Source organism: Gordonia sp. NPDC058843, from assembly GCF_042743165.1.
Taxonomy (GTDB): domain Bacteria; phylum Actinomycetota; class Actinomycetes; order Mycobacteriales; family Mycobacteriaceae; genus Gordonia.
Genome location: NZ_JBHYNC010000004.1, coordinates 1 through 56,739, shown reverse-complemented (window position 1 = coordinate 56,739; position 56,739 = coordinate 1). Strand labels below are relative to the sequence as shown.

Below are 56,739 nucleotides of genomic sequence, written 5' to 3'. Positions count from 1 at the left end.
AACCGGGGCCGACCGAGGTGCTCATCGCGGTCGAGGCTGCCGGCGTGAACAACGCCGACCTTCTCGAGCGGCGGGGGCACTACCCGGTCCCGCCAGGTGCCCCCGCCGGACTGGGCCTCGAATGCGCCGGCACCATCGCCGCCGTCGGGCGTGAGGTGACCGCTTGGAAAGCAGGGGACCGGGTGTGCGCGCTGCTGACCGGCGGGGGCTACGCCGAGCAGGTAGTGGTTCCCGCAGTCCAGGTCATGCCGGTACCTCGGGGACTGACGATGATCGAGGCGGCCTCTTTTCCCGAGGTCGCGTGCACGGTGTACTCGAATCTCGCGATGATCGCCGGCTTGACGGCCGGCCAATCGGTTCTCATCCACGGGGCCGGTGGCGGCATCGGAGCGTTTGCGACCCAGTGGGCGGCCGCGATCGGCGCACGGGTCATCGCAACCGCGGGAAGCGACAGTAAGGTCGAGGCCGCCCTCACCATGGGTGTGAGCAAAGCGATCAATTACCGCACAGGCGATTTCGTCACCGCCACCCTGAATGCGACCGGCGGCCGCGGTGTCGATGCCATCCTCGACGTCGTCGGCGCGCCGTACTTGGAGCGCAATGTACGCAGTCTCGCTGCTGACGGGCATCTGATCGTCATCGGTGGCTCGATGACGCCGATCTCGTTCGATTTGTGGGAACTCGCGTCCAGGCGGGCGAGTGTGAGTGCAACGATGCTGCGTGGCCGTCCCACGGCGCAGAAGGCGGAGATTGTCGCGGGCGTCACGCGAGACGTCATCCCGTTGATCGAAGCCGGAAAGATCAGGCCCGTCATCGATGCCGTTTTCCCGTTGGCCCAGGCCGGTCGCGCACACGAACGGTTGGAGGCCGGTCAGACCGTCGGCAAGGTTGTCCTCGAAATCGGCTGACAGCACAACGCCACATGGCGACCTCGTCTGGGACCGGGTCGCGCCGTGACAGGGCACCATCCTCATCCGCACGATTGTCTGGGAGTTCGCATGGCCGGGAACGATTTCGACGAGATCCGAGGGCGCGGAGCGCCCGGTGCGGTTCCGCCCGGATGCGGGCCAGGGCAGGGCAGGCGACCGAAGCAGAAAGACGATCACCAGCCTTCTGCCGGCTGGGGCGCGGCGATGAGCGTCGGCAAAGTGCTGCTGCGCAGCGGGCAGGTGATCTCGGGCAGCAAGTCGATGCTGGCGATGAATCATGAAAACGGCGGGTTCGATTGCCCTGGGTGCGCGTGGCCAGACGACCGCAACGGCCTGCACCTGGACCTGTGCGAGAATGGCATCAAACACGTCACGTGGGAGATGACCAGAGGTCGCGTCGACCGTAGGTTCTTCGACTCGCACACCGTGACGGAACTGTGCGGGTGGAGTGACCACGCGCTGGAGAAGCAGGGGCGTCTGACCGAACCCATGGCTTACGACTCCGAGACCGACAAGTACGTGCCCATCTCATGGAGCGAGGCGTTCACGCTGGTCGGAAAGACATTGCGCGCGTTGCCCGATCCGAACATGGCGTCGTTCTACACCTCAGGCCGACTGAGTAACGAAGCAACGTTCCTGTATCAATGGTGGGCACGCGAGTACGGCACCAACAATCTCCCTGACTGTTCCAACATGTGCCATGAAGCCAGTGGGCGTGCGCTTCAAGCAGCCCTGGGGACCGGCAAAGGCACAGCCGACATCGACGACTGGGACGCCGCTGAGCTGATCATCGTGATGGGCGTCAACGCGGCGTCGAACGCACCGCGCATGCTCACCGCGCTCGCCGGAGCACACCGGCGGGGCGCACAGATCGTCCACGTCAATCCACTCAAGGAGGCGGCCTCACGCCGCACGATCGTCCCCCACGAGTTCGGGTCGATGGCCACCTTTCACACCACCCCCACAGGGACCCTCGACATCCAGCCCCGCATCGGGGGAGACCTGGCGTTGCTGCGCGGCGTCGCCAAAGCGCTGTTCGAGTGGCACGACACAGATCCCACCGTCATCGACACCTCGTTCATCGCCGACCACACCCACGGCTTCGACGACTACAAGGCCTGCTGCGATGGCGAAGCGTGGGCCGATATCGTGCATCAGTCCGGCGTCGCCGAGGACCAGATACGGCGCTTCGCCGACCTCTACCGGAAGTCATCGCGCACGATCATCAGCTGGTGTCTGGGGCTGACACAGCAAGAACACGGAGTAGACACCGTCAGGGAGATCGTCAACCTTCTGATGCTGAAGGGAAACATCGGCCGACCAGGAACCGGTCCCTCACCCGTTCGCGGCCACAGCAATGTCCAAGGAAATCGCACCTGCGGGATCGACCACCGCCCGACCACGGAGTTCCTCGATGCGCTCGCCTCGGAATGCGGTTTCGACCCGCCGCGCGCCCACGGCCTCGACACCGTCGCAACCATCGAGAAGATGCACGACCGACAGGTGTCGGTGTTCGTGGGCATGGGCGGCAACTTCGCCATGGCCACACCGGATCCGACGTACACCTTCGCGGCTCTGCGCCGCTGTAGTCTGACCGTTCACGTCAGCACGAAACTCAACCGTAGCCACCTCGTCCACGGAACTAACGCGCTCATCCTCCCGTGCATCGGACGGACTGAACGTGACGACCAACGGAGCGGTCCGCAGAGCATCAGTGTCGAAGATGCGATGAGCCGAGTGCACCTGTCGCGAGGCTCGAGGCAACCTCCGTCCGATCAGGTGCTGTCCGAACCTGCGATCATCGCCGGGCTGGCCTCGGCGACCCTGCCCCACAGCACCACCGAGTGGCAGGGCTACGTGGAGGACTATGACCGGATCAGAGACATCATGTCCCGTGTCATCCCGGGATTCGAGAACTTCAACAACCGGGTGCGTGAGCGCAACGGATTCCGGATCAGGCAACCTGCCCGCGAACTCGACTTCCGCACCCCCTCGCGTCGGGCCGAATTCTCCTGCGCCTCTATGCAAGACGTGCTGCCGCCCACCGGATATCTGATGCTGGGAACGATGCGGTCCCACGACCAGTGGAACACCACCATCTACTCCGACGATGATCGATACCGCGGAGTCGAGAACCTGCGAACCCTGGTGTTCATGAACCGGGCCGACATGACACGACTGGGCGTGAGTGAACTGGGCGCCGTGGACATCACCAGCTATGCCAAGGATGGAAGTACCAGGCGCGTATTCGGCTACAGCGCAGTGGCATACGATATCCCCGCCGGCAACGCGGCCGGGTACATGCCCGAGCTGAACGTCCTGTGCCCGATCGGCGACTACAGCACCCAGAGCGGTCAGCCGTTGATGAAACACCTCACTGTGCGAATCACCCCTGCCGATGTCGGATAGACCCGCACGGCTCGCCGGAATGGACCACTGATGAACCCTTCGACCAACGACGAGCGCAGACCACGCCGACTCGACATCGGCGTGGTGACGTCGTCGGCCACTCTCGCCGTCGCGTGTGGTGCGGTGTACGTACTGATGACGAACTGGCTTGGCCCCGCACTCACCGAGTCGACGGACTCCCACGCAATAGGGGCGATGTGGGCTGTGATCTCGACGATATTCGTCTTTCGATGCCGCCTCGCAGATCGGTTGGACGACGCCAGGATCCGATTGTCCTCGACTGCATTGAGCTTGGCGATCTGTCTGGCGTACCTTTCGATCTTCCCGGCGACCGCCGTCGGGATCGGCGCCGTGGTCGGGGTGAGCAGTCTGCTCGCCATCGGACTCGGCAGGCCCCAAGACGCCGCCCTCACGGCGATCACCTCGACGGTCGTGCTGGTCGTGGCACAACTCGGTCGACCCACACCGGAATGGGTGCAACCCCTGCTCCGGCTGGTGGACACCGCAGTCGGCGTCGCTGTGGGTCTCGCCGCAGCTGCCGTGCTCACATCGATGACTCGCCGCTTCCGAGACAAAGTGGTGCACGGCTCGGCTCCATCCGACTAGGTGTGCCGAGCTCGCGAATGTACCCGCACCATCCCCGGCCGGCGAGTGACGACGTCTCCGACTCGTGATTCATCAGTACGACAACAGTTGTGAGAGAGCAGGTTTGCAAATGAGTGACCAATTGGCCGATATGGCGATCCTCGTGCGAGGACGCCGGCTCCGATGCTGTACGCCATCGGAGGGGGTTGCGCGATGAGCTCGCCAGAGGCTGCGCTCGGTCTGGGTGTCGTTCGGGGCCGGCAGCGTGAGATGACGCTTCGTATCGCTCTTGCTGATGATGACGTGCTGTTGCGGGAGGGTTTGGCCAGCCTGCTCACCACCGCGGGTCAGGAGGTGGTCGGCCAGGCCGGTGACGCCGAGGGACTCCTGGCTGTGGTCGCGGACCGTCGACCGGATCTCGCGGTCGTGGATATCAGAATGCCTCCGTCGCATTCCGCTGAGGGGCTCGATGCCGCGCTGCGGATCCGCCGTGAGTATCCCGGTGTCGGCATCCTCCTGCTGTCGGCGCATGTCGATGTCGAGCAGGCGCTGGAACTGCTGGAGACCGGCCAGAGTATCGGCTACCTGCTCAAGAGCAGGGTCACCGATGTCGGCGACTTCGTGGACACAATCTGGCGCATCGCCAACGGCGCCTCGGTGATGGACCCGGCGCTGATTCACGAACTCGTGGCGGCACGACGACGCAATGACCCGCTCGGGGCGCTGAGCGCCCGAGAACGAGAGGTGCTGACACTGATGGCCGAAGGCCTGTCGAACAGCGGCATCGGCCGTCGTTTGTGGATCACCGAGGGAACCGTTGAGAAGCATGTGCGCAGCATCTTGACCAAACTCGATTTGTCCGAGACAGCTGACGATCATCGCCGTGTACGCGCGGTGATCATGTTTCTCGACGCCGGCACCTGACAAGCACGCCGGGTTGACGCGCTGCTCACTGCGCGTCGGCGAGTGCCGATCGGACTCGATCGGCGGACAGCGAGAACTTCGGTACAAAGCCGATGGCCGAGCTGGCGTCGATCATGTCGGTGAACTCGTCGTGATTGTGAGTGGATATCAGCACGACCGCCGGCTCGACCGCCAGAGCGTGAAGGGCGTCGGCGACGTCGAACCCACTTTCTCCGCCGAGATCGATGTCGACGAGCGCGACGTCGGGGTGGGTGGTTTCAGATTGGCTCACAGCGTCGGCGAGCGTCGAGGCGGTTCCGACCACCGTGATCCCGCCGGATTCGAGCATCCCGCGAGCCGCGGTGCGGAAAGGGGCACTGTCATCAACGATCAAGCACCGCAGTCGGGAGGGGTTCATATGTCCAGCGTGACAGAAACCGGCGGACGGGCCATGCCCGCTAGCCGGAAGATCGAGCACGGCACATGGTGGGACCGCATCGCGACGGTGGTACTGCGCCCGACTTCCCCGTCGTTGACGTTGGGCGTGGTCACAGCTGCGACCCTGATCGCGGTCGAGGCGGTGGTTGTGCACTGGCTCAAACAGCTGTCTCCGGAGAACGCGTTCGGCGCACTCTTCCTGTTCGGGGTCTTGGTGGTGTCGGCGGGTTGGGGCTTTCGGCTGGCGCTGGCCACGTCGGTGGCCAGCGCCGCTGCCTACGTGTGGGTCCACGCTTTGGAAGGCAGCGGCAGCGTTGTGCCCGCGGCCGTGGTGTTCTCCATCCTCGCGCTGCTGACAAACCTGCTGGTCGGTCAATCGCGTCGGCGAGCATTGGAGTCCGACCAGCGGCGCCGCGAAGCGGATCTGTCTGCGACATTGGCGCGCACGGTGTTGCGCGCTGCGGATTCGCCCGGGGCGCTCGCCGCGGCGAGCGCCCGCCTGTCCGAGGTACTCGAGTTGTCGGACCCAGGAGCGGTCCTCGGGAACGCAGACGCCCAGTGCGGCCCCCACCAGGAGTGCATCCTCCTCTTCGATGACGACAGGCCGGTGGGCTCCCTGATGGTGCCCACAGATATCAGTGCTTCCGAGCGTCGGCGAGTCCTGCGCATGGTGCCCAATCTCGAGGCGCTGCTCGCCGCGGCCCGCGACCGCGAGGTTCTCCACAACCGGACCGTCACGATGGCCCGCCAGCAGGCGGCGCTGCGCCGCGTTGCCACCTTGGTTGCCAGCCGAGTCGAACCGAGCGAGGTATTCCGGGCGGTCACCGATGAGTTGGCCGATGAGCTCGGTGTCGAGCACGTCACGGTGGTGCACTTCGCAAGCTCCGGGAGCTGCGAGATCCTGGCCGCCCGTGACGAGGGGGCAGGTGCAGAGTCATACGGGCTCGCAGTTGGCGAACGAATAGCATTGGGCGGCAACAATATAGTCACCATAGTCTTCGATACCGGTGAGATGGCGACCTTGGAGTACTCCGGTGCCAACGGGCCCATCGGCGAACGCCTCAAACGCCGGGGTATCCGCTCGGGCATCGGCGTGCCGATCGTCGTAGAAGGCCATCCTTGGGGCGCGGTCATCGTCGGAATCACTCACCGATCCGCCCCGCTGGACCTACGTCTGCGACTGACCGACTTCGCCGACCTGGTCGCCCGTGCGGTCTTCAACAACGAATCGCGTGCAGCGTTGAACCGATCGCGTGCCCGCGTCATCGGCGCAGCCGACCAGGCGCGCCGCGCCATCGAACGAGACCTGCACGACGGGGCGCAGCAGCGCATCGTCTCCCTCGGGATGGACCTGCGTGCGGTGCAGGCCACTGTCCCGGACGAACAGTCGGATCTGCGCCGCCGGCTCGACACCGCCGTGGACTCGCTTTCGCAGATCCACTCCGACCTCCAGGAGCTGTCCCGCGGTATCCACCCGGCGATCCTGTCCCGCGGCGGGCTCGCACCAGCGCTGAAAACGCTTGCCCGCCGGTCGCCGGTGCCTGTGTCGCTGGACGTCTCGGTGTCCGGCCGACTCCCCGAGCCGGTGGAGGTGACGGCCTACTACGTGGTGGCCGAGGCGCTGACGAACACCGCCAAGTACGCGCAGGCCTCCGAGGTGAGCGTTACCGCACTGATCGATGACGACGGGGTCCTGGTGTTGTCCGTAGTCGACGACGGGGTCGGGGATGCACTGCCCGACAGGGGGTCTGGGCTGGTAGGGCTTCGCGACCGTGTCGAGGCGGTCGAGGGGACATTCAGTGTCACCAGCCCACCCGGTGTCGGCACGAACGTGCGCGCCACGATTCCGGTGGCCGGTACCGCTTCACTGGGCAATACCGGCTAGCCGGAAAGGCCGTCACCGGTCAGCCGCGGGTCAGGTTGGCGGTCAGCATCGACGACATCGTCGACGGTACGGACAAGTCTTGAGGTCACCGAGACGAACACTGACCAGGAGAACGAATCATGCCGTACATCACCACCACCGATGGCACCGAGATCTACTACACCGAGCAGGGCGCCGGGCAGCCCGTGCTGTTGAGCCATGGGTGGCCGCTGTCATCGGATGCCTGGCAGGTCGAGATGAAGCTGCTCGCTGACGCCGGCTACCGTGCGATCGCGCACGACCGCCGCGGTCACGGTCGCTCCGCCAAGACCGGCTCTGGCAATGACATGGACACCTACGCCAAGGATCTCGCTGAGCTGGTCGAGGCGCTCGATCTGCGCGACCTGGTCCTGATCGGGCACTCGACCGGCGGCGGGGAGGTCGTGCGGTACGCGGCCCAGTACGGCAAGGGGCGCGTCGCCAAGATCATCACCGCCGGAGCGGTGCCTCCCTTGATGGTGCAGACTCCGGACAACCCCGAGGGCACCCCGATCGAGGTGTTCGACGGCATCCGCCAAGGCGTACTCACCGACCGGTCGCAGTTCTACCAGGACCTCGCCGAGTCCTTCTACGGCGCCAACCGTGACGGCGCTCAAGTGTCCCAGGGGGCGAAGGATGACTTCTGGCGTCAGGGCATGCTGGTCAACCTCGCCGCCGCCTACGACTGCGTGAAGGCCTTCTCCGAGACCGACCAGACCGAAGATCTCAAGGCCATCGAGGTCCCGATGCTCATCGTCCAGGGCGACGACGACCAGATCGTGCCGATCAAGGCTGCTGCGGAAAAGGCCATCAAGCTGGTTCGAAACGGCACCTTGAAGGTCTACTCGGGTGCCCCCCACGGTATCTACGGCGAGTACCAGAAGGCTCTCGACGCCGACATTCTCGCGTTCATCGCCGACTGATCTCACGCTCCGGACCGGCGGGGCGGCTCGTAGCTCTTCCCGTCGGTCCGGTCCTTCAATGCCAGACCAGTTGTCTGAGAATGGATCTCCCGATGAATATCGACAAGTCGATCAAAGCGTCCATCCCGCCGAGCGGCGCTGGGTGCGCCGATTGTGAGGCCTTGGGGTCGTGGTGGTTTCACCTGCGTCGCTGCGCCGAATGCGGCCACGTCGGTTGCTGTGATGAGTCGCTGAACCATCACGCCAGCAGCCACGCCGAACTCACCGGCCACGCGATCATCCAGAGTTACGAACCAGGCGAGGACTGGTTCTACGACTTCGCCACCGACAAGACGTTCGCCGGCCCGGCACTGGCCGAGCCGAACTCCCACCCCCACGACCAAAGCGTGCCCGGTCCCCGAGCGCGCGTCCCCCGCGATTGGATCGCTCAACTCAACCACGCCAACCGCGGCTGAGTTGCCGACCGCATCGGTCCGATCACCCTGAGTTCTGTTGCTTTGCAATCGACTTGACCAACCAGAACCTCGCATCCGCGTGGATGTGGGAGACCGTCTGCCGTCTATGTCCGGCCCGGACACACAGGAGCGCGCACCATGAACAAGCCAGAGACCACCATCGGCCACGAAACGCCCACCGTGGGCAACCCGGATCTGCCCCCGGAGGGCAGGATCAACACCGTCGGACATCCGCGCAGCGTCGAGATGCGTGGGCCTCGCAATCCGGCGATCGACAGCCAGTTCCCGAACCAGATCGACCCGCCCGCCACCGACGTCAGCACCCAGCCCTTCTTCTGGTCGTCGTTCAACATCTCCTCGCGCCGCATCCAGGCCGGCGGTTGGGCTCGTGAAGTCATCAAGCAGGATTTCACGATCTCCGAGGAGATTGCCGGAGTCAACATGTACCTCGAGCCCGGCGGCATCCGGGAGCTGCACTGGCACCAGACCGCCGAGTGGGCGATCATGACCCGCGGCAAGTGTCGCGTGACCACCATCGGCCGGTCCGGTCTGCCCAGCGTCGAAGATGTCGAAGAAGGTGACCTGTGGTTCTTTCCCGCCGGCACCCCGCACTCTTTGCAGGGCTTGGGCCCCGACGGTGCCGAATTCGTGCTGGCCTTCGACAACGGCGACCAGTCCGAGAGCAACACGTTGCTGCTCACCGAGTGGTTCGCCCACACGCCGCCGGAGGTGCTGGCCAAGAATTTCGGTGTGGCACAAGAGGTCTTCGACGACATCCCGTTGCACAATCTGTGGATTTTCCCGGGTGAGGAGCCCGGCGAGTTGGCTGCGGACCAGAACGCAGCCGGCGTTGAGTGGGGTGCCAGCGAACCGGTGATCTTCCGACTCTCCCGCTCCAAACCGATGACCGAGAACAGCGGAGGCCGCATCCAGGTCGCCGACAGCACCAATTTCCCTTTGTCGAGCACTGTCGCGGCCGCACTGGTCACCGTCGAACCCGGCTCGATGCGCGAGCTGCATTGGCACCCCAACGCCGACGAATGGCAGTACTACCTTCGCGGTTCGGCCCGAATGACGGTGTTCAACAACGGCCCGCACGCCAACACGACCGATTTCCGCGCGGGGGACGTGGGAGTCGTTCGCCGCAACTACGGCCACTACGTCGAGAACACCGGTGACGAAGTGTTGCAGTTCCTCGAGGTGTTCCGCGCCGACAAGTACGAGGAAGTCTCGCTCGCCCAGTGGCTGAGCCACGTTCCGCCCGCTTTGATCGCCCAGCACTTGAACATCGACGAGGCGATCCTGGCCACTTTCCCGCCCGGGACGCAGGGCATCACGCCGCTGCGTTAGGGACCACTCGCCCACAGGGCCGCCGGCTCCTCGCCATGGAGCTCACTGTGGCGGGGAACCGGCCGCTGCCGTCGAACCCCTTCGAAAAGTCTCCGACACAATCGATCTCGATCACCGACACCCTGTGAGTAACCACCATGACTTCGCACGTACAACTCCCACCTACAACGTTTCCGCAGGTGTCGACCGCACGACGGTATGTGGTGCTGGCCGTCTGCTGCAGCAGCGTGCTCCTGGCCTCGCTCGACAACACGATCATCAACGTCGCACTGCCCTCGATCGCCCGCGACCTCCAGGCGTCACTGTCGACGCTGCAGTGGACTGTCGATGCCTACCTACTGGTGCTGGCCGGCCTGCTCATGTTCAGCGGATCGCTGGCCGACCGGTTCGGCCGCAAACGGGTTTTCGCCACGGGGTTGACAATCTTCACAGTGGGCTCGGCGATGTGCGGGCTGTCGACGTCGGAAGAATGGCTCGTCGCCTTCCGCGTCGTACAGGCCGTCGGCGGCTCCATGCTCATCCCCGTCGCGCTGGCCATCGTCACCAAGGTCTTCACCGACCCGACCGACCGTGCCCGTGCCATCGGCTGGTGGGCAGCCACCAGCGGCGTCGGTATCGCCGGCGGCCCCCTCATCGGAGGCTTCCTCGTCGATTCAGCCGGTTGGAAGTCGATCTTCTGGCTGAACGTCCCCATCGGCGTCGTTGCCGTGATCGCCACAATGGTGCTCGTACCCGAATCGAAAGCCGCACAACCACGTCGGTTCGACCCCGTCGGGCAGGTGTTGGTCGTGGCATTCCTGACCGCGCTGATCTTCGGGATCATCGAAGGCGGACGATATGGTTGGACCTCGCCGCTGGTCATCGGCGGCCTGGCTCTCGCCGCAGCGACTCTCGTCGCGATCATCGTCTACGAATCTCACCGCACCGAGCCGCTGCTGCGTCTGGAGTTGTTCTCCAACTTCGCTTTCGCGAGTTCCTTCGCGATCTCGGTCCTGGGGTTCTTCGCCTTCGCCGGGATGCTGTTCGCCAACACCCTCTACCTGCAGACCGTCCGTGATCTCAGCCCATCCGCGGCCGGCCTGCTGACCCTGCCCTTGGCGGCAGCCACCATCATCGCCGCACCGCTCTCGGGTCGGCTCCTGGCCGGCCACGGCCCACGCACCCCGCTGTTGATCGCAGGCGCGGCACTGACTGTCGGTGCCGCGGCGCTGCTGCCTACCGGAGCCGGCACGCCGGTGTACTGGCTGATCCTGCCCTACGCGGTCTTCGGCGTGGGCTACGGAATGCTCAACGCCCCCATCAACGATGCAGCCGTCTCCGAGCTTCCCGACGATCAAGTCGGGGTCGCTGCCGGCATTGTCTCCACCGCCAAACAGGTCGGTTCAGCACTGGGTGTCGCGATCATCGGATCGGTCCTCGTCACACAGAGCGGTGGATCGCTCGCCGAGGGCTGGCACAGCGCCGGCGTTCTCGCCTGGTCGATGATCGCCTGCGCCGGAGTGCTGATAGTCGCGATCACGCTGGGCATGGCCGACACGCCGGTTGCCGACCACGGTCCGGTACCCGAACGAAGCGCTGCCCGACAACGCATGTGACCACACCGCATCGGCCCAGCTGAATCGACCTCACGCGAGGAGTACCACCCCGTGTCTGACCGCGATATCGGGTTGCAGCAGTCGGCGATCCGACCCACCTGGGCCACCTTGCTCATCCTCTCTTTCGGAGCCGGTAGCACCGACGCTTTCGCCTTCACCGTGCTCGGCGGCATCTTCACAGCCAACATGACCGGAAACCTGATCCTCATCGGACTTTTCGAACGAGCCCACTACCTCCAGACCCTCATCGGTGCCGGCATCGCGCTCGCGGTCTTCGCCGGCGCTGCGTTCGGCGCCTTTCGATACCTGAGTGTCCACGCACGGCGCAGACCCGGGCGAATCCTGGCATTGCTGACAACCGGGGCGGCGGTCCAAGTCATCGTCTCCGTGATGTGGGTGTGCTCGAATGAGAAGGCCGGTCAGACAATCATTTTCGTATCGATCGCAATTTCGGCAGTCGCGATGGCTCTGCAAACCGCCCTCGCCAGGACGATCGGAGCGCCGGTGACCACGACCTTCGTCACCGGCACCATGGTCGCTCTCCTCGGCGACTTGGCACAGGGCAGAACCCAATTCTGGGTGCAGCGAGTCGCCACGATCGTCGCTCTTGTCTGCGGCGCCACGATCACCTCGCTCGTGCTCATCGCCGACCACACCCTCGCGCCACTTGTCCCGGCAGTGACAGCTCTCGCCGCGGTGGTCAACCACCTGATATTCCAACCCGCCGCCAGTCCGATCAAGTGCGCTGGCCCCTTCGCTGGTCACGCACCGCCGGGGACCAACCAATCCGCAAAGTCGATCCAACGTACGGGAGGTACGCGATGAGTGTGTGGATGATCGCCGGTCCGCCCGTCGGGATGGCCGGCGCCATTCAGTGCCAGCTGGTGGCGGCCGGTGAGGATGTGGTGTCCGTACTGCCATCGTCATCGTGGACGCCGCTGAGAAACCACCGTTGCGGCGTGGTCGGAGTCGACATCGACAGTCCTTCGGACACCGATGCAGCCGTCACCAGGATCGCGGCGCGGTTCGGCCAGGTCGACTATCTCATCAACGCGCCGTGGCCCGTTCCAGGACGTTCTGCTGCCAGCAGCCGTGTCCGGGTCCACCCGTTCGGGATCGTCAACATGACGAGAGCCGTCGCCCATGTCTTTCGTGCGCAGCGCCACGGCCACGTCATCAACCTGCATACCCCTTCCTCGGCCGCGTCACCGACTGCTCCGGTGGGGTGTACCAGCTTCGATGCCTCCGCTCTCGGCCACGCCATCCGCATCCAGTTGGCGCCCTACGGTGCGGGACTGACGGTTGTGGAGTCAGTGGGCGGCGCACCGAGATCGTCTTGGGACCAGGCCGCCACGCAGACGCTTGCCGCTGTATCCCTGCCCTCACCTCCCCAGCTGCTGCAGCTTCGACCCGATGCAGCAGCCACCGTGTGACCTCAACCCCCGTTCTGCGTCCGAAGGAGCCAACGTTGTCCGTCCAACTCACCCACTCCATCGACCTCGTCCGCGTCTATGGACGCAGTCAGTGTCGTCGTGCCTTCGAGATTCGTGACTTCCTCAGCCGCAGCGTTGTCCACTACTCCTGGACCGCTGTCGACACCGATCTCGCCTGCACAGACCTGTTCGGGCTGCCACTGGCTCAGGCCGATCTGCCGATCGTCGACCTACCCGACGGGACACGGCTCTACTCACCGTCGGTGGCCGAGATTGCGCGTCGACTCGGTTGGGTGAACGCTCCCAAACTCGCCGAGTACGACCTCACCATCTACGGGGCCGGACCAGCGGGCCTGTCGGCAGCGGTCTACGCAGCGTCGGAGGGACTGAGTGTGGCCGTGCTCGAGCGAGAGGCAGTCGGCGGACAAGCCGGCTACAGCAGCCTCATCGAGAACTATCTCGGGTTCCCTGGTGGCATCTCGGGTGGCGAGCTGGCAGAACGCGCACGCCAACAAGCCGTCACGTTCGGCGCGGAACTGCTTCAGATGCGCGACGGGCTCCAGGCGCGCTTCATCGACGGCCGCGTCCACACGACATTGTCGGACGGCACAACCATCGTCTCGTGCGCCACCGTGTGTGCCACGGGCGTCGAGTGGCGCCGACTGGGCCTGGAGTACGAGGACACCTACATCGGCCGAGGGCTGTTCTACGGCGCCGGCACCAGCGAGGCCCCCACTTGCGACGAACTCGATGTGTACGTCGTCGGTGGGGGCAACTCCGCAGGACAGGCCGCGATGAACCTCTCGGCCTACGCCAGACGAGTCACCATGCTCGTCCGGGGCACCTCGCTGGCATCGACCCTGTCGACCTACCTTGCCGAACGCGTTGTCGAGCAACCCAATATCGCGATCCGAACCAACACGCGCGTCGTCGGTCTCGACGGCGACAACGGACTGGCCGCGATCCACCTCGAAGACACTCGCACCGGCGAGAAGGAGACAGCCACAACCGAGCGCCTGTTCGTGTGTATCGGCGGCGACCCTGCTACCGAGTGGGCTGAGGGCACCAAGACCGTGCGCGACAGCCACGGATTCCTCGTAACAGGGCCCGACCTCGACACCACGTCACCATCGACACCCTGGCCGCTGCAACGGGACCCGTTCTACCTGGAGACGTCCATTCCTGGCTCGTTCGCTGCCGGTGACGTGCGTCGCAATTCGGTCAAACGCGTCGCATCAGCCGTCGGCGAAGGCGCCATGGCGGTCACCTTCGTCCATCGCTACCTGGCAACCACCTAGCCCGGCAGAGGTTTCGAAGCGGCGGCGTCGCGTTTCATCGTGGGGGAGTAGCGGACTCGCCGCCGAGCGGCCACACCATCCCGCACGACATCGTCGACGGCGCCGAGCTCGTTCGTATCCCTGCAAATCCTGTTCGGCATCTGCCTGCGGTGCCGATGAACAACTTCGCCTCGAGTACGTAGATTGTGAAGCGCACCATCGATATTCGCAGCTGCTCTACACACACTCCAGATGTCGACGGGCGCTGTTCTTCAGCCGACTTTTCGGTACTTCTTGTGCATGGCCTGTTTCGAGACCTGAAGCAGGCTGCCGATCTCCGCCCACGAGAGCCCGGCCAGTCGCGCCCGCCGCACCGCGACCTCTTCCTCTCGCGCGATTTGCTGTCGTCGCGTGGCGACCTGGGAGAGTTGTTCGATCGGTGTCATGTCGTCGTCGCCGTCCAGTCCTACCTTCATGGTGACCAGGGTGCCCGCGGTTTCGCTCTTCGTCAACATTGGTTGACGAGGCAGGACTCGCTACTGATCACCCGCAGGCCCGGCGAGCGCAGTCTGTTTGTGCTGGCATCGCGAGACCTCGTCAAGGGGTGGAGCAGGACCCGGTGGTCGGATAGGTCAGTCCGGCGTAGACATTGTTCAGGGGACTGCTGTCGGCGGTGCCGTGCACGGCGACGCCCTGCGGTTGCCATCCCAGTGTGGGGAACGGGATCTTGATCGGTAGTTGCACCGACCGTCCGGAGTCGATCAGCGGGATCTGGCGTCCGTAACCCCAGTTTGAGACAAAGCCGTTGACTTGCACATTGCGGGCGGCGCCACCTGTGTTGGTCACGGTCAAGTTCACGAATTTGCCCGTGGCGTCACACGTATAGGAGTTGACGACAACACTGAGGTCGGGGAGTTGTTGTGCGTCAGCTGTCCCGGTGCCGACCGTGAGTAGCCCAGCTATCGCCACGGCGATTCCAGTGGCAGTCGTGGCGGCCGCGCAGCGCGCGTTGAACTTGTTTGTTGCCATTAGCGCACATTAGCAAAGCGACACTTTGCGAGGGAACATTTGGAATCGGTGTCGGTCGCTAGATCTCCCCAGCCGAGGAGCGTGCTCTCATGCGCTACTAGCTGTTCCCAGGTATGGGGTTACCTGTTGAGGATCAGTCTGTGATGCAACGATTTAGTGGTCGTTGTACGGGATGGATGTCCCTGCTCGGCGGCAGCCTCCGGTTGTTCGGGCGACGAGTTTTCCGGTTCTGTCTCGGCAAACGCGCGTGTAGCTCAGGCCGGCGTTGTGAGTGCCGCTGTGCCCTGCTTGGCATCCGCCCGCCGAGCCTAGGTCTGTGGGCCTGGTACTCTTGGTCTCATTAATATCATCAGTAACTTGAGCAACACGATCTGGAGTTGCTAAATGCCCGTGCGCAGCCCCCGCGGACCCCTCGGCGTCCGAACCGTACTGACGGCGGCGGCCACTGCCGTCGCTCTTGTCGGCGGACTCGCCCAGGCCGGCGGAGCCCAGGCGGCCGACGGCTACCCGTACGTCAATCTCGGTGACAGCTACAGTGCGGGCGCGTCGGTGTTCCCCCAGGCGACGAGTGCGGCGACTTTCTGCTCGAACTCGGAGGTCAACTACTCCAGTATCGTCGCCAAGCGACGCGGGACGACGGTCGCCGACGTCAGTTGCTCGGGCGCGACGACCGAGAACCTGACTCAGTCGCAATACCGGTGGCAGGGACCTCAGATCAGCGCGGTGGGACCGGCCACCCGCTTGGTCACCTTGACGATCGGCGCGAACAACAACGGGCTGTTCAACGACTCAACCTCGGCCTGTCAGCAAGCCTGGCTGTCCGCGCCGTTGTCGGCCACCCCGTGCCGCGACAAGTTCGGCACCTCGTTGGTCGACAAGATCAACTCCTCGACCTACCCCGACCTCGTGAACGCATTGCGCCGCATCGACCGCGCCGCCCCGCGCGCCCGCGTCGTCCTCGTCGGGTATCCGCAGATCTATCCGGCCGCGGGCACTGCGCTCTGCTCGGCGTCTTTGCTCACGGCGCCCGGAGACACCAAATACCTGCACGGAGTCTTCACCGCCCTCAACGCCGCCATGCGCCGCGCCGCCGCCGCGACACGCACAACCTTTGTCGACATGACCAAGGTCTCCACCGGTCACGACGCCTGCGCAGGCGATCGGCGATGGGTCGAGCCGACGTTGGGTGCGGTCAGCTTCCCGGCTATGCACGCCAACGCACGAGGCCAGCAGGCGATGGCCGATCAGGTCGTGGCCGCACTGCGCTGAGGGACCGCGTCGAGGACCTGCTCGCCGTGTCGGGACTACACACTCGACGGTAGGGGGGAGTGGTAAGTCGAAGAGCTTCTGCCGGTAGCAGTCCGTATGCGATGTCGGTCACCGGCCATTTTTGTCGGCACGACAGGCTGGCCCTTGAAGTGGGCACGGTGCCCGACGGTGTCCCGTGGTGGCGTGGTGTACGCGCCGACGGAACTCCGGCTACGTGTCGCGGCGGGCGTGCAGCTGCCCTGCTCGAGGCTGAAAGAGTTTCGACGCGACATGGACGCGTCCATCTGGCCGGCGTGGGCAGCGATGTTCGCCGTTGTCAGTTCAGGACTGTGGCCAGATCAAGGCGGGTGAGGCGGTCCGCGTCGGAGAGGATGTCGATCGCGGTGATTCGGTCGCCGGCGACGGCGAATTCGATGACCGAGAATGGGGCGCCGTCGACAGTGTTGACCAGTCCCGCACGACCGTTGACCACAGCAGGATGAATGGCACATAGGGTGGCCATGCGCTGGAACGTTTCTGCTTGCCCGGCCACGGCGGCCGCGCCGCGAATCACTCGCATCGCTTCGCCGGCGTCGGCCCGGAGCACCACGTTGGGGTCGAGAAGTTGCAGGAGTTCATCGAAGTCGCCGCCGCGGGCGGCGGCGAGGAAGGCATCGACGAGGCGGCGTTGCCGGGGCAGGTCCGGGTCCGGTGTCACACCGTGGACTCGTCGGCGCGCTTGGCTGGCCAGCTTCTTCGCTGTCTGCGGTGTGCGGTCGACAATTGGAGCGATCTGCTCATACGGCAGGGCGAACATGTCATGTAGGACGAAGGCAAGTCGTTGGGCCGGACTGAGTGATTCCAGCACCACCAGCAGCGCCAACCCAACCGAATCAGCAAGCACTGCTTGATCTTCGGGGTCAAGCGTGTTCTCGCAGACGATCACGGGGTCAGGAAAGTGCTCGGAGTCGAGGGGCTCCTCGTGGCGTGCCTTGCGTGTCCGCAGCATATCCAGGCACACCCGGCTCACGACGGTGGTGAGCCAACCACCGAGGTTGTCGACATCACCTGTGTCACTGCGAGCCAGCCGCAGCCACGCTTCCTGCACGGCGTCGTCGGCCTCAGTGAGCGAACCGAGCATTCGATAGGCCACCGCGCGCAAGTGGGTGCGATGGCCTTCGAATTCCTCGGCCAACAAGTAATCATCGTGCACCAGGTCCTCCTTGATCTCGTCCCGTATCGATGACGAACTGCGGGCGAGAAACGTGACCCTATCCCGCATTCTTCGCCTAGTTTCCTGCGTGGTTCCTGGTACGCGCTGCCGATCGACTCGGACAGAAGACGGCCGCTATCGGCACCGGAGGTCCTGGCAGGCCCCCCAAACGCTCTACGTGCTGGTTTCCTCGCTGCGGTCACGTTTGTTCACCGCCGTCCGTCAATGCGCCAGACCACCGACGGCGCAGGCTTCCGGTGCCGAGGTCTTCCGCTGCGGGAACCAGCCAGTTGTCAACGAAGGGAATGATCAGTGAACGCGATCGAAGTACACGGTACCGCCGCTGACGGATACGAACGGGTGCGCGTTGAGTTCGCCGCCGTCGTTGCCGAGGAGGACGGGGAATCAGGCGCTCAGCTCGCCGCATTCGTGCAAGGCCAGCAGGTGGTGGACGTGTCTCCTGGACACCCGCGGACGAAGGAATGGGCGCACGCCGGAGTGGTTTTCGTCTACGGCGGCGCCACCCTCACACATGGCCGTCGGCGACGGCCCCGATAACTGGGCGACACCCCTGTTTCTCGCCGCCGCTACCTTCGCCACCCGAGCATGGCCTCCGCCCGGGATGTCCATCGCCGCAACCACGCCCGCGATCCGTGGAGCCCGGCTTCGGACTCAGCACGCCTGATCGATCTGATACCAACCGCAATTCACCACTGAGAAAAGGAAACCCACACCATGACCACGAACTCCACAACCCAGCTGCGCGAAGGCTCTCGGATGCCCAACCCGCAGGAGCTCGTCCCCGAACTCGGCGACGTCGGCGCGGCGCTGTTCAGAGCCACCGGCACCGGAGCGGTTCCACGTGCCACCATCGGCCTGGTGCAGTTGCGGGCCGGCCAGATCGTCGGCAGCACCTACCTGGCAATTCTGCACACCGCCAACCTGCGTGCCGCCGGAGAAGCCGAAGAACGGATCGCCGCCGTCGCGACATGGCGCGACGCGCCCTACTTCGCCGACCAAGAACGTGTCGCGCTGGCGTTGGTAGAAGCTGTTCAGCAGCCGGCCACGCAGAGTGAGCGGGTGCCCGACAGTCTCTACGCTCTGGCAGCGAAGCACTACGACGACAAGGCCCTGGCCACTCTCGCCATGGCAATCGGCCAGGTGAACTTTTTTGTCCCGCTTGCTTTGATCGGACAGCCGCTGCCCGGCCGGACCCCGGACAAACAATGGACCCCCGTGTCCAGCTGACCAGGCTGCGAAACCACAGCTACTCGCTGAACGTTCATGCAGGGAGCAGAGCGACTTCCAGGTGAGCTGTACCGTGCGTGCCACACTGCAAGTCGATTGCGATGTGAGTGAACTGGAATCGATGTTCGACGTCGCGATCCCGAGCAGCACCTTCTACAGCTCTGGGCCGACACCACAGGGCAGGGCGTTGAGGCGGTCATCTAGGAGGACGATCCTCGTAGATTCGCTGGGTGACCGTGAGTCCGGGAGTTGAGACTCGATCGTCCCTCAGCTCTCCCGTGGCCGTGATCTCGTGCGACGCCATTCAGTCTCAACTAGGGTGCAGAAGCCTCAAATACGTTGTCATCCGAAGAGGAGTGTGGTCGTGGACTCGGATTGCATCAGGTGCAATGTGCGTTTTCAAAAATGTCGTAGTATCCGTTACCTATACTTCAAAACTACCGTGGGACAGTTGTTTTCGGTTCTTAGCCGTTACAAATGGTCGAGTACGCTCAGCCAGCGGTCGACATCTTTCGGTACCCGTACGCTGAGGAGCTTGGTGTGGACGAGTCGCCTGATCGACAGCAGGCTGCCCGTCGTTTCCGCTGGTGGGAGGGCGTCGTCGCGGTGCTGATCGTCGTCGTCGGTGTAGGGGCGGGCCTTGCTGGTCTGAGATGGGCGCTGTTCGAGTGGATCGACAGGTCGATGCTTCCGCACACCTACGAGTCGGTCGACAGCGCCACGGGTATGGCCGAGAGAATGGGCTTGATCCTCGTCGATGGCGACGATGTTGTCTACGGGGAAGTGACCAGCGCTTTTCCCGACTCTAATGCGTATCTGGTCGTCGTCACACCGTCGGCTGACCGGCTGGCCCAATTGCTTGACCGGTCGGGATTCCCGCCACCCACCTCGGTCACCCCGGACAGCTTCGGCGTCGGAAGCCACAAAGGCCATGGGCCGGCACCCAGCGCCACGCTGGTGCGATCCGAACAATGGCGGTCCACCAACTTCCTCACTGCCATCTGGGATCCGATACGAGACCCCCGGAGGGTTTACATCAGCGCTACCCAGACCTGATTTGCGGTCCTGCCGCCCGTTCCGACCCGGTGCCTGCCATGGGTGGAGTGTTAGTTGCGGCGTTGAGCACGCGGCGATCGGCTTCCTGTATCCGCTTGACTCGAACGATCCGCGGCGTCCCACCTGAGCCCGGGTTCGTTGTTCCGGGGTTTTTTGCTCGCGGCCGCAGAATTCGATGGCTGAAAGCTACGCGGCTGCCGACAATATGAGGATGGAACCCGACAACTACGCAGACGACTGGACACCGACAGTCGCGGACGGCCCTGTCGATTTGGTGGTTGATGGTGAGCTGTGGCAAGTTGCTGTGCAGTCCGACGGGGGTTGTCGTTACGCCTGGGTCTCTGGTCCGAACCCTGGCTATGGCTTTTCTTCAGGCCCTATTCGCATCGCGTGGAGGAAGGGCGTCACGCCTCTCACCCCGCCGCCAGCCATTCCGGGTCGGACAATTGCCTACCTACGCGAGTCGATCAGTGAGTTCCTTGCGGATGTCGATCCCAACACCGGGTACCTGTCCGAGGAGTGAATGCGGCGCTCGCATCGAACACTGCTCACCAGATGAAACAAGCAGTGGCTTACTGGTAACCCTGCATATTCGGTCGCTGCATATAGCGGTTGCAGCGGCCCGTGAGTCGTTGCAAGTCCTATCTGTCCGGCGACTATGCGTTCGGCCGCGACAGATACGGCAAAATCGAGGGCATGTGCCAGACATGGAGCAAGTACCAAACGGTCCCGGCTGAATGTGAGGAGCCGCCGGCCGGCATCCAACCGGGCAAGTACGTGATCGCGATCGAGAACGGTCACGGGGCTCTCACGGCATGGGCTGCGGGACCGTCGCGGTGTTTTCGGTTCGAGTTCCCAGTAGATGCACGTCCGCCAGTAAAGACGGTGTGTACCGATCCTTCGACGGGCGAAGCGACCGTGCGCTGGGACCCATTCAGCGAGGACGACGCCAACGCGATTGCCGGGGCGATCAATGCCTGCTCGCGCTCCCTGCCAGTAGCTCCGTTGATTCCGGCGATGCGCCGCTTGTTCGCTATGGCGGCCACTTCGCCGAACCAGGCAGTCTTCCGCAGGGTGCAGACGTCACCATACAGTGACCTGGATACTGCTTCTGGTCCCGACCCGAGTAGGAATCGATGTTCATGACACACCGCCATCACGATTGGCTGGCCGATGTAGCCGATCAGATGCAACGCGACTTCCAGCGAGCCCACGCGGCGGCATCGAAGCCCGGTGGCATCCAGGAGTCAGGGCATCACGGTGAGCGAATATGGGGTGCTTTTCTCGAGGCCTGGTTACCGCCGCAATACGAAATCGGGTATCGCAAATACATCCTGTTGGAGACCGACCCCGGAGACGGCGCCGAAGCATCCGCGGAGACGGACATCGTGATATTCCACCCCTCCTACCCGCACGCGTTGCGTGGGCGACCTGACGTTCTTCTGGCGGGAATTGTCGCGGCGTTCAGCGCGAAGCTCACTCTCGATCGTGCAGGCATGGACGAGGCTGTGAAAGAGTCGGCCAAGGTCAGACGAGCGGCCAAGCTTCGATCCGTCGACTTGAACGGTAAGCTCCTACCACCGTTCGTCTACGGCGTTTTGGCACACACGCATTCGTGGAAGGCCCCCGCATCCAAGCCGGTCCAGGTAATCACGGCGGCGCTCGACGAGCTCGACCGGAAGTTCAGTCTGGAGCCCCGAGAGGCCCTGGACTTGCTGTGTGTAGCAGACCTCAATCTGTGGTCAAAGCAAACCATGCTTGTTACACCTGATGTCGCAGCACAGATGCCGGCCAGTGTGGCTGGGCCTGACGGGCACATTCAGTACGCGTTCCTGAACGTTGGCCATGACGAACTGGCCCAGGATGCTAGGAATCTAGTGTTACCACCGGTGGCGTTTCTCATCGGTCTGCTCTACGAGAAGTTAAGCTATTACGATGACTCGCTATCGGCAATGGCGGACGGATTTCGACTCACGGAAACAAGCTGGTACGGGCTTTCCCAGGCAGGTGGCAACCGCCTGTTCGCACCGAGCTCTCTCGTTGCGGGGGCGCAGCTAGATGCGTTCGAGGGCAGCATGTTTCTGCGTAGGATCTATTGGTGAGGGTACTTGCGCGGACCCAATCTCGGTGCGCAGATCACCAAGACCGTACTCAAGAGAGGCTCGCGAAGCTGCTGCTGTACAGGGCTTTACAGCCACTACTGGTAACGCTGGGCTTTCGATTCCGTCGTATTCGTTAGAGACCGAGTGTGGGGGCAAGTAATGGGTGGGTGTTGCAACGCAAACCGATAGATCCAAAAGGGGTTTGCATCTCTGTGATGCAGCTCGGTGACTTCCTGAACCACTCCAGCTATTAGTGGTGTACCTTATAGATCATCGTTGATGTGTACCAGTATCTCTCTGACAGCTAGGCGAGCTGGCGTGGTTGTCGTGCCGCACGATCAGTTTGGTCTCTGTGTCTTCTTCGGCCCCTAGATTCGCCGTGTGCCGATCCGGTTGGGATCGTCGATACTGACTGTGAATCCGTTGTGTTGGCCTGGGAGCACGACTTCGACGGTGTTGGTCAGGATGGTGTCAAGAGTTTGGGCGATCCGTCGGAGCCCACTTCCGGCTGCATCTGTGTTCTTCACCGTCAGGCCGTCGCTGATCTTGTGGCGGCGCCCATGCCCGCCGACGGCACGACCAATGTGTTGGTTTGTCGCGTCGTAGATGTCGCGCGCTGTTCCGGATTCGGCGTCGACTCCGATCACGTATTCGTTTTCCTTACGCCACCTGTGGAATCTCTCCGCTCTATCACTCACTGCGGCAATCCATTCCGGTGATGCGACAAGGTCATCGAGCGCGTCGAGTGAGGCGGCGTGGAGCGTCAGGTCGAGGACTTGCCTCAAACGCGCAACCGTCCCACTGTTGAGAGACAGCCAGGCATTGTGATCGTCAGTAGCGAATGGGACATATATCGACCCCAGCGCGCGGAGTCTCTCAACTGAATCGAGGCCAGCCTGCGCGGCAGAAGAAGTTCGGGCCACTCGTACGACGAAGTTGGCGAGCCGGTGCCCAACGCTGACGACGTCATCTATCGCACCATCGGCAAGGTAGCGCTGGGCGAGGGCCATGCCTGCAGGCTCTGTTTCAGCGCTGATAGCTCGTTGGTGCCAAACAGCCTCGATGTAGGCCGCACTACCAAGCATGAGCGATTCGGCAATTGACCCGGCGAGTGCGCACGTCTCACGCCATTGGCTGCGTCTGAGTTCTACCCACGTATCCGGTTCGAAGTCGTTACGGCTGTACTTCCATGCTCGGACGCAGATGCGGTGCACATCATCGACGCCGAGCTCGGCAAGTTCCGGGCGGGTGCTGGTGTCTCCTTCGTGAGCACCGATGTGCATCAGCCGAGACCAGGCCGCGACCCCCCGCGCATCGTCAGCATCGCTGTTACCGTCGACCATGTTTCCTCCCGTCTACTCGGTCGTCTAGATCATCGGGGCCATGGCCAGGTCCTGCCCGATGAGAACTAGCTGTCGGCAAGTTCTCTCAGACGCACCTCGATTGCGTCGAGCACCCTGACCAACCGAGGATCAACAGCGTTATCTGGGCTAACACGGAGGCGGTAGATCTCACGCCGAATCTTCGAGAGCGCCTCGACCACCTCATGTTGAAGGTAACCCGCGGGTAGCTCGAGGTCGACGATCTGCTGAGCGTTGTCGACCGCACGGTCAACGTTGCCTGTGTGCATGTCGGCGACAGACTGTAGGGCGCTAAGCCCGATTCTCTGGCTCGCATCCGCAGTCCCAAGCAAACCGATGACCAGTTCACTTAGTTCGTGAAATTTCCCAGCTTCGTAAAGCTCGTTGATCTTTGTATTTGTTGCCGTTGGCCGGTCAACCGCCCGGGGATCGCTGTCCATGATCTCTTGCAATGTCTGAACATACGGGTGGAGTGACTGTGCCGATCGGTACTCCGGCGTGCGGGTGAGCCACAGACGAAGCTCACCGGCAAACCTGTAGCCGATATCCTGGTGCGACTCGCGGGGATCTGATACGAGTGCGGTTATACCGCCTAATGCCGCGCCGACGGGGACCTCCAAGACCTCGACTGGTGCTTGCAGGAATGACAGATCGTGAATCATGTTGGTCAGCAATGGAACAATGAGTGCGCGAGCCGCCGGTTCTTCACCGATCATGTTTAAGGTCGCACCAGCCGCTGCTGCGAAGTCAACTGATTTTTCGTACCGTCGCCTGCTGGCTTGGCACGTGCTGAGTTCTGCGAGTAGGAGGGCCTTCGTATACAGGTAGACCCGACGATGTTGCGGCGATGGTGACGACAGAGGTTCATGCTCGTCGACGACGGCAAGTACGGCTTCAGCATGCATCCGGATCTGGTCGGTTCCTAAGAAGTCACCTATCACTCGCAAGGAACCGAGCCACCCACGTAGAAAGTGCATGAAGACTGTGGCGTCCTGCTGAAGGACTCCGAGCGGCACCGTCTTCAGGCGTGAGGTCTGGAGAATCTGGTGGATCAATGGGTGAATGTTGACTACGTCGTTGGTAGGACTGTGCGGTGCTTCTGGTCGAAGCAGGCGGCTCGCGATTGATTGTGTTCGCAGGGCTGCCACGACACCGCGGCGCCAGGCGGGCTCGACCTCAACGGGCGTTGGCGGGTTTGTGGCATCGATCGAAACCGTCTGCGATGTTGCCGGTAGTACGAGGTTTAGCGGGATCTGCTCGGGCGCAAGCAAAGACCCGACTTCGAGTACCGCGCGAGCGCTTGTTCCGTGGCTGGCGGGGTCTCGTGTTCCCAGATTCGCGACCGCATGCTGGATGGCCTTGAAGGCTGTCTGGTTGAATCCCTGGGGAATTGACAGCGTATCGTCGAGTGCTGCGAGGTCTGAAAAGTACTGCTCGGAAAGTTCCGCGATGTCGCCTTGAGCGTTCGCAAAGTAGATCCCCGCCATCGAAACGGCGAGCGGAACTCTTCCGAGCATATTGACAACGTCACCAACTATTTCATCAGTTGCTTCGCCGCCGATACCAGAATACGCACGAAAGCACGAGATACCTTCCTCCAAAGTGAATTCGCCGACCTCGATAACTGTCGCGTCGGGCCACCAGCCGAGTGCATTCGTGCTCGTGATGAGAATGGCGCCTTGTCCGCGCGTTGGGAGGTATCGCTCAATTTCGGTTCGATCAGTGACACCGTCGAGGACGAGCAACCATGGACCGGGGTGACCGCTGAGCGCGCCAGCAAATGCGGACGCAACTTCGCCGCTCGGCTTGATTTTGTCGTTGCTTAGCTGCACAAATAGATCCATCGCTTGGCTCTCGATATAGTCGAGATCACGACAATCGACCCAGCAGATGAATGCAAACGATGCTGCATCGACGTGGCAATAGTCCGCGGCAATTACGGACTTTCCTGCCCCAGTATGACCGGCTAAGACGACACGCGGCGGCGTCATCGACGTGTCATCAAGACGAATGCCATGCAATTGATCGAGGTAGCCGATGCGCGGCGCCGTAGATGCGTAGTGGGGGATATTGGCCACCACACGCCCCCAATCGAATCCGCCGACGACTTGCGCGATCCTTACATCCGGCATGGCCAGAAGCTCGACAAACGCCAGAGCAGTGATCTGTTGCGGTGCGTTAGAAGCGGCTGCCGAGAAGATACGTTCGAGCAAGACAGACACCAGCGAATTGCAGGTCAAATCGCCTTGACTGAGCTGACGATCTTTCCGGAATTCGCGGATGAGCGCGCATATGGACTGTCTGACTTCGTGCTCGCTTCGGCTGTCCACGTATACCGCGGGATACGCAGATGCATCCACTTCGCTGTCATCCGGTGGCCATCGATACATCAGGACGCCATCGGGCAACGAAGATCCGGTATCGACGTCCGCAGAGTTGGCGAGCGTGGGCGAAAGTGGCTTATTTGTATAGAGCGCAGAATGTGTCGCGGGGTTCGCATGCAGCCGATCGAGGACCTCACGCGCAGGCGCAGGGGTCAAAGGGTTATCTGCGGGGGCTAGCGATGATTTCACTTGGAAGTGATGAGAGTGGATGTCGTCAACGACAAATCCGAAGTCTACGATGTCATCTGATTCGCCGCCTGCTTGCAGAACAACAGGCTCTACGAGGAGGTCGGTTCTCGGAAGAGAGCCGAGGTTGTCGCGCACGTGGCTAAGGAACCGCTCGATCGTTATCATGTATTGATACCGAAGTCCATACGCGGCAATGGTGCCGCCGCCTGCAGTCATTCTCGTGTTCCTTCTGATCCGGTGGTCGCGTAGCGCAGGTTCTCGTATACCGCGCTGTCTCTAGGGTCCAGGATTGTGGACAAGTCGGCGATTGAGCGGGGATTATCCATTTGACAGCGCACGCGTTCTAGTCTGCGTGACTGCGCGAGGCTAACCAGTACCTGATCCAGCGTGTGCTCGGTTTGAACTGTCATGTGCCTTGCCTCGGTGCGCTGGCGTATCTGACCCACGGCTCGGAAGCGAGGTCAGCGTGTTTCTGCGTCACCTGGTCGCTATACCCGAGCATCTCTGCGACGACCGGGGCTGGGACTTGAGTGACAAGTTCCCGAATCGCGGTGTTTCGTGCGCCGAGCAGGTTGATTCCGAGATCGCGGAGTCGGATCATTACGGTGTTGGGGTGCAGGTGCTCTCCAGGTCTGTAGCCAGGAAAGAGCCACGGACTGTCTGATCCGCTAGTTCGCAGGTTGGGGCGTTGGGTGATGTGTTGTCGAAGAAGCGAGTCGAAGGGGGCTGGGACCGGGGAGGGCGTCACCCCCAGCTGCAAAGCAAGACCGTCGGGGGAGACGATCACTTTGGCCATGGGGAGCTCGGCGACCTTTACGAGCGGCTGAGCATAAAGAAGCAGTAGGGTACCGGCCACTCGGTAGGGAAGTGATTCACTGTCGCCGTCGAACAGTTCTCGGATCCACGCGAGTCGTTGGTCTTGCGTGAGCAGTCGTACAGACTTGGCCTGACGAAACCCAAGGGACACTGAACGATTGATGCGTGAGTTCGCGCACCACACAAGGAACGTCCGGATCAAGTGGCGCGTCGTCGGGCCAGTAGTCACCCATTGGTCTACGTCCTGCTGGACGCACGTCGCGATTGTGCGCCCGTGCTCGTCGTGAAGCCACTGAAGAAACTTCAGAGTCTCCGTGATCTCTTGCTTGGACGAGTGAACTGGCCCGCGTGTTGAGTTTCCGGCCAGCGCAATCTCGTTGATCCTGCGCAGATGATGCCAGGTAGCGAACTGACGAACAGGTCGCTCGATGTCAGGTTCGTCAACGTGCGCGAGCTTCTCGCCCAGCCATCGCTCGAACAGTGCGATGTACTTGTCGCGCGGGGGAATAGCCTTGTGATGCAGGAGAACTGATCGAAGGTGCTCAACATGTTTGCCGCTTGGTTCAAACTGATCAAGACCGTCATGGCTGAGTGGTGTCGTTCCGGAGGCAATCGCTGAAAGAAGGTCCTGCACTTTGCCGGAACACTTCCAGGTAAGGATGCTCTCTGGCCGGTCCGCGCCGCATAGCGCATCGATAAGGGTCTTGATGCCGTCCGGTGAACCGTCTCGCAAGAGGTCGCGTTCTAGATCCGATCGCAGTGCGCAGCGCGCACAGCTACCCCGACGGTAGGGGCGTGCTTCCTGCTCACAGAACAGGCAGTGATAATTCTGACTGATTCCTGCGCAGTCGCGGCAGACGGGCTGTTCGCCGATGTCTAGGCGACCAGGGAGCATTCGGTTCATTCCGCAACTGGGGCAGGTGCCGTAGAGGTTCGTAGCGTCGTAGTAGCAGGAGTTGCAGATTTTGCCGTCTGGCCATGTGACTGCGGCCTTGCGTATGTGGCGGTGACAGCGAGCGCACTGAAGATCGCCGTCGGTTGCTTGAGGCCGCCCGCGAACAGTTTTGCGTCGGCGTGGTTCAATCGTCGTCACTGACAATCCTCGCTCGTCGTGGACGGACAGACTTATTCAATTCGACGACGTTCTCTCGGCCGGCACTGGCTGCCTTCTTCCGAGCATTGGAGGCTGTCACGGTGACCAGATCCTCTGGGCCGCAGTCGAAGATGTCGCAGAGCGCGGCAATGAGTTTGAGTGACACGCGCTCGGGACGTTGGTGAACCAACCGGTAGACCTGTGGCCGGGAAAGTGTGATTCCGCGCTCATGGAGGCGGGGGATGAGGTCCGTGCTGTTGTGCATTTGGTGGCCGGCCATGAGCTCGGCGAGCCGCCAGGTGTAGTCGACGTCGCGTTTCACGATGCTCCACCATTCTCGGTGGACGAGAGTGCGGCAGAGATCGTCGCATCGAGCGCGGTGCGGAGGGTTCGGGTGCGATAGTCGCTGCTCACACAGCTGTAGATGGCGGTCGTGGACGCGTGTTCGTGTCCCATTTGGTGTTGGACGAACATAGAGTCCCAGCCGTCTTCGAGTAGGTGTGTCGCGTACGCACGTCGGAAGGAGTGAAGGTCGAGCCCGGACGAGAGGTCCAGGTCATCGCAGTACCGGCGAAATCGACGGATGAGAGTGGTCTCCGATACCAGATTTCCACGTTCGCTGGGGAACAGGTCGGTTCCATCGTCCATGTGGGGCTGGCCGTTCTCGAGCCAATCTGCGATGACCTCGGGAGTCCAATCGAAGACGGTGAGGACGCCGCGGCGCTTGGGAGGTGAACCCTTCTTGGCTTTGCCGTAGCGCACGTTGACGAGCCCGTACTTGCCGAACTCCTTGGCGTGGGGGTTTCGAGCGAAGTCGACGGTTTGGAGGTGGGCCAATTCGTTGAACCGCAGACCGTAGGAGTATGCGAGCTTGAACATTACCGAATCACGGTAGGCGGGGAGCCATCCCTTGCGCCCTGATGCTGAGACCGCAGAAACCTGTTCATCGGCGTGATCGAAGAAGTCCTGAATCTCGCGCTTAGTGAATGCGCGCTTGTCTGGCCGTGATTCGTTCTCCTGGACATGCTGCGCGGTGTTCCAGTCGAAGAAGACCTGTGAGGGATGCGTACCGAAGAGCTCCTCGCACACACGGTCCCAGCCGTAGTCCGGATTGGCGACATAGGAGCAGAACTGCCGCAGCCCTACCTGGTAGGACCGGATGGACGACTGGGACAGATTGTGGATGGATCGTAGGTCGCCGAAAAACTCGTCGACCATCGCCACCGTCCAGGTCCACGGGTGCTCGTTCGAGTGTTGTACGAATCGCTCTACCTGCTTGATCCGGGCGTCGATCGTTTCGAAGCGCAGGTTGCGACTGAGTTGTTGGCTTCGCCATCCCTGAAGCATCTCGGCGAGAGTCTGTTCCTCGGGATGCAGCGGCCGGACAGCACTAACGAGGTACGCGCGACCAACGTCGTCCACCGCCATGGTAAGCCTCCAGAGCCCGTCTCATCTGTTGCATCAATGATTCATCGGATGCATCATCAAGTCAAGACTCCAGGTCAGCGGGTCGCGTGCGAAACTCGCCGGCGGCGCTGTGGGCGTCGCGCGCACTCTGCTAGAGACGCGGATCGCGCGTAAACCCCCTTGACTGACAAGGGGTTTAAGAAAGCGATGGCAGGGGCCTGTGGTGGTCTGATCCCGATTCATCTGGTGCAATATGCAGTGCTTAACTTGACATAATGTATCTTATCGGCACACCGCGGGATCTGCGCATCGGCAGATCGGCACGAGTGCGACGTCGTTGATCGGCTGCGGGTTCGTTGCTCCGGATGTCTGCCTGGACGTCCCTGGTGCGTCGTCGGCCGTGTGCGGTTCCACGCCGCCTGACGTGTGTGGGCCTGTGCTCACTGTTCTCGTTCGGCGCGGACGGCCGGCCCGGACCACGGGTGGCACGGCCCGGTTCTGTCGACGACTTACGCATTGCCTGTTCCGTAAGGGCTCCTCGCGACCGGGCCTGGTTTAAGCAAAACGTCACGTGACGTAACGACCCTCCCGCCACGGGCATCGTCGAATTCGATGCCAATCGCTGACATGCCACGACCGTCCACCGATGCCCGCGGTCTGGGTTTGATGCCCAGGGATTGTGTCGGGCGGTCTTACGACGGCTGCGGGTCCCGATGCTGCGCCCGGGAATGAGCTTGTGCAGTTCGTCGGGCTCCGATTGCGTGTGCACAGTCAAAGGTTCCCTATGCTAACGGGTTTGCGCAGCCGTGTGCGGGGTACTGCTGGTCCATCGGAGGCTTCAGAATGTGGCGTCTGCTATCTACGCGGCCCGGCCGCGATCAAGGCCGGTGCGGTCCGCGAGGCGAACCGCGGCATCGCCGAGTCCGCCTCATCACCGAACAAGGGAGAATCCGTGTATTTACACACTCAGCAGTTGATCAACGAAATCGTCGTCGACGAGCCTGACCCAGCCGCCGCGAATGCCCTGCAGGAGGGATTGGGCGGGCAATTCGGCGAGATGCGCACCATGATGCAGTACCTGTTCCAGTCGATGAACTTTCGCGGGGACCCCGCATCCAAGCCGTACCGTGACCTACTCCAAGGCGTGGGCACCGAGGAGATCAGTCACGTCGAGTTGATCGGCACCACGATCTCCCGGCTACTCGACGGTTCGCCGGAGTACAACGGTAAGAAGACCGACCCGGTCGACGAACCCGGCGCGAAGGGGGCCACTCCCCTCAAGATTGCGTTGGATACCAGCAACATTCACCACTACCTCGTCGGAGCGCAGGGCGCGCTTCCGGTCGACGCTGCCGGCAACCCATGGTTGGGCTCCTATGTGTACAACAGCGGAAACCTGGTGTTGGACCTGCTGTACAACTTGATGCTCGAATCAACCGGCCGACTGCAGAAGTGCCGCATCTACGAGATGACCGACAACAAGACGGCTCGCTCGACAATTTCCTATCTGATCGTCCGCGACCAGGCGCATGAGAATGCGTTCGCGAAGGCCCTGGAAAGTCTCGGCGTCAACTGGGGATCGATCCTGCCGATCCCCAAGACCAATGCCGAGCGTTTCCCCGAGGTCAAGAAGTTGGTCGACCAAGGGCTGCAGAGTGTTCAGTACACCTTCAGTGCCGACGACCAGAGTGATGCGGCCAAGTTGTACCGCGGCGCGTCCCCCAGCAATGATGGCACCGAGTTGAGTACTGCGATCATGCCCGAGGGCTTCCCCATGACCATCGCGCCTGAACGACGCGAGGAATTCGCACCCGGACTGGACAAGGATCTGCTGGCCCTCATCCAGGCCACCGCCGAAGTTGAGATCGCCGCAGCGGACGACCCCAGCAAGAAGTAGCAGGCGCGGAGGGCGGCGTCCAAAGTGGAGCGCTGCCCGATCGTTCCTCGTCTGTCGTCCTCGCCCCTGCAACGTCGTGTAGCGGTCCCTCATCGCCACAGCAGCGCGTCTACATCGTCGTCCGCTTGGACGGCGGGTCCGCTTCAGCACCACGGCGTGCACTCATGTCATCGGCTGACGCCGCGATTCGTCGCGGATCGTCAACCGGCAGAGAGGCGATGAGGGTTCGGTGCGGGTGCGATGACGTCCCGGTCACCAGGAATGTCTGACCGGGACGCACTCGGGCCGCCTGGCCGAGGATGTCGTCGATCGCCTGTTCGCCCGAAGGTGTTGTGGACGCGACGCTCTCGGTGAGTGCGTCCGTCACTATTCGGCGTGGGTCGTACTGCCGCAGGTTCAGCGACTGCCACTCGGTGTGCTTCAGGGGCATGCCCATGTCCTCCTCTGCGGCCTTGCGTGTGGTCTCGACGAACTGACGCAGTGTGCGGATGGTGCGGGCGAGCTGTTGTGCATAACCGGGCAGTCGCCCGGGCCCCAGTACGAGCCCAGCGATCACGGCGACCAGGAACAGTTTCTCGAAGGTCAGGCCAAACATGTTGTCACTCTGCGTTTCAGGTGGTTGAGAACAGGTCGGGATGCTGTTGGGCGAGTGCGCGTCGGGACGCTCGCCTGTCGTGCACAGAGGTGATCGCGACTGCGGCGCCGAAGAGAGCCGACATGGGCAACGCAACCAGGAACATCGACAGGACGTCCGCTGCCGGGGTCACCAGCGCGCTGAACAGAGCAATGACAACGACGATCGTGCGCCAGCTGCTGCGCAACCTGTGAGCCGGTAGAACGCCGAGACAGTTCACCATCACCAGGACGGCGGGCAGGGCGAAGGCGACGCCGGTTGCCAGCACGATCTTCATGACGAAGCCCACATAGTAGGCGGCGTCGAGGATCGTGCTGTCCTGGTCGGAGGAGAAGCCGGCGAGCACGCCGACCATGCGCGGGAAGATGAGGAATCCGAACGCACACCCTGCAACGAACAGCGGTGCGGCTGCAGCGGAGAAGCCGATCACATACTTCTTCTCCCGACGGGTCAATCCCGGTGTCAGATAGGCGAACAGCTCACCGAGCCAGACCGGACTCGACACGATCAGTCCGGTGAACAGTGCGATCTTCAGTTCGAGATCGAATGCGCCGGTGACGGTGTCGTAGTTCAGGCTGGCCGCGCGGGACCGTGCGAGCTCTTCGACGGGTGCGCGCAGGACATCGAGAATCTGATCCGAGAGAACGAACCCGACGACGACCCCAACTAGCAGTGACACCGCCGCGCGAAATGCTCGGCGTCGTGCCTCACGCAGATGCCCGGCGAGGGGCATTGTTCCTCGCGCAGCGGTGATCACGCTCATGACGCGTGTCGGTACGGGACCGGGGTGTTCGCGTCTTCTGAAGGGGCCGGTGTTGTGATGTCATGGGCGCCATTCCGGCCCGACGGTGACGCCGAAGGCTCCTCACGCACCTCGTCTTTCAGGATGCGTAGGGACTGCCCCACACCCTTGGCGAGGGACGGGAGTTTGGTCGAGCCGAAGACGAGCAAGAGGATCGCCAGCACGATGAGGGCGTGCCAGCCCGTGAGGTTGTGCAGCATGGCTTTTCCTTGTGATGGTGAGATGGGTGGGGTGGTACTTACCTGTTGGTGTGCGGCGGATGCCGCCCTACGACGCGCCGCTTCTCGCCGGGGGCGGGCCACCGGGCCCGCCGCCCCGGCCGCCACTCGGCGGTGCGCCGGCAGCGGGTTCGGTGGTGGTGTCGATCGCCACGGCCAGGGACCCGACGTAACCGGAGCTCGCGTCGCCGATGAAAGTTCCCAACTGCAGGTTGTGGCCGTCGCCGAAGACGTTGTCGTTCTCGATCCCGCCGATCTGGGTGAGGTTCGCAGCGGATCCGGAGTAGGTGTCGAGCTTGTACACGGCGTCGCAGACGTCCTGCGGGAACGCGAGTTGCGATGTTGCTATGGCGTTGTCGGCGTTCGTGGCCGACGCCGCGTCGGGATACACCTCGAAATGGATGTGTGCCCAGCGGCCGGTGTAGCAGCCGGGGATGATCGTCGTGAACGTCGCCTTGCCATTTGCGTCCGCGACCTGAATCCCGCGGAGGTACGTCTCGTCCTCGACACCCTCGGAGTACATCGAATACTTGCCCTCCGCGTCACATTGCCAGGCATAGACGGCGACACCCTCGAACGGGCGGTTGTCGTTGGCGAGGTCGGTGACCGTGAAGTTCAGCGTCAGTGGGACGCCGGCGACGGTGGTGCCTCCGCCGAGGCTCGAGGTGATGTCGCTGCGAACGATCCCCGATTCCTCCAAGACGTTGACTCCATTCGAGCCGTCGGCGGGATAGGGGCCATTCGTCTCGTCGGGGATCTCACCGGTGGCCGCTGCAGCGGTGGTCGAGGACGAGGACGAGGTCGGGTCGGCGGCACCGGAGGTGTTGGAGCAGGCGGCGAGAGCGAATGCGCCGACCCCTGCACCGAAGAGGCTCAGGACGCGCCGGCGGGTTACCAGGGTGGTGATGTCGAAGGAAGCACCTTGATCGACCACCTCATCGTCGGGACGATCGAGCAGGCGCCCCTCGTAGGTGGGACCGGCGGGCGTGTGGGTGGGTTCAGGTATGCGTGCCATTCGCGTATCTCCTGTGATTCGCATTCGATGGGTTGGTGAGACCCATGGTCGACGGCAACCCGGTGCGGTTCCCTGTATCCCAGCTGGGAGGTTCCTGGGAGCGCAGCGTCGTCGGCTGACCCGGGTGCCACGTCTAGCCTCGATGTATGCGATTCGGCCTGGTCTTCCCCATGGAGAACGCGGATATCTCGGGGTGCGTCAGGTCAGCGTCGCTTCGGTGTACCCACCCCAACTTCACCGACCGGTTCATCGGCCACGTCGAACTGACCGGCGCGCGAGTGATTCACCGGGTGGACGCCAACGCCCGCACTGACCACGACCTCGCCCGCTGGGGAGATGACCGCATCCTCGAGTTGGTCACCTGCGCTGCCACTCCCGCCGCCGACATCGTGCTGCTACCCGAAACAGCCCTACACACAGACCATCTCGCCACTGCACTCACCACCGCAGGCGGCGGAGTTCCGGTGCTGACCGCGACCCAGGCCACGATCTGGTCGCTCTACCGCGCCGTCGGCCTGTCGCCGACCGCCCGCGAAGCCGGCCCGCTGTTCGCGGCGCGTGTGCGATGACAACGACGCGGAGCCCGCGATCGAGATCGCGGGCTCCGTGTTCGGTCGCCGCCCGGAGGCAGCCGTCGGCCGAGATGCTGGTCCGTTTTATGTTGTCGGTTCAGTTCTCCGACGAGACGCGTACGACGACCTTCCCCCGCACGTGGCCGGACTGGCTGCGCTCATGGGCGCCGGCGGCGTCTTCCAGGTCGAAGACCTCGGCGATCTCAGGCGTGAGATCCCCTGCGTCGCCGAGTCGGGCGAGCTCTGCGAGGTCCGCGGCGTCGGGGCGCACCCACACGTACTGGCCACCGAACTCGTCCCGTGCTCGTGCGTCGGTGATGGAGGCGACAGTGCCGCCGTCGCGCAACACGGCCGGAACCGAGTCGAGTGTCTCACCACCCACGTAGTCGAGGACGACGTCGACACCCTCGGGTGCGAGTGCGCGGACCCGGTCGGCCAGACCGTCGCCGTACGTGATCGGTTCGGCGCCGAGAGCTCGGAGATAGTCGTGGTTGTCTTCCGACGCGGTGCCGATCACCCGTGCGCCGAGCGAGCGCGCGATCTGGACCGCGAACGATCCGACGCCGCCCGCTGCGGCATGGATCAGCACCGTCTGGCCCGACTGCACTCCTGCCCGACGAATCGTCTGGTAGGCGGTGAGCCCGGCGAGCGGAGCTGCTGCCGCCTCCTCGAACGACCAGCCGGCGGGTTTGTGCGCGAGTGTCCGGACCGGGGCGGTGACGAACTCGGCGAACGTCCCGCCCGCCACTTCCCCACCGACCACGTCTTTGCGGACGTAACCGAACACCTCGTCGCCGACCTTGAACTCGGGGGTGTCGAGACCTACCTTCTCGACCACGCCCGCGACATCCCAACCCGGGACGACCGGGAACACGGTGTCCAGGATCTCGGCGAGGTAGCCCTCGCGGACCTTCCAGTCCACCGGGTTCACACTCGAGGCACGGACACGCACCAGTACGGAGTCGGGACCGACCTTCGGCGTAGGTAGGTCGGTGAGCTCCAGGACATCAGTGCCGCCGAAGCGGTCGTAGGTGATTGCTCGCATGGTGGCACCAACGGGTGGCTCGACGGAATGATTCCACCAGCACCGCGATATCTGCCGGCGTCACATCGTGACGATCGTGATGCACGACCGAACGCGCCCGTCTTCCGGCGGGAGCGGGACGTGGTCCGACGCGGGAACAACGGTGCAAGTCCTGGCCCGATGCTGCGGAATCGAGCCCGGTCGCCGTATGAAACACCTTGTGCCGTAGTGTTTTCACCCGTGAATCTCGCTGCTACCGATGCCATCGTGACCGACTCCACTGCCCGTGCCTGCGTGTGGTGCTCATCCAGCGACGACATCGCAGAGCTCCGCGGCGAACCGCGGTGCGGGCGCTGCCGCGAGGCAGAACAAATCATCGCGGCGGCCCGCGAGTTCGTCGGCTTCTATGGTCTACGACCCTTGGGTGCGTCACTGACGTCCGACGACGACGACGAACGCGAACACCGGGTGGCGGCTCGTGATGCCTGGGCAGTGCTGAATCGGACTCGCACACAGCCCCCACTACGCGCCCGGTCCGGGCAGCGCGGCATCGCACGATCCGCATCAACCACCACGAGGACAGGCGGACACCCGACGGCCCCCACAGCAAAGAACGTCGGGTCCGGAAGCGCCCGGCCCGCGGACGTCTCCCGACCCGACCGTGAGGAGCTCATGAGCCGCGCCCAGTCCTTGCTGGTGCAATTGACCGAGATCGAGGAACGGCTGGCAGTCGCGCAGGCGGACCCCGGCCTGAGCGGCAAAGCCAAGGTGTCCGACTTGACCGCCAAGCGCGATTCGGTTCTGCGTACGCTCGCCGCACTGGAAAAGGCCAAGCGGGCCCTGGAGCCGGCCTGAGATTTCACGTGCCAGGACTTTGTGATTCTCTCCGTCACCGCCACAGCGACACGATGAGGACCTCTGCCGCAGCAGGTGCGCCCAGAACGCTGTAGTACAGAGAGCTCGCCACGAAAGCGGTGGATCAGTCGGCAGACACACCCGAGAAGAACGTCCGGACGGCGACATCGGCGGCGCGGCGGCGCGTCATTCCTTCTGCAGCGATCGAGACCGCCCCGACGAAGCAGAGTGAGTAGAACACCCCGACCAGCCATCGCGTCTCGAGATCGACGGCGATGGCTCCCTCCTTCTGTGCCCGGGCGAGGATCTCGGGGAGCATCTGGTCTTCCTCCTCCGACCACTCCGGGTTTCCCTCGAATCGGTTCGGGTCGGCGAACAGGAACACGATGATGTCACCGATACCGATGATGACGCGCATCAGCGACTCCAGTTCTGCGCGTGCCGTTTCACAGCCGTCGACCGCGTCCTTCGATTGTCGGTCGAGGATGGCGCTCGCCTCGACGAGTGCCGCATCCACGAGCGATTGACGGTCGGGAAAATGGCGGTGGAGGGTGCTCCGGCTGACGTCGGCCCGATCGGCGATGTCGCCCAGGGACGTCGAGAAATCACTTGCCCATGCCGCGATGGCGGCTGACACTATGGCCTGCCGGGTGCGCAGGCGCACACCCGAGACGGGAGCCGGTTCCGGCGCTTCGCTCACCTGGCCGAGACTAACGACCACGCAATGCCCACTGCAACACTCTGCGTTGAAAATGGGACATCGATGTGTCATTATCGATCTCGAATGTTTCGCTCGGGAGGGCTCATACGATGACGACTTCGATATCCTCGGCCGACCCCGGGCAGACCCCGGATCTGCCGATGCGCGCCAAACTGGCGATCCTCTGGTCGTACATGCGGCCGTACCGCGGGCTCCTCGCACTGGGCGTTGTCCTCGGTCTGCTCGGAACCGCAGCCGAACTCGCGACCCCACTCGTCACCAAGTGGGTACTCGACGGACTCGCGGTGTCGGAATCCCTGGCGGCGCCGATCACCGTCCTGGCGGTGTTGCTCGTCGCGGGATCGGTCATCGGTCTGATCCAGACGATCATGCTGGGCACCCTGGCCGAACGGATCATCCTCGCCACCCGAACCGGCCTGATCGGTCACCTGCTCCGCGTCGAGGTTCCCGAACTCTCCCGCCGGCCGAGCGGCGAGATGGTCGCTCGCGTCACCTCCGACACCTTGCTCATCCGGGAAGCGACGACGTCGAGCATCGTCAACGGTGTCAACGGCTTTGTCGGGATGGTCGGCGCACTGGCACTCATGGCGTTTCTGGACCTCCCGCTCTTCGCGACGACGATGGCCGTCGTCATCATGGTCGGGATAGCCGCCGCCTTGCTGATGCCGGGTCTGGCGAAGGCGCAGCAGGACGCGCAGGCCGAAATCGGCTTTCTCGGTGGCCGATTGGAGGGGATCCTCCGATCGATCCGCACGGTCAAGGCGAGTCGCGCTGAGGCGCGTGAATCGGACCGGATCGGTGAGTTCGCGCACCGATCGGCACGTAAGGGTATCCGAGCCGTGCGCATCGAAGCCTGGGCATGGACGATCACCGGGGCCGGGATCAATCTGGCGGTGATGGTCGTCCTGGCGTTCGGCGCATGGCGTGTCGCCGACGGCTCGATGACCGTGAGCACCCTGATCGCCTTCCTGCTCTACGGGTTCCAACTGATGATGCCGGTCTCGCTGCTCACGATGAGTGTCACCGCGCTGCAGTCGGGGCTGGCCGCGGCCGCGCGGATCTCCGAGATCTCCGAGCTGCGAACCGAATCCGACGCTTCGGTGACCGGATACGCGGCGCCTGTCGACCGGACCGCCGCCGCACTCGAACTCCGCGACGTGGTGTTCCGCTACGCACCCGACGCACCGGCTGCGCTGAACGGCATCGATCTGACCATTCCACGACGGGGACACACCGCCATCGTCGGGCCGTCGGGTGCAGGCAAGACGACGATCTTCTCGCTCTTCCTGAAGTTCCTGCGGCCGGATCGCGGTGAGATCGTGCTCGACGGCCGGCCGCTCGACCAGTGGACGCTGAACGACCTACGGGCCCGGATCGCCTACGTGGAGCAGGACACCCCGCTCGTCCCGGGAACCGTGCGCGACAACCTCGTGTATGCGGCGCCCGCGGCGTCGGACGACGAGGTCTGGCGCGCCCTCGCGGCCGTGCGGATGGATGACCGCGTCCGTTCCATGCCCGACGGTCTCCTCACCGATGTCACCACGTCGACGCTGTCGGGCGGGGAACGGCAACGAATCGCACTCGCCCGAGCGCTGGTCGTCGATCCTGAACTGCTCCTGCTCGACGAGGTGACTGCCCAACTCGACGGCCTCACCGAAGCATCGGTGGCCGAGGGCATCCGTCGACAGGCGACCCGCGGAGCCGTCGTGACCATCGCGCATCGGCTCTCGACGATCATGGACGCCGACCAGATCGTCGTCCTGGAAGCCGGCCGAGTGCGTGCGGTCGGCAATCATCGGAGCTTGCTCGCCACCGACGAGCTCTACCGAGAACTGGTCGCCGCCATGCGCATCGACACCGACGCCGACACCGCGGAGGTCGGCTGATCCGACACATGCCCACCCGGCTTGCGGCCGGGTGGGCTGGGCCGGGTCAGAACCTGCTGACGACCACGTTGGTGGTCTGGACTCGCGCCCGGCAGTCGCCGTCGGTGAACCGGACCCGCGCAAAGACCTCGTCGGCACCGTCCCGATCCTCGTCGAGAACCCGGCTGGGCACGACGAATTCGCGGAGGTACTCGAGCCCGCGATCGGAAGCCCGGAGGAATCCTTCGGTCCCGACCGAGGTGCCCGGGAAGTTCCGGTCGTAGAGGTACTGCTCCTTGCCGTCGTCTCCCAGCACGATGTAGTGCATGCCACCGCAACCCCGATCGTTGATATGGGTGACGAATCCGACAGCGTCCGCTCGGGTCATCGGATACAGACCCTGGATGATGACGCGGTTCTTCCCGGCACCCGTGATGTTCTGATCGACGATCGTCAGCGTCGCGCCCGGTGTGCGGGCGGGTGCTGCCGATGCGGTCGTCGCGAGCGGTGCCGCGACGCCGATCGCTGCGGCGATGGACACCGCCGCACCGAGACGTGACATAATTTTGCTCCGACTCGATGGTGTCCTCATGACCGCACCGCCTCGATGACGCGGTACTCCCAGTCGATCGAGATCCCGCCGGCGACCGACTGCTGGTGGGATTCGGCGAGGGCGACGAGATCGGCTCGCAGCGCGTCCTTGCCGTCGTCGTCGAGCTTCGACGCGGCGGCGAAGGTCGGACCGTAGTAGCCGAGGAACAGATCGGCGAACGCAGACGCGTCGACGAACCGGACGGTCAGTGCGGCACTGTGCGAACCGACCGACTGCACCCGATCTCCGAACAACGACGCGACGTACTCCCGGTCACCCCATCGGGTGGCGGGACGTGCGCCGGGAGGCGGCGACACGTGGCGGCCGACCGCGGCGAGCATTCCGCCGACGAAGCCGTCTGCGGTCCAGCTCGTGACCACGATCCTGCCGCCCGGCCGGACGACGCGTGTCAATTCGCGTGCGGCCTGTTCGTGATCGGCGGCGAACATGATGCCGATCGTCGAGATACCGGTGTCGAACGTCGCGTTGCCGAACGGCAAGACCTCCGCGGGTGCTTCCACGAAATCGACAACGAGATGTTCTGCGGCTGCACGACTGCGGGCGATGTCGAGTAGTGCCGGCACGTAGTCGATCGCGGTGACGTCGCCGCCCTGCCGGGCCGCGGCGAGTGCGGAGTGACCGGTGCCGGTGGCGATGTCGAGGATTCGATCGCCGGGAATGACCGATGCCGCGTTCACGGTGGCTTCGTTGACCGGCACGGTCAGTGCGGCGATACGGTTGTAATCACCGCTGCTCCAGACCTTCTGCTGCTTGCCGCGCAGGGAGACGAGGTCCGGTGAGATGGATGTCGTCATGAGATTGCCCATTTCTGTGTGGTGGGACGACCGGCCGTCGGCGACCGATTCGGTCCCGGCGTCCGGGCGGAGCCCCTTCTTCGGGGTCACGGACCACACTCGGTCACCGGGCACATGGCAGGCATCGGTGAGGACCTCCCATCTTTCGCCCGGCTGTCGTATCCGTGAATGGGTAGACACACCTATCCGAGCCCTTCGCGGCCTACACTCGGGCGGTGCGCTTGTTGGAGAGGACCGGGCAGTTGTCGCAGATCAACGCGGCATTTGCCCGGCTGCCGATAGGTACGGGGTTCTCCGTCTCGGGCGAGAGTGGCGCGGGCAAGACGACGTTGATCGCGCAGGTGTGTGAGACAGCCCGAGATGTCCGGGTCCTGCGCGTGGCGTGCGACCCACTGGACACACCGCGTCCGCTGGGACCCGTCAAAGATCTCGGCATCGGGCTCGAACCGACGATGCTCGCCGACGTCTGCGAAGCCGCTTTCGCCCGTCTGGGTGCCGAACCGACACTGCTCGTGGTGGAAGATCTGCATTGGATCGACGCGGCGTCGACCGATGTGCTGCGCTTTCTGTGCCGTCGTATCGAGTCGATACCGCTTGTCCTTCTCCTGACACATCGAGAACTCGAACCGCAGGCGTCGGCGCGTGCACTACTGGCCGAGAACGTGTCCCGCATCGAGTTGCCACCGCTCAGCGTCGGGGCAATCGCCGAACTGGTCGAAGGCACAGGTCTCGATCCCGCGCGGGTCCACGCCGCGACCGGTGGTAACCCCTATTTCGCGACCGAGGTCTCCCGTGAACCAGACCTGCCGATCCCGTCGTCGGTACGCGACGCTGTACTGGCGCGGACGACGAAGGTCAGCGCGGCCGACTTCGAGGCGCTCCAACTGATCGCGGCCTCTCCGGAACGCGTTGCCGACACCGCGCTGCCCGCCCTGCGCATCGAGTACCCCACGCTCCAGCGGCTCGCCGACACCGGCCTGCTGGAGTGGGGACCCGACGGCATCGTATTCCGACATGAATTGGCCCGCCGGGCGATCGAATCCACGATCCCGCCCGGCGGGGTCGCACACCTGCATGCCCAGCTCCTCGGCGCGCTCGAACAACTGGGGACCGTGCACCCGTCGGTGTTGACCCACCATGCCGTCGCCGCCCGCGACTCCGACCGCGCCGTCCGATACGCCAAAGCAGCAGCCGAGGACGCCATCCGCGGCGGTGCGCACACGGAGGCCGTCGCGTACTACGAGATCGCCAGACACCATCAAGGCAACGCCTCAGCTCACGAGCGTGCCGAATTGCTCTTGGCGCTGGCCAACGAACAGTATATGGTCAGCCGTCTACGGGACGCGATAGCCAGTGTCAACGAGACGTTCCCGCTGTGGACCGAGGTGGGCGACGAAACCGGTTTGGCGACAGCTCATGTCGCGGTCGGAGTGTACGAGTACTACAGCGCGCACCGGCAACGTGCCGAGTCTCACCTGACCCGTGCAGCGGAAATCGCGTACGGCACAGGGGCGACAGCGGTGTACAGCCACGCCCAGATCCAACGCGCGTTCCTGGCGTTCATGCGGGGCGACGTGTCGGACACCGAGTCCCTGCTGGCGGACACCACCTCCGCATCCGATGAGGAATTGCGGTTGTGGAATCAGGTCGTCTCGGACTCGGCGGCGCTGTCCAGTGGCGAAGTGGATTCGCGCAGTAGGCTTCTCGCGCACATGGAAACTGCGCGCACGCTCGGCTTCGACGAGCTCGCCTCGACTGTGTACTCGCAGGTGGCCAGCCTCGACGTCGAACAGGGCAGATACCGGGCTGCAGACCGGATCCTCGACGCTGGTCTCCCGTTCACGGTCGAGCGCGACATCCAGATCTGTCGCCACTGGCAGACCGCGGTGCGAAGCCGGTTGCAGTTGGCGCGCGGGCACTGGAACGGTGCCCTCGAGGACGCCGGGGCGGTCATCGATGCCGACGGGATGCCGATCGCCACGTTGTGGCCACTTTTGGTCACGGTGCTGGTACCGCTACGGTGCGGCACCCCGTTCGACATCGACGAGATCGAGAGTGCGTGGGCACTCGCCGACCAGATCGATGAGCCTCTCCGTCGACTCGCGGTCCTGGCCGCTCTCGCGGAGATCAGTTGGATGACCGGGACCGAAGACGCGCGGGTCACCGCAGCGCACACCCTCGACGAGGACGGAACCGATTGGGGTTCTGGAAGTCTTGCCGTCTGGCGTGCCCGGATGGGCCTGTCGACGCAGACCGGACGGATCGCGGAACCTTATCGGTTGTCGCTCGACGGCCGGTATGCCGACGCCGCGCGCTGGTGGTCGGAGGCGGGTGACCCGTTCTCGGCGGCGTTGTGCTGGCTCGATTCCGACGACCCGGGACGCGGTGTGACGATTCTGGACGGACTCGGAGCCGTGGGAACGGCCGATCGAGCGCGCGCGATGATGCGCGAACGAGGTTGCGTCACCGTTCCGCAACGCCCCCGTCCGACGACACGAGTGAATCCCGGGGGTCTGACCAACAGACAGTTGGAGGTCGCGCGCCTGGTGGCGGAGGGTTTGTCGAACTCGGAGATCGCCGGGCGCCTGTACATCTCGTCGAAGACCGCGGATCACCATGTGTCGGCAGTGCTGTCGAAGCTGGGGATGGCATCGCGTCGTGAAGTCCTGGCCCGAGGCGTCGAGTTGGGACTGCGATAGGTTGGCCTACTTCGTGATCGGGTCGCTGCGCCCGACGCCCGCCGCTCGCTGTGCCGCGCGAGAGAGCGTGTGGTCCTTCTCGAACTCGACTGCCGCTTCGGGATGATGTCGACGGAGCTCGCGAACCGCGGTTCCGAGCGCGGTCTGGACGAACGTCTCCGGATCGTCGGCGAGCGTGGTCAGAATGGTCAGCGGGTCGTCCGGTTCGCCATGCCTGATGATCCAGAACGACGCCACGATTGCCGTCCGTCGTTCCCAGGGATTCGACGACCGCGACAGCGCGTGCAGCGGCGAGCGTGATCGATCGAGCAGGTACTCGCCGACGACCCTCGGCGCCGCGCGATCGACGAGGTCCCAGGTATCGATGTGCTGGTGCTCGCCGAGGTACAGCTCGTAGAGGGCGGTGCGTTCCGGCGTCATCGGTGCGAACCGTCGTGCGCGAGCGTCGAGAATGCTGATGGCCACCATGCGCATCTCGTACCAGTGAGACCGGATGAGATCGCGGACGACGTCGAGGTCGAGATCCCGGTGCGACTTGGCCAGATCGAAGGTGTATTTCATCCGCACACCGATGATCTGATCGCGCGGAACACGTTTGGCGATCAACTGCACCTGATCTGGGCTGGCGGCTCGCCGCAGCGACTCTTCGATGTCCTCCACCGAGGTCGGTCTGGGCACTGCGCCTCCCGTCTGGTCGCGTTCATCTCACGATAGATGTCGGTGGACGATCTCGGTCCGTTCGCTGTGTTCCGCCCATTCTCGCCGATCAGGGCAAGCGCTCGCGGATCGAATAATCGATGGCGGCCCTCATCGGGCGGTGCTAGCGTGAGCCGCGCTGTCCGACCACGGGCAGCGAGAGACCTGGAGGTGAGTCGATGGTTGCCGTCGAGATCGCTGTCGTCGACAGCATCCGAACCATCCCCATTTCTCCAGCCCGTCTCTGACCTCAAGTCTGTGTCCGCGCACGCGACCAAGTCGCGGCTCGGTGGAACTTCTGGGGTCACGGGCTCATCCAGAAGGTCTCTACAGTGCATTCCTCAGATCATCCATCCTCCCCTGTCGAGCTCACCGCGCTCGGTTGGGACAGTCATTTCTCCGCTCTGTTCGCCGATCACGCCGATGTCGACGCGGTACCCGCTCGCGTCGTGCGGGTGAATCGTGGTGGGTGCGACACCCTCACGGCGACGGGGTCGATTCGGGCCGTCTACGACTCTCGGCACGTCGCCGATCGTGAGCGGGCCGTGTGCACCGGCGACTGGGTCGTCGTGCGCCCTGATGGCGAGCGGGCCCACATCATCCAGGTGTTGCCTCGGCGGACGGCGATCGCGCGTGCGAGTTCGGACCGGACGTCGGAACGACAGGTACTCGCGGCCAACGTCGACACGGTGATCATCGCGGTGTCGGTGGCGAACCGGATCAACGTCGGCCGGATCGAACGCTTGCTGACGCTGGCGTACGACGCGGGCACCCGACCGATCGTGGCGTTGACCAAGTCCGACCTGGTCGACGACCCCCTCGCCGGTGAGGCCGCCGTCACTGCGGTCGCTCCGGGTGCCGAGATCGTGGCGACGAGCACGATCAGCGGCGTCGGTATCGATCCACTCCGATCCGCCATGACCGGCACCGCGGTTCTGCTCGGTTCCTCCGGAGCCGGCAAGTCGAGCTTGGCCAACGCGCTCCTCGGCCGCGATCACATGGCGGCCAACGAGATTCGATCCGTCGACGGCAAGGGAAGGCACACGACGGCACACCGCGAGCTGTTGCTCCTCCCGGACGGAAAGGTGCTGATCGACACGCCTGGTCTGCGCGGGATCGGTGTGCAGGACGTTGCCGATGCCGCCGGCCGAACCTTCTCGGAGATCGAGGAGTTGGCTCGCGACTGCGCATTCCGGGACTGCGAACACCGCAGCGAACCCAGGTGTGCGGTGCAGGAAGCGATTCGGGAAGGTCGGCTGGATCCGGGTCGACTGGAGCGATATCGCAAGCTGCTACGCGAGAGCGAGTGGTCGGCTGCCCGGGGCGACGCCCGGGAGGCGAGCAAACGAAGCAAGCGGGACAAGGCGATCACGCGAGACATTCGCGCCATGTATCGTTTTCGGGACCGCCAGGCCTGAGAGTCGGGCCGCTCTGGGGGGGCGGCGGCACTCGTCAGTCGTCGGCGCCGGGTCCGTCGAGATGCGCGAGTGCGGCCCGCGCGGCTTCGAGCTCCTGACTGAGTTCCTCGATGCGGCGTTGTGCGGCAGTTCTTGCCGACTCGATGACGGCATCGACCGCGGCGATCGCGTTCTCGTCGTCGAGTTCGCGCATCGCTCGGGCCACTCGATCGGCGGTGACCTCGGCGGGTTTTCCCTGTTTCCTGGTGCCGTGTGACACCGACACGGTCCACGTGCTCTCCCCCGCCACGGTGATGGTGACTGTCGTCGGGGCGTTCGGAGCCTTCGTCTTTCGTGACGGCCTGCTCGTCGTAGACGAAGGCGCCGACGTCGCCGCCCTCGCTTGCGCGTCTGTCCCTGCTTGCGCCTTCGAGGCCTTGGGGGCGGCAACTGTCTCGGTGTCAGCACGTGTCGCGGCTGGAGTGGGGTCGGCCTGCGCGGCCACCGGCTTCGGTGTCCGCCCACGACCCGCCGCCGTGGTCGGTGCCGACGGCCGGTTCCGCCGCAGTTCGTCGGCTTCAAAGGGTAATTGGTCGTCGACGCCCTTCGGGCTCACCATCACCGTCGACCCGTCGATCGACAGGACCCGGGCGGAGGTGCCGGCCTCCAGGTTCAGCGATGGCATCGCATCGCGCAGATACACGGTCGCTCGCTTACCGGAAGCGAGTGCGGCCGACAGCGACTCCAGGTCGCCTGGACTCAGTCCGGTTCTTGTCTGAGAACTCACTGCGCCATTGTCGCACATGCGTGCGAATGACTGGTTCGGGCTCAGGTCCACGAGACCGGGGGTGGGCGGCCGCTCAAACCTCCGCTCGATGACTGTTACCTTTCCGTTACCTGTCGCATCGGTGTGGCCTCGAAGGTCGCGGCGAGCACTGACGAGATGGTTCGCGCACCTAATGTTCTCGGTGTCGGTAACGGGCTTTCGGAGGGAACATCTTGTGACGCAGGCGAGCAGTCCGACAGGAGCATCACCGGCCGCATCGCGCGAGGTTCCGATCGCCGACCATGCCTACGCCGGAATCACGATCGCGACGCTGTTGTGCGTCACCTCGGCCGCCACATTTCTCACACTCTTCCCCTGACTCGGCCGACACCAGACTTCGAGTGGAAAGCACCACAAGTGCTCCTTGCCGGTGTGCCACCTGCGTCGACTCTTGTCCGCAGGTGGCACACACCACTTCGTGACGACCCCGGCACTGTGCCGATCGGTTTGAGCTCACTCCGTGGTCACCCGGGTGAGCTGTTCGGACACCTCCCATAGCCGAGTTGCCGCCTTCGGATCGTCGAAAGACTTCCAGAGTCGGTGCGCGCCGGGCGGCCCGCCCGCGTTCCCCGGCCACTGGGGTCCATAGAACGCGCCGTCGAACGCATCCGGTGATGTGACGCCCATCAGTGCAGGGAGAGAGGCGGTGTGGACCGTGCCGACCCCGAAACCATGTCGTGACAACCATTCGATGGCTCGCCGGCCTCCGGTCGGCGCCGTCCTGCCGACCTCCGGACGCGCCGCGAGAAGACTGGTCGGAGCAACCCCCGGATGCGAGATCGTGCTGGTCAAACCCCAGCCCGCAGCCCGACTTCGGCGTCCGAGCTCGAGTCCGAACAGGGCGCACGCGATCTTGGACTGGCGATAGGCGCTCATCCCGTCGTAGTCGTGTTCGCAGTTCAGGTCGTCGAAGTCGATCGACCCCCGTTTGGCCGCGATGCTCGTCTGCGAGGTCACTCGCGCCCTGCCTGCTCTCAGGAGGGGAAGTACTCCGAGGGTGAGTGCGAAATGCCCGAGATGATTGGTGCCGAACTGGACTTCGAGTCCGTCGACGGTGGACATGCGTTCGGGCGGCGTCATGACGCCTGCGTTGTTGACGAGAATGTTGATCGGTGTGCCATCCGCTCGGAGCCGCGCGCTGAGGGCATCGACGGATGCCAACGAGGACAAGTCGACCTCTTCGAGGGTGAGGACGGCCGCGGGGTGGCGGTCGCGGATGCGTGCGGCGGCCGCTGCGCCCTTGCTCGGGTTGCGTACCGGCATGACCACCTCGGCGCCGGCGCCGGCGAGGGCTGCCGTGATCTCCCACCCGATGCCGTCGCTCGCGCCGGTCACCACCGCACGTCGACCGGTCAGATCTGGGATGAACAGGGTGTATTTGCTGCTTCGTGGCATCGGTGCTCCTCGTCGGCCTGGGTTCGTTCCCATGTCCTGTGAGTGTCGCTTCGTGCCGCACCGTTAACCACGACTTGTCGATCCGTGGCTCCGCGGTACCCGGTCCCGGAAGAATGGCCTCATGATCGACAGATCCGGCCTGGCGGACTTTCTTCGAGTGAGGCGTGCCGCCTTGCAGCCGGAGGACGTGGGAATGCCGCGGGGGCAACGACGTCGTACAGGTGGACTCCGTCGCGAGGAGGTCGCCGTCCTGTGTCACATGTCCCCCGACTACTACTCACGGCTCGAACGGGAGCGCGGCCCGCAGCCGTCGCCGCAGATGGTCGCGGCCATCGCCCAGGGCCTGCACCTCTCGCGCGAGGAGCGAGATCACCTGTTCCTCCTCGCCGGCCACCAGCCACCGGCACGCGGGACCGACGGCGAACACGTTGCCCCTGGGATGATGCGAATCTTCGATCGACTCACCGACACCCCGGCCGAGATCGTCACCGAACTCGGTGAGACATTGCGCCAGAACCGACTCGGGGTCGCACTCGTCGGCGACCTCATGCGCTTCGACGGGCCGGCGCGCAGCATCGGCTATCGATGGTTCACCGACCCGGACACTCGTCGGTTGCACCCGACCGAGGACCACGAGTTCTACTCACGGATGTACGCCTCCGGGCTGCGCGGGGTCTCGGCGCTCCGTGGCCCCGACTCCTATGCGGCGTCGCTCGCGGAACGGCTCGCCGACGAAAGCGAAGAATTCCGCGACATCTGGGCACGGCACGAAGTGGGCGTCGCGCCCAGGGAGGTCAAGAGGTACGTGCATCCTGACGTCGGGATGTTGGAGTTGAACTGTCAGATTCTCGTCGACCCACGGTGTTCGCATTCGCTTCTCGTGTACACCGCGACACCGGGCAGCACGAGCTCGGAGAAGCTCCGACTGCTGTCCCTTGTCGCGGCGCCCACAGCGTTCTGACACTTGCCCGACATCGGCATTGCGTACTTCCGGCGAGGTTGACGCTCAGAAGTCGAACCCGCCGCCGAAGTCGCCACCGCCGAAGTCTCCACCGCCGAAGTCCCCGCCGCCGAAATCGCCCGAGTCGCCGCCGCCGACGTCACCGGAGTCCCCGCCGCCGTCGAGAGCGCCCTGGTCGGAACCATCGCCGGTGCCGCTCTCGAATGCCTGTGCGTCGTAGGGGACCCCCGCCATGCCGGAGAACATCGCCGAGAACAGGAACATCGAGCCGAGGCCCCACGCGCCGGCAACCAGTGCCGGCTTCCACCACGGCTCCGAGTACCAACCGGCGGGCACCGGCCTGCCCGCCACACGACCGCCGGGGTAGTAGTTGGGAGTCTGCTCCGAGGGACTCGGCGACGCGGCGACCTTTCGTCCCTCGAACTCGACGGTGCGGTCCTCGGTGACCGCACCAGCACTCTTCTGCCCGTCGAGTTCGGGGATGGCCGGTCCGGGATCGAGATTCATCGCGGCCCGGGCAGCCCGGATGTAGTAGAGGCCCTCGATGGCGGTCTGCTTGGCCAGTCGGGCCTGCGTCGGTGTGTTTGCCTGCTCGATCTGAGACCCGGCCGCGGTGTACCGCTCCCCCGCGTCGGCGAGTGCCTGTTTCGAGGCCGGTCCGTCGCCGACCAGCATGAACACCTGTCCCCCGAGTCGTTCGATGGCTTGTCGCGCGTCTGCTTTCGCGTCGTCGAGGGTGCGGGCCTGGTTGGCGCCGGAACGCTGCTGAGCAAAGACCACCACCCCGACGACGGCCACGACGATGACGGCGATCAAAATCAGTGCTTCCATGCTTTCCCTCCGGTTCGCGAGTCCGCGGCCCGTCGACCGGACATGATCAGGCCGACAAAACGGACACCATCGAGCGTACCGATGCCCGACCGTCCGCTGCCGCGTCGATGAGCGGCCGCCGCACCGCCGACCCTGACCATTCTCGTCGAGGATCTCGATCGGTGCTGCGCCTTCACCGGTGTCGGAGATCAGCCGCCCGGGCCGCGGATCTCTACGATGGGAATGTGTTCTTCTTGTTCGGATATGGCCGTAAGCAGAAGCATCTCGGTGCGGGTCAGACCCGAGCCTGTCCGCGGTGCCACAACACCACCCAGTGGGCGAGGATGCGTGAGTACACGCAGTTCACCGTCTTCTTCATCCCGATCGCCCGGTGGAATCGGCGCAACTTCGAGGCCTGTGGCATCTGCGGCGCGGCGTTGGCGGTCTGACCCCAGCCCGGGGTGCGTCGATGAACCACCCCGGCTTCGTCCGCGCACCCGGTTTGCCGGTGGCGAAACTGGTTACTCTCGGAAGGGTGTCCGCCTCCCCCGATTCATCCACACGCACGAGTGCCGCGATCACCGGCTTCGAGCGCACCTTCGTCGATGAGCTGACGTCCCTCACCGTGCCGTGGCAGGGCGCCGACACGCCTGCCCCTCGTCTCCTCGTCGTCAACGAGACCCTCGCCGCCGAACTGGGTCTCGATGTCGAGGAGTTGCGAACCGACGACGGCGTCGCACTTCTGTCCGGTGCGGCCGCCCCTTCCGACGCCGTCCCTGTCGCGACCGCCTACTCCGGGCACCAATTCGGTGGCTACACCCCGCTCCTCGGCGACGGGCGGGCGTTGCTGTTGGGCGAGCTCGTCGATCCGAACGGCCGACGAGTCGACCTGCAGCTCAAGGGTTCTGGGCGGACTCCGTTCTCCCGGGGTGGTGACGGATTCGCGGTGGTGGGGCCGATGCTGCGGGAATACCTCGTCAGCGAGGCTATGCATGCTCTCGGTATCCCGACCACGCGTTCGCTGTCGGTCGTTGCCACGGGGCGTGACATCCAGCGCACCGGCGCCGAACCCGGGGCGGTGCTGGCTCGGATCGCCGCGAGTCACCTCCGCGTCGGAACCTTCGAGTACGCGGTCCGAAACACCGATCTGACGCAGCAGCTCGCCGACTACGCAATCGACCGTCACTATCCGGAACTCGCCGGCTCCGGGGGGTCGGAGGCCGTCAATCGCTACGTCGCGTTCTTCGAAGCCGTGCTCGAGCGTCAGGCCGCCCTCGTGGCCAGGTGGATGCTGGTCGGTTTCGTGCACGGCGTGATGAACACCGACAACACGACGATCTCCGGTGAAACCATCGACTACGGGCCGTGCGCCTTCCTCGACGCGTTCGACCCATCAGCGGTGTTCAGCTCGATCGACCACGCAGGACGCTACGCGTTTGGAAACCAACCGGCCGTCCTGAAGTGGAATCTTGCCCGGTTCGCCGAGACTCTGCTCAGGTTCATGGCCCCGACGCCCGACGAGGCGATCGCAGCCGCGACCGATGTGTTGGCCGGCTACGAGGCGCGGTACGAGTACCATTTCGCAGGCGGGATGGCGTCGAAGATCGGACTGGCAGACGCACCCCCTGAACCCGATCTGATCGCCGATCTGCTGACTCTGATGCGGGAGCATCGTGCCGATTGGACCGGCACGTTTCGGGCCCTGGCCGACGAACTTCGTGGAGACCAGCTCCCGGTCACGAGTCTCATCCCGCGCGACCAGATCGGTCCATGGCTCGAACGCTGGCGCAGCACGCTCGCCCGTCTCGGTCGTGAGCCCGAGTCGGTTGCCGCCACGATGGACCGAGTCAACCCGGTGTACATCCCGCGCAATCACCAGGTCGACGCGGCGCTTCGTGCAGCGACGGATGGAGACCTGGAACCGTTCCGGCGACTGCTGGCCGCGGTCACGCACCCGTACGAACGCCGCACGGACTGGGCCCATTACGCGGCCCCGGCCCCGCAGGCCTTCAGCGAGAGCTTTCAGACCTTCTGCGGCACCTGAGCCGGACGCCGTCGAATGGTCACACAGTGAAGTCGAGTGAGGACGACGACAACTCTCGTGATGCACTGCTCGCCGAGAGGGAACGAACCGTTGCGCTGATCGATTCACTGTCGACCCGGTTGGCCGCGGTCCTCGAGGCGACGAGTGACGCGGCCGCCGACGACGAGCACGACCCGGAGGGTTCGACGCTTGCGGTGGAACGCGGACATCTGGTTGCCCAGTTGGAACGCTCGCGGGTCCGACTGGACGAGATCGGTGCGGCGCTCGACCGCGTCGGCGCCGGCGCGTACGGCACCTGCGAGACCTGTGGGCAGCCAATCGGTTCGGAGCGTTTGGAGGTCTTACCGGCGACCCGACAGTGTGTGCGCTGTGCGGCTCGCCGCCCATCCAGACGATGGTGAGAGCGTGAGTCGCCGCCCGGCCGCGCTGATGAAGAACTCCTCATTTTCGCGTCACGGTGAGCTCACGCCGGCGAGCAACCATTTCTCGTATGCGAAGTGGGGGCAGGGCCCGACACATTGGTCATCGATCGGAACGCGATGTCGAATCCGAGTACGCGACGATCCGGTGCGCGCGCCGGATGCTCCTCGGGATCCTCGTCGGGTCGATGGCGTGCGCCGCTGCCGTCTTCACCCCGGCCGCACAGGCTCTCGACGTGAACCCGCCGACACGGTCATGCGCGAAGATCGGGATCATCGGTGACAGCAAGAGCGACCATGCGATCGGTGCACGGCGCTGGATCGAGGCAGACCTGCGGGACCGGGGAGTCCCGCACTACCTCAACACGAGCAGCGGCCGGAGTATCACTCGTGCGGGCAGCGGCACCGACGCGCACACCGGAAACGGGCTGTCTGCCGTCCGCCACGCCAAGCGCGCGGGCGTCACCTGCTTCGTGATTGCGTTGGCCGCCAATGACGCTGCGCACACCGGAGGTGACCGGAGCGTCATGCGGCGAGACATCGACTCGCTGATGCGCGCCATCGGGCCTCACCGCGTCGACTGGGTGACGTCGAAGACCGCGCTGGCTCGCGGACCGTACTCAAACGCCAATGTGCAGCGTTTCAGCGCCGAGATCAACGCGGCCCGATCGCGGTGGCCGAACCTCGAGGTGAACAACTGGCAGCGGGTGCGCGAGACGCTTCCGTCGTGGTGGGCCGCCGACGGCGTTCACCTCGATGCGGGCAACGCCATCCGGGGCAGGTATGTGGCCGAATCGGCCTTTGTCGCCGGGTCACGGTGAGGATCGCTGGTGCGCAACGAGTATGACCGTCGAGCTGCGCTCCCGGACCGACCTTCTGAGCCGCGGTTCACCGGGGCCAACGTGCCGAACTCCCGGTCGACATATGCGCGTATCGCCATACACGGGTAGACCGGAGGGCGGGAGAGCACGCAACCGACTCGAACCGAGAGGTGTCCGGCATGAAAGCCATCCAGATCGTCAAGCCAGGAAGTCCGCCCGAACTCCGCGAGGTCGACAAGCCGACGCCGGGCCCGGGGCAGGTGCTGCTGAAGGTAACCGCCGCCGGTGCATGCCACTCCGATGATTTCGTGCTCAACATGCCTGCCGACGGTTTTCCGTACCCCTTGCCGATGACGCTCGGACACGAAGGGGCGGGGGTGGTCGCCGAAATCGGTAGCGGCGTGAAGTCACTCACCGAAGGGACCTCGGTCGCGGTGTACGGGCCATGGGGCTGCGGTGTCTGCCACTTCTGCTCACGTGGTCTCGAGAACTATTGCACTCGCGCCGCCGAACTCGGCATCACCCCACCCGGGCTCGGCAACGAAGGTGCAATGGCCGAGTACATGATCGTCGACGACGCACGGCACCTGGTTCCGCTCGGCGACCTCGACCCCGTTGCCGCGGTACCGCTCACCGACGCCGGACTCACTCCCTATCACGCGATCAAGCCATCGCTGCCGAAGCTCGTCGGCGGGACCACGGCGGTCGTCATCGGCGCAGGCGGTTTGGGACACATCGGCATTCAGCTGCTCCGTCATCTGACCCCGGCTCGGATCATCGCCCTCGACCTGAGTGAGGACAAGCTCGCGTTCGCGCGAGAGGTGGGTGCTCACGAGACCGTTCTCAGCGATGCCGACGCGGTGGCAAACGTTCGGAAGATCACCGGAAGTGACGGAGCGACAGCCGTATTCGATTTCGTCGGACTGCAGCCGACCATCGACACCGCGATGGGGATCGTCGGCACGATGGGTGACGTCGTGATCGTCGGCATCGGTGACGGAGTCGCCGCGGCGAAGGTCGGCTTCTTCACGCAGCCGTACGAGGTGTCGGTACGCGCGCCGTACTGGGGTGCTCGAGACGAACTGATCGAGGTCCTGGACCTCGCTCGCGACGGCGTGCTGGAGGTCGCCGTCGAGAAGTTCTCGCTCGACGACGGAATCGAGGCGTATCGCCGGCTGGCGGCGAACGAGCTGCGCGGGCGCGCCGTCGTCGTTCCGGACTGACACCCACCGGACCGCGTCGTGCATCGGTCGCCGCCGAATGTTCGGAACCCTGCCCCGCCCGCGCAACCTACGGTACCGTAACTTGCGTGAAAGTCGAGCTGTCCGAGTCGCAGGCTGTGTACGAGCACTACCTCACCCATCAGCAGGGCCGCGCCCGGGCGCAGGCGATGTATGGGGTGCTGGCGGCCAGGATCCGGCCGGTCGTGCGCTTCCGGTCCAGGGAACGGCTCACCAGCACCGTTCGTAGTGGAGTGCCCTTGCTCATCGCGGCCAATCACGTCTCCGAGCGCGACCCGCTCGTGCTCGCTGCGGCCGGCTTCCGCTCGCCGTTGCGGAGGCGGATCGGGAGTCTGCGCGTCCTGGCGAAGGACGAGTTGTTCGAGGACCCGGAGCAGCGCAAGAAGATCGACACCCTGGGCGGGATCCCGGTCTTCCGCAGTAAAGATCACGGCGTGCGGGCGGCCGCCGAGGCGGGGCGTCAGATGATCGGCGTCTGCGTCGAACGGATGGCACGCGGCGACAGCATCGCGGTGTTTCCGGAGGGTACCTGCAACGAGGGCGACCCGACACAGGTGCAGAGACTCGGCACCGGGATCGGCCACATCGCCCACCGCGCCCTGCGAAACGACGTCGGGGTGTGGCTCATCTCCGCGGGGATCGCCTACCCGAACGACGGCGGACGACCCGTCGTCGCGCTGGGCGAACCGGTTGATCTCGCCGCTCGCCGAGACGACACCCCGGCCGCCGTGACGCGGTGGATCCAGCGGGATCTGCAAGGTGTCGTCGACGAGGCGTGCAGCCACACACGCTGACAGCCACCAGTGCATGTGACGACGTCGATCGGGTTTGGTTCGGACGCCCAGCGGCTATCCGCAGGGGATGCAACGAGATGACGCTGCCGATCCAGCTGAACGAGATGTGACCGCAGCTGACCGGGACGTTCGCGACGACCCCGATGCGGCCGATCCCGACGACCCACGCAAGCCCGACTCGCCGACGGACCTGACCAAGCCGTCGATGCTCTTCGTCCTGAAGAAGACGGCTCGCGAGTTCTCTCGTGACCAGTGCACCGATCTCGCCGCGGCGCTCACCTATTACTCGGTGCTGTCGCTGTTCCCGGCTCTCCTCGCGCTGGTCTCGCTACTGGGCGTGTTCGGGCAGGGTGAGAAGACGACCGACGCCGTCCTGCAGATGGTCGATGACCTCGGACCGTCGTCGGCCGTGGACACCTTGCGGGGTCCCGTCGAGCAACTCGTCGCCGCCCCCAGCGCCGGTTTCGCTCTGATACTCGGTCTGGCCGGCGCCCTGTGGTCGGCGTCGGGTTACGTCGGAGCGTTCGGTCGCGCCATGAACCGGATGTACGAGATCGACGAAGGCCGCCCCATCTGGAAGCTGCGGCCCATCATGCTGTTGGTGACGCTCGTGGCGCTCGTTCTCGCGGCCGCAGTGGCACTGATGCTCGCGGTCAGCGGACCGATCGCGAAGTCCATCGGTGACGCCGTCGGGCTCGGCGACACCGCGCTCACGGTGTGGAACATCGTTCGATGGCCCATCCTGCTGCTGTTCGTCATCCTGATCGTCGCGATCCTGTACTGGGCGACACCGAATGTGCAGCAACCGAAGTTCCGATGGATCAGCGCCGGCGCGGTCCTCGCGATCGTCACCTGGATTCTCGCGTCCGCAGCGTTTGCGCTCTATGTCTCGAACTTCGGCAGCTACAACAAGACCTACGGGGCACTCGCGGGTGTCATCGTCTTCCTCCTGTGGTTGTGGCTGACCAATCTTGCGCTGCTCTTCGGGGCCGAGTTCGATTCGGAACTCGAACGCGGCCGGCAACTCCAGGCGGGGATGCCCGCCGAAGAACATCTGCAACTACCTCCCCGGGACACGACGGCGTCGGACAAGAATGACGAGAAGGACCAGAAGTACATCGAACAGGCACGCGCGCTTCGCAACTCGCAGGGGAAGTGAACCGTCGGCCGCCAGCCCCGTAACGTCAGTGCAACCGGCCGGGCACGAGCTCGGTCGATCGGCGGAAGGAACGTGGCACGATGAGCCGCAATCAAGTGACCGGCGCGGTCGACCGCGCCACCGACAGTTCGTGGTTCGAGCGCGTGGCACGTGCTGGACACGGCGTCAGCGGGCTGCTCCATCTGCTGATCGCGTACATCATCCTGCGCCTCGCCTTCGGCGGAGGCGGAAACGCCGACCAGTCGGGGGCGCTGGGGATCTTCTCCGACTCGGCCGGTGGGCGAATCGTGTTGTGGGTCGCCGCGGTCGCGTTCGCCGGCCTCGCGCTGTGGCGACTCGCCGAGGCCATCGTGGGGCCGCACGCCACCGAGCCAGGCGAGGACAGTGACGGCGCCGAGCAGTGGTTCGACCGTGGCAAGGCGCTGTCGCTGGCCGTCGTCTATGTCGGGTTCACCTGGTCGGCAGTCCGTTTCGCAACGGGCCAGGGCAAGTCGAGCGGGCAGGAGAACGCCGGGCTGACAGCCCGACTCCTCCAGTCGGGCGGCGGCAAGTTCGTCCTCGTCGCGGCCGGACTGATCATCATCGGCGTGGGGATCTACCACGTGTACAAGGGAGCCAGCCGGTCGTTCCTCGACGACCTCACGATCTCCGGCGACAAGGCGGCGACCGTCGCGGGCGTGATCGGCTACTGCGGCAAGGGAGTCGTCCTGGCCGGTACCGGCATCCTGGTCTTCGTCGCGGTCGCGACCGCCGACCCGTCGAAGGCCACGGGGATCGACGGCGCGGTCAAGTCACTCGCCGGCCTGCCGGCCGGGCAGGTGTTGATGGTTCTGGCCGCGGTGGGGATCGCCGCATACGGCGTCTACTGCTACTGGCTGGTGCGGTTCGCGCGGATGTGAATCGACGCGAAACCCGTGTGGCCGACCCTTCGAGGCTCGTCGCTTGCGCTCCTCGCACCTCAGTATCTGAGGCCTGGCGGCCGTCGTGGACCACGAAAGAACACTCGTCGGTGTCCGAAATCCATGCTCCCTAATCCGAAGAGTTAGGTGAGGTGGCTGCTCAGGCCGCTCCGTGGGGTGTGATGGTGACGTTGTATCCGAGTTGGTGGAGCTCGTTGAGGG

At 64.3% G+C, this 56,739-nt stretch carries 55 protein-coding genes (1 of these 55 only partly in view); 34 read left to right on the top strand and 21 right to left on the bottom strand.

Features of this window, described 5'->3' with window-relative positions; translation table 11 throughout:
- The 4 genes from ACFW3F_RS04320 to ACFW3F_RS04305 form a co-directional block, all read left to right on the top strand.
- On the top strand, positions 1-908 hold the 3' portion of the coding sequence (locus ACFW3F_RS04320; RefSeq protein WP_388054670.1) for an NAD(P)H-quinone oxidoreductase. Its footprint begins 73 nt before the window's first position; 908 of the gene's 981 nt are visible here — the last part of the coding sequence; the start codon falls outside the window, past its left edge; it ends in the stop codon at positions 906-908.
- 90 nt (positions 909-998) lie between these two features.
- Positions 999-3,338, top strand: a complete 2,340-nt coding sequence (locus tag ACFW3F_RS04315) for an FdhF/YdeP family oxidoreductase (RefSeq protein WP_388054668.1) — start codon at positions 999-1,001, stop codon at positions 3,336-3,338.
- 30 nt (positions 3,339-3,368) lie between these two features.
- Positions 3,369-3,944, top strand: a complete 576-nt coding sequence (locus ACFW3F_RS04310; RefSeq protein ID WP_388054667.1) for an FUSC family protein — start codon at positions 3,369-3,371, stop codon at positions 3,942-3,944.
- 249 nt (positions 3,945-4,193) lie between these two features.
- Entirely contained in the window at positions 4,194-4,847 is a 654-nt protein-coding gene (locus ACFW3F_RS04305) for a response regulator (protein WP_388054964.1), read from the top strand.
- 25 nt (positions 4,848-4,872) lie between these two features.
- Here ACFW3F_RS04305 and ACFW3F_RS04300 read toward each other — a convergent pair whose 3' ends face one another.
- The gene (locus ACFW3F_RS04300; RefSeq protein WP_388054665.1) at positions 4,873-5,244 is read right to left on the bottom strand and encodes a LytR/AlgR family response regulator transcription factor; all 372 of its coding nucleotides are present in this window, start codon (positions 5,242-5,244) and stop codon (positions 4,873-4,875) included.
- A 33-nt stretch (positions 5,245-5,277) separates the two neighbouring features.
- Here ACFW3F_RS04300 and ACFW3F_RS04295 point away from each other — a divergent pair, with 33 nt between their 5' ends.
- From ACFW3F_RS04295 to ACFW3F_RS04260, 8 genes are all read left to right on the top strand, one after another.
- Positions 5,278-7,149 carry a GAF domain-containing protein gene (locus ACFW3F_RS04295; RefSeq protein ID WP_388054663.1) on the top strand — a complete coding sequence of 624 codons (1,872 nt, stop codon included), beginning with the start codon at positions 5,278-5,280 and terminating at the stop codon, positions 7,147-7,149.
- A 119-nt stretch (positions 7,150-7,268) separates the two neighbouring features.
- Entirely contained in the window at positions 7,269-8,090 is an 822-nt protein-coding gene (locus tag ACFW3F_RS04290; RefSeq protein WP_388054661.1) for an alpha/beta fold hydrolase, read from the top strand.
- A gap of 92 nt (positions 8,091-8,182) precedes the next feature.
- Positions 8,183-8,545 (top strand): UBP-type zinc finger domain-containing protein, encoded by a 363-nt coding sequence (locus ACFW3F_RS04285; protein WP_388054659.1) that lies wholly within the window; start codon positions 8,183-8,185, stop codon positions 8,543-8,545.
- A 138-nt stretch (positions 8,546-8,683) separates the two neighbouring features.
- Entirely contained in the window at positions 8,684-9,895 is a 1,212-nt protein-coding gene (locus ACFW3F_RS04280; protein WP_388054657.1) for a cupin domain-containing protein, read from the top strand.
- Positions 9,896-10,032: 137 nt separating this feature from the next.
- Positions 10,033-11,490, top strand: a complete 1,458-nt coding sequence (locus tag ACFW3F_RS04275; protein WP_388054655.1) for an MFS transporter — start codon at positions 10,033-10,035, stop codon at positions 11,488-11,490.
- A 51-nt stretch (positions 11,491-11,541) separates the two neighbouring features.
- Positions 11,542-12,315 carry a YoaK family protein gene (locus ACFW3F_RS04270; RefSeq protein ID WP_388054653.1) on the top strand — a complete coding sequence of 258 codons (774 nt, stop codon included), beginning with the start codon at positions 11,542-11,544 and terminating at the stop codon, positions 12,313-12,315.
- On the top strand, positions 12,312-12,923 hold the full coding sequence (locus ACFW3F_RS04265) for an SDR family NAD(P)-dependent oxidoreductase (protein WP_388054651.1): 612 nt from the start codon (positions 12,312-12,314) through the stop codon (positions 12,921-12,923). Before ACFW3F_RS04270 ends, ACFW3F_RS04265 begins: the two co-directional genes overlap by 4 nt.
- A 35-nt stretch (positions 12,924-12,958) precedes the next feature.
- The gene (locus ACFW3F_RS04260) at positions 12,959-14,221 is read left to right on the top strand and encodes an NAD(P)/FAD-dependent oxidoreductase (protein WP_388054649.1); all 1,263 of its coding nucleotides are present in this window, start codon (positions 12,959-12,961) and stop codon (positions 14,219-14,221) included.
- Between the two features lie 251 nt (positions 14,222-14,472).
- On the opposite strand, the gene ACFW3F_RS04255 is transcribed toward ACFW3F_RS04260, so the two are convergent.
- On the bottom strand, positions 14,473-14,676 hold the full coding sequence (locus ACFW3F_RS04255) for a hypothetical protein (protein WP_388054647.1): 204 nt from the start codon (positions 14,674-14,676) through the stop codon (positions 14,473-14,475).
- Between the two features lie 121 nt (positions 14,677-14,797).
- The gene (locus tag ACFW3F_RS04250; RefSeq protein WP_388054645.1) at positions 14,798-15,229 is read right to left on the bottom strand and encodes a hypothetical protein; all 432 of its coding nucleotides are present in this window, start codon (positions 15,227-15,229) and stop codon (positions 14,798-14,800) included.
- A gap of 384 nt (positions 15,230-15,613) precedes the next feature.
- Here ACFW3F_RS04250 and ACFW3F_RS04245 point away from each other — a divergent pair, with 384 nt between their 5' ends.
- A complete protein-coding gene (locus ACFW3F_RS04245) occupies positions 15,614-16,498 on the top strand; it encodes an SGNH/GDSL hydrolase family protein (protein WP_388054643.1) in 885 nt (294 codons plus the stop codon).
- Between the two features lie 316 nt (positions 16,499-16,814).
- On the opposite strand, the gene ACFW3F_RS04240 is transcribed toward ACFW3F_RS04245, so the two are convergent.
- Complete coding sequence (locus ACFW3F_RS04240; RefSeq protein ID WP_388054641.1) at positions 16,815-17,690, bottom strand: sigma-70 family RNA polymerase sigma factor; 876 nt, start codon at positions 17,688-17,690, stop codon at positions 16,815-16,817.
- 312 nt (positions 17,691-18,002) lie between these two features.
- On the opposite strand from ACFW3F_RS04240, the gene ACFW3F_RS04235 reads away from it, so the two are divergent.
- From ACFW3F_RS04235 to ACFW3F_RS04210, 6 genes are all read left to right on the top strand, one after another.
- Positions 18,003-18,248 (top strand): hypothetical protein, encoded by a 246-nt coding sequence (locus ACFW3F_RS04235; RefSeq protein ID WP_388054639.1) that lies wholly within the window; start codon positions 18,003-18,005, stop codon positions 18,246-18,248.
- A gap of 177 nt (positions 18,249-18,425) precedes the next feature.
- Positions 18,426-18,938 carry a carboxymuconolactone decarboxylase family protein gene (locus ACFW3F_RS04230; protein ID WP_388054637.1) on the top strand — a complete coding sequence of 171 codons (513 nt, stop codon included), beginning with the start codon at positions 18,426-18,428 and terminating at the stop codon, positions 18,936-18,938.
- Between the two features lie 477 nt (positions 18,939-19,415).
- On the top strand, positions 19,416-19,994 hold the full coding sequence (locus tag ACFW3F_RS04225) for a hypothetical protein (RefSeq protein ID WP_388054635.1): 579 nt from the start codon (positions 19,416-19,418) through the stop codon (positions 19,992-19,994).
- 211 nt (positions 19,995-20,205) lie between these two features.
- Positions 20,206-20,517 (top strand): hypothetical protein, encoded by a 312-nt coding sequence (locus ACFW3F_RS04220; protein WP_388054634.1) that lies wholly within the window; start codon positions 20,206-20,208, stop codon positions 20,515-20,517.
- Between the two features lie 173 nt (positions 20,518-20,690).
- Positions 20,691-21,140, top strand: a complete 450-nt coding sequence (locus ACFW3F_RS04215; RefSeq protein WP_388054962.1) for a DUF5956 family protein — start codon at positions 20,691-20,693, stop codon at positions 21,138-21,140.
- Complete coding sequence (locus ACFW3F_RS04210) at positions 21,137-22,096, top strand: DUF6602 domain-containing protein (protein WP_388054632.1); 960 nt, start codon at positions 21,137-21,139, stop codon at positions 22,094-22,096. The genes ACFW3F_RS04215 and ACFW3F_RS04210 overlap by 4 nt, the downstream gene beginning before the upstream one ends.
- Positions 22,097-22,464: 368 nt before the next feature.
- Here ACFW3F_RS04210 and ACFW3F_RS04205 read toward each other — a convergent pair whose 3' ends face one another.
- From ACFW3F_RS04205 to ACFW3F_RS04185, 5 genes are all read right to left on the bottom strand, one after another.
- On the bottom strand, positions 22,465-23,439 hold the full coding sequence (locus tag ACFW3F_RS04205; protein ID WP_388054630.1) for a hypothetical protein: 975 nt from the start codon (positions 23,437-23,439) through the stop codon (positions 22,465-22,467).
- A 65-nt stretch (positions 23,440-23,504) separates the two neighbouring features.
- On the bottom strand, positions 23,505-26,246 hold the full coding sequence (locus ACFW3F_RS04200) for a hypothetical protein (RefSeq protein ID WP_388054628.1): 2,742 nt from the start codon (positions 26,244-26,246) through the stop codon (positions 23,505-23,507).
- 190 nt (positions 26,247-26,436) lie between these two features.
- A complete protein-coding gene (locus tag ACFW3F_RS04195) occupies positions 26,437-27,750 on the bottom strand; it encodes a recombinase XerD (protein ID WP_388054626.1) in 1,314 nt (437 codons plus the stop codon).
- A 175-nt stretch (positions 27,751-27,925) separates the two neighbouring features.
- Complete coding sequence (locus ACFW3F_RS04190; RefSeq protein ID WP_388054624.1) at positions 27,926-28,261, bottom strand: helix-turn-helix domain-containing protein; 336 nt, start codon at positions 28,259-28,261, stop codon at positions 27,926-27,928.
- Positions 28,258-29,367 (bottom strand): tyrosine-type recombinase/integrase, encoded by a 1,110-nt coding sequence (locus ACFW3F_RS04185; protein ID WP_388054622.1) that lies wholly within the window; start codon positions 29,365-29,367, stop codon positions 28,258-28,260. Before ACFW3F_RS04185 ends, ACFW3F_RS04190 begins: the two co-directional genes overlap by 4 nt.
- 931 nt (positions 29,368-30,298) lie before the next feature.
- On the opposite strand from ACFW3F_RS04185, the gene ACFW3F_RS04180 reads away from it, so the two are divergent.
- Complete coding sequence (locus ACFW3F_RS04180; RefSeq protein ID WP_388054960.1) at positions 30,299-31,243, top strand: manganese catalase family protein; 945 nt, start codon at positions 30,299-30,301, stop codon at positions 31,241-31,243.
- Positions 31,244-31,352: 109 nt separating this feature from the next.
- Here ACFW3F_RS04180 and ACFW3F_RS04175 read toward each other — a convergent pair whose 3' ends face one another.
- The 4 genes from ACFW3F_RS04175 to ACFW3F_RS04160 form a co-directional block, all read right to left on the bottom strand.
- Positions 31,353-31,838, bottom strand: a complete 486-nt coding sequence (locus tag ACFW3F_RS04175; RefSeq protein WP_388054621.1) for a twin-arginine translocase TatA/TatE family subunit — start codon at positions 31,836-31,838, stop codon at positions 31,353-31,355.
- A 16-nt stretch (positions 31,839-31,854) separates the two neighbouring features.
- Positions 31,855-32,640, bottom strand: a complete 786-nt coding sequence (tatC, locus tag ACFW3F_RS04170) for a twin-arginine translocase subunit TatC (RefSeq protein ID WP_388054619.1) — start codon at positions 32,638-32,640, stop codon at positions 31,855-31,857.
- Positions 32,637-32,879 (bottom strand): twin-arginine translocase TatA/TatE family subunit, encoded by a 243-nt coding sequence (locus tag ACFW3F_RS04165; RefSeq protein ID WP_388054617.1) that lies wholly within the window; start codon positions 32,877-32,879, stop codon positions 32,637-32,639. The genes tatC and ACFW3F_RS04165 overlap by 4 nt, the downstream gene beginning before the upstream one ends.
- 67 nt (positions 32,880-32,946) lie before the next feature.
- Entirely contained in the window at positions 32,947-33,912 is a 966-nt protein-coding gene (locus ACFW3F_RS04160) for an intradiol ring-cleavage dioxygenase (RefSeq protein WP_388054615.1), read from the bottom strand.
- A 146-nt stretch (positions 33,913-34,058) separates the two neighbouring features.
- Here ACFW3F_RS04160 and ACFW3F_RS04155 point away from each other — a divergent pair, with 146 nt between their 5' ends.
- Entirely contained in the window at positions 34,059-34,481 is a 423-nt protein-coding gene (locus ACFW3F_RS04155) for a hypothetical protein (protein ID WP_388054613.1), read from the top strand.
- 100 nt (positions 34,482-34,581) lie between these two features.
- Here the strand turns inward: ACFW3F_RS04155 and ACFW3F_RS04150 are convergent, their stop codons facing one another.
- A complete protein-coding gene (locus ACFW3F_RS04150) occupies positions 34,582-35,529 on the bottom strand; it encodes an NADP-dependent oxidoreductase (protein ID WP_388054611.1) in 948 nt (315 codons plus the stop codon).
- A 207-nt stretch (positions 35,530-35,736) separates the two neighbouring features.
- On the opposite strand from ACFW3F_RS04150, the gene ACFW3F_RS04145 reads away from it, so the two are divergent.
- A complete protein-coding gene (locus ACFW3F_RS04145; RefSeq protein WP_388054609.1) occupies positions 35,737-36,363 on the top strand; it encodes a hypothetical protein in 627 nt (208 codons plus the stop codon).
- A gap of 124 nt (positions 36,364-36,487) precedes the next feature.
- Here the strand turns inward: ACFW3F_RS04145 and ACFW3F_RS04140 are convergent, their stop codons facing one another.
- Positions 36,488-37,063, bottom strand: coding sequence for a TetR/AcrR family transcriptional regulator (locus ACFW3F_RS04140; RefSeq protein ID WP_388054607.1), 576 nt, complete (start codon positions 37,061-37,063; stop codon positions 36,488-36,490).
- Positions 37,064-37,173: 110 nt separating this feature from the next.
- Between ACFW3F_RS04140 and ACFW3F_RS04135 the strand changes: the two genes are divergently transcribed.
- Positions 37,174-38,970, top strand: coding sequence for an ABC transporter ATP-binding protein (locus tag ACFW3F_RS04135; RefSeq protein WP_388054605.1), 1,797 nt, complete (start codon positions 37,174-37,176; stop codon positions 38,968-38,970).
- Positions 38,971-39,016: 46 nt separating this feature from the next.
- Here the strand turns inward: ACFW3F_RS04135 and ACFW3F_RS04130 are convergent, their stop codons facing one another.
- Positions 39,017-39,511: a hypothetical protein gene (locus ACFW3F_RS04130; RefSeq protein WP_388054603.1), complete on the bottom strand. Its 495-nt coding sequence runs from the start codon at positions 39,509-39,511 to the stop codon at positions 39,017-39,019.
- 26 nt (positions 39,512-39,537) lie between these two features.
- A complete protein-coding gene (locus ACFW3F_RS04125; RefSeq protein WP_388054601.1) occupies positions 39,538-40,446 on the bottom strand; it encodes a class I SAM-dependent methyltransferase in 909 nt (302 codons plus the stop codon).
- 125 nt (positions 40,447-40,571) lie between these two features.
- On the opposite strand from ACFW3F_RS04125, the gene ACFW3F_RS04120 reads away from it, so the two are divergent.
- Positions 40,572-43,055 (top strand): ATP-binding protein, encoded by a 2,484-nt coding sequence (locus tag ACFW3F_RS04120; protein WP_388054599.1) that lies wholly within the window; start codon positions 40,572-40,574, stop codon positions 43,053-43,055.
- A 6-nt stretch (positions 43,056-43,061) separates the two neighbouring features.
- Here the strand turns inward: ACFW3F_RS04120 and ACFW3F_RS04115 are convergent, their stop codons facing one another.
- The gene (locus tag ACFW3F_RS04115; RefSeq protein WP_388054597.1) at positions 43,062-43,733 is read right to left on the bottom strand and encodes a DNA alkylation repair protein; all 672 of its coding nucleotides are present in this window, start codon (positions 43,731-43,733) and stop codon (positions 43,062-43,064) included.
- A gap of 350 nt (positions 43,734-44,083) precedes the next feature.
- Here ACFW3F_RS04115 and rsgA point away from each other — a divergent pair, with 350 nt between their 5' ends.
- A complete protein-coding gene (gene rsgA / locus ACFW3F_RS04110; protein WP_388054595.1) occupies positions 44,084-45,169 on the top strand; it encodes a ribosome small subunit-dependent GTPase A in 1,086 nt (361 codons plus the stop codon).
- Positions 45,170-45,203: 34 nt separating this feature from the next.
- On the opposite strand, the gene ACFW3F_RS04105 is transcribed toward rsgA, so the two are convergent.
- Positions 45,204-45,953 carry a DUF6319 family protein gene (locus tag ACFW3F_RS04105; protein ID WP_388054593.1) on the bottom strand — a complete coding sequence of 250 codons (750 nt, stop codon included), beginning with the start codon at positions 45,951-45,953 and terminating at the stop codon, positions 45,204-45,206.
- Positions 45,954-46,427: 474 nt separating this feature from the next.
- Entirely contained in the window at positions 46,428-47,369 is a 942-nt protein-coding gene (locus ACFW3F_RS04100; RefSeq protein WP_388054592.1) for an SDR family oxidoreductase, read from the bottom strand.
- Between the two features lie 121 nt (positions 47,370-47,490).
- Here ACFW3F_RS04100 and ACFW3F_RS04095 point away from each other — a divergent pair, with 121 nt between their 5' ends.
- Positions 47,491-48,330: a helix-turn-helix transcriptional regulator gene (locus ACFW3F_RS04095; protein ID WP_388054590.1), complete on the top strand. Its 840-nt coding sequence runs from the start codon at positions 47,491-47,493 to the stop codon at positions 48,328-48,330.
- Between the two features lie 45 nt (positions 48,331-48,375).
- Here ACFW3F_RS04095 and ACFW3F_RS04090 read toward each other — a convergent pair whose 3' ends face one another.
- On the bottom strand, positions 48,376-49,161 hold the full coding sequence (locus ACFW3F_RS04090) for a DUF1542 domain-containing protein (RefSeq protein ID WP_388054588.1): 786 nt from the start codon (positions 49,159-49,161) through the stop codon (positions 48,376-48,378).
- A gap of 224 nt (positions 49,162-49,385) precedes the next feature.
- On the opposite strand from ACFW3F_RS04090, the gene ACFW3F_RS04085 reads away from it, so the two are divergent.
- From ACFW3F_RS04085 to ACFW3F_RS04050, 8 genes are all read left to right on the top strand, one after another.
- Positions 49,386-49,589, top strand: a complete 204-nt coding sequence (locus tag ACFW3F_RS04085; protein WP_388054586.1) for a zinc-ribbon domain-containing protein — start codon at positions 49,386-49,388, stop codon at positions 49,587-49,589.
- A gap of 86 nt (positions 49,590-49,675) precedes the next feature.
- Positions 49,676-51,184: a YdiU family protein gene (locus tag ACFW3F_RS04080; protein WP_388054584.1), complete on the top strand. Its 1,509-nt coding sequence runs from the start codon at positions 49,676-49,678 to the stop codon at positions 51,182-51,184.
- 26 nt (positions 51,185-51,210) lie between these two features.
- Positions 51,211-51,585, top strand: a complete 375-nt coding sequence (locus ACFW3F_RS04075; protein WP_388054582.1) for a TraR/DksA family transcriptional regulator — start codon at positions 51,211-51,213, stop codon at positions 51,583-51,585.
- A 179-nt stretch (positions 51,586-51,764) separates the two neighbouring features.
- On the top strand, positions 51,765-52,424 hold the full coding sequence (locus ACFW3F_RS04070; protein ID WP_388054580.1) for a hypothetical protein: 660 nt from the start codon (positions 51,765-51,767) through the stop codon (positions 52,422-52,424).
- Between the two features lie 179 nt (positions 52,425-52,603).
- A complete protein-coding gene (locus ACFW3F_RS04065) occupies positions 52,604-53,647 on the top strand; it encodes an NAD(P)-dependent alcohol dehydrogenase (protein WP_388054578.1) in 1,044 nt (347 codons plus the stop codon).
- A gap of 86 nt (positions 53,648-53,733) precedes the next feature.
- Complete coding sequence (locus ACFW3F_RS04060; protein ID WP_388054576.1) at positions 53,734-54,459, top strand: lysophospholipid acyltransferase family protein; 726 nt, start codon at positions 53,734-53,736, stop codon at positions 54,457-54,459.
- A 67-nt stretch (positions 54,460-54,526) separates the two neighbouring features.
- The gene (locus ACFW3F_RS04055; protein ID WP_388054574.1) at positions 54,527-55,618 is read left to right on the top strand and encodes a YihY/virulence factor BrkB family protein; all 1,092 of its coding nucleotides are present in this window, start codon (positions 54,527-54,529) and stop codon (positions 55,616-55,618) included.
- 80 nt (positions 55,619-55,698) lie between these two features.
- Positions 55,699-56,517, top strand: a complete 819-nt coding sequence (locus ACFW3F_RS04050) for a DUF1206 domain-containing protein (RefSeq protein ID WP_388054572.1) — start codon at positions 55,699-55,701, stop codon at positions 56,515-56,517.
- Positions 56,518-56,739 lie beyond the last annotated feature (222 nt).

Excerpts from the sequence above, each read along its gene's own strand:
- ACFW3F_RS04160 (WP_388054615.1), bottom strand. The coding sequence starts at position 33,912 with ATGGCACGCATACCTGAACCCACCCACACGCCCGCCGGTCCCACCTAC.
- ACFW3F_RS04105 (WP_388054593.1), bottom strand. The coding sequence starts at position 45,953 with ATGTGCGACAATGGCGCAGTGAGTTCTCAGACAAGAACCGGACTGAGT.
- ACFW3F_RS04070 (WP_388054580.1), top strand. The coding sequence starts at position 51,765 with ATGCTCCTCGGGATCCTCGTCGGGTCGATGGCGTGCGCCGCTGCCGTC.
- tatC (WP_388054619.1), bottom strand. The coding sequence starts at position 32,640 with ATGAGCGTGATCACCGCTGCGCGAGGAACAATGCCCCTCGCCGGGCAT.
- ACFW3F_RS04150 (WP_388054611.1), bottom strand. The coding sequence starts at position 35,529 with ATGCGAGCAATCACCTACGACCGCTTCGGCGGCACTGATGTCCTGGAG.
- ACFW3F_RS04215 (WP_388054962.1), top strand. The coding sequence starts at position 20,691 with ATGTGCCAGACATGGAGCAAGTACCAAACGGTCCCGGCTGAATGTGAG.
- ACFW3F_RS04295 (WP_388054663.1), top strand. The coding sequence starts at position 5,278 with ATGCCCGCTAGCCGGAAGATCGAGCACGGCACATGGTGGGACCGCATC.
- ACFW3F_RS04100 (WP_388054592.1), bottom strand. The coding sequence starts at position 47,369 with ATGCCACGAAGCAGCAAATACACCCTGTTCATCCCAGATCTGACCGGT.
- ACFW3F_RS04310 (WP_388054667.1), top strand. The coding sequence starts at position 3,369 with ATGAACCCTTCGACCAACGACGAGCGCAGACCACGCCGACTCGACATC.
- ACFW3F_RS04315 (WP_388054668.1), top strand. The coding sequence starts at position 999 with ATGGCCGGGAACGATTTCGACGAGATCCGAGGGCGCGGAGCGCCCGGT.
- ACFW3F_RS04280 (WP_388054657.1), top strand. The coding sequence starts at position 8,684 with ATGAACAAGCCAGAGACCACCATCGGCCACGAAACGCCCACCGTGGGC.
- ACFW3F_RS04220 (WP_388054634.1), top strand. The coding sequence starts at position 20,206 with ATGGAACCCGACAACTACGCAGACGACTGGACACCGACAGTCGCGGAC.
- ACFW3F_RS04090 (WP_388054588.1), bottom strand. The coding sequence starts at position 49,161 with ATGGAAGCACTGATTTTGATCGCCGTCATCGTCGTGGCCGTCGTCGGG.
- ACFW3F_RS04165 (WP_388054617.1), bottom strand. The coding sequence starts at position 32,879 with ATGCTGCACAACCTCACGGGCTGGCACGCCCTCATCGTGCTGGCGATC.
- ACFW3F_RS04205 (WP_388054630.1), bottom strand. The coding sequence starts at position 23,439 with ATGGTCGACGGTAACAGCGATGCTGACGATGCGCGGGGGGTCGCGGCC.
- ACFW3F_RS04275 (WP_388054655.1), top strand. The coding sequence starts at position 10,033 with ATGACTTCGCACGTACAACTCCCACCTACAACGTTTCCGCAGGTGTCG.
- ACFW3F_RS04185 (WP_388054622.1), bottom strand. The coding sequence starts at position 29,367 with ATGGCGGTGGACGACGTTGGTCGCGCGTACCTCGTTAGTGCTGTCCGG.
- ACFW3F_RS04065 (WP_388054578.1), top strand. The coding sequence starts at position 52,604 with ATGAAAGCCATCCAGATCGTCAAGCCAGGAAGTCCGCCCGAACTCCGC.
- ACFW3F_RS04175 (WP_388054621.1), bottom strand. The coding sequence starts at position 31,838 with ATGTTTGGCCTGACCTTCGAGAAACTGTTCCTGGTCGCCGTGATCGCT.
- ACFW3F_RS04245 (WP_388054643.1), top strand. The coding sequence starts at position 15,614 with ATGCCCGTGCGCAGCCCCCGCGGACCCCTCGGCGTCCGAACCGTACTG.
- ACFW3F_RS04225 (WP_388054635.1), top strand. The coding sequence starts at position 19,416 with ATGGTCGAGTACGCTCAGCCAGCGGTCGACATCTTTCGGTACCCGTAC.
- ACFW3F_RS04210 (WP_388054632.1), top strand. The coding sequence starts at position 21,137 with ATGACACACCGCCATCACGATTGGCTGGCCGATGTAGCCGATCAGATG.
- ACFW3F_RS04265 (WP_388054651.1), top strand. The coding sequence starts at position 12,312 with ATGAGTGTGTGGATGATCGCCGGTCCGCCCGTCGGGATGGCCGGCGCC.
- ACFW3F_RS04290 (WP_388054661.1), top strand. The coding sequence starts at position 7,269 with ATGCCGTACATCACCACCACCGATGGCACCGAGATCTACTACACCGAG.
- ACFW3F_RS04050 (WP_388054572.1), top strand. The coding sequence starts at position 55,699 with ATGAGCCGCAATCAAGTGACCGGCGCGGTCGACCGCGCCACCGACAGT.
- ACFW3F_RS04200 (WP_388054628.1), bottom strand. The coding sequence starts at position 26,246 with ATGACTGCAGGCGGCGGCACCATTGCCGCGTATGGACTTCGGTATCAA.
- ACFW3F_RS04255 (WP_388054647.1), bottom strand. The coding sequence starts at position 14,676 with ATGAAGGTAGGACTGGACGGCGACGACGACATGACACCGATCGAACAA.
- ACFW3F_RS04230 (WP_388054637.1), top strand. The coding sequence starts at position 18,426 with ATGACCACGAACTCCACAACCCAGCTGCGCGAAGGCTCTCGGATGCCC.
- ACFW3F_RS04285 (WP_388054659.1), top strand. The coding sequence starts at position 8,183 with ATGAATATCGACAAGTCGATCAAAGCGTCCATCCCGCCGAGCGGCGCT.
- ACFW3F_RS04250 (WP_388054645.1), bottom strand. The coding sequence starts at position 15,229 with ATGGCAACAAACAAGTTCAACGCGCGCTGCGCGGCCGCCACGACTGCC.
- ACFW3F_RS04130 (WP_388054603.1), bottom strand. The coding sequence starts at position 39,511 with ATGTCACGTCTCGGTGCGGCGGTGTCCATCGCCGCAGCGATCGGCGTC.
- ACFW3F_RS04155 (WP_388054613.1), top strand. The coding sequence starts at position 34,059 with ATGCGATTCGGCCTGGTCTTCCCCATGGAGAACGCGGATATCTCGGGG.
- ACFW3F_RS04300 (WP_388054665.1), bottom strand. The coding sequence starts at position 5,244 with ATGAACCCCTCCCGACTGCGGTGCTTGATCGTTGATGACAGTGCCCCT.
- ACFW3F_RS04095 (WP_388054590.1), top strand. The coding sequence starts at position 47,491 with ATGATCGACAGATCCGGCCTGGCGGACTTTCTTCGAGTGAGGCGTGCC.
- ACFW3F_RS04055 (WP_388054574.1), top strand. The coding sequence starts at position 54,527 with ATGCAACGAGATGACGCTGCCGATCCAGCTGAACGAGATGTGACCGCA.
- ACFW3F_RS04305 (WP_388054964.1), top strand. The coding sequence starts at position 4,194 with ATGACGCTTCGTATCGCTCTTGCTGATGATGACGTGCTGTTGCGGGAG.
- ACFW3F_RS04195 (WP_388054626.1), bottom strand. The coding sequence starts at position 27,750 with ATGAACCGAATGCTCCCTGGTCGCCTAGACATCGGCGAACAGCCCGTC.
- ACFW3F_RS04135 (WP_388054605.1), top strand. The coding sequence starts at position 37,174 with ATGACGACTTCGATATCCTCGGCCGACCCCGGGCAGACCCCGGATCTG.